Raw genomic sequence first — 41,388 nt, 5'->3', positions numbered from 1 at the left:
AAAAATGAACTTCTTTCTATAAATGACACAAATTTTTCGTTTTGGGGGCATTATAAAATTTAAACTTGATAGCGATGGGGGTGAGCCACAAATCCGTTTACGTGACTCTGATGAAATTGCTGATGCTGCAATTCCGTTAGCCTATTTACAACAGTATATTTCAGATGCTGTTATTGAGAAGAAAGAAACAGCAGAAGTAATTGGTAGAGCTTTAAATGAAGAGGACTTAAAAGAATATGTGCAAACAATATATCAAATATGGATTTCTCAAGACGCAGATGTGAAGAAACGTGGAATTCTTTCGTTATACGGAATGTATAGTGACGACAAAATGGTCGACATACTTATAAAGCAAATTGATGAATGGGTGCTTCAAATGAGAGGAAAGATAGCAGCGGATGCCGTTCGTGCTTTAGGTTTGTCTTCATCTAAGCTTGCACTTATGTCTATTCATGCAATAGCATTTAAATATAAACATAAGCAAGTACGTAATGCAGCAAAAGAAGCGCTAAGTCTTGCTGCGAAAACACGTGGTATAACAGAGGAAGAGCTGGCAGATCAATTGGTGCCGGACCTTGGCTTTACTATACATGGTGAAAAAATAATTGATTTCGGGAATCGAAGTTTTACTGCCATTTTAACTACAGAGTCAAAAATTGAATTAGAGACAGAAGAAGGAAAACGTATGAAGTCACTTCCAAAGCCGAATGCAAAAGATGATGTAGAAAAGGCTGAAGAGGCTAAAAAAGAATTAGCCTCTTTAAAGAAGGAACTCCGAAATACTCTTTCCATGCAAAAACAACGATTGGAAACGGCACTTTCATTAAAGCGTTATTGGTCACATAATGCATGGAAGTCTGTATTTATGGATAATCCAATTATGAAGCAATTTTCTATTTCACTCATTTGGGGTGAGTATAAGGAAGGGAAGTTGCTGAAGGCATTCCGTTATGCAGAAGGTGGCGTGTACTGTACAATTGACGGGAAGAGTTATGAACTTTCATCTGGCACTGTTATTGGTTTCGTTCATCCGTTAGAATTGTCTGGGGCGGAGAAGGAATTATGGAAAGAGCAATTAGAAAGTGCGGGAATTGTTCAGCCGTTCCTACAAATTGAGCGTCCAGTGTTTGTAGTAGAAGAGAATGATGAGAGTGCTATTGAGAGATTTGGCGGTATTTTACTAAATGGTCGTTCGTTATTCGGTAAGATGACGAAGCTTGGATGGATCCGTGGGTCTGTTCAAGATGGCGGTGTGTATTATACATTTTACAAAGAAGATACTCGTACCGGATTAGGCGTGCAATTGTCATTTAGCGGAGCGCCGATTGGTTATGAAGATGAAGAAGATGTATGTGTATTTGACATTCAATTTTATAAAGCAGGTACAGTGAATCGTGGTTCATATGAATACGATGAGATTGATGATGAAAGACGCATTGTACCAAAAGAAGTAGATAAACGCTTCTTTAGTGAAATGTTATATGATGTGCAAGTAGCGACAGATTCAAATCTTGGGCATAATGAAAGTTGGCGTAGCGAACGATAAGAAAAACCCCCTTCATTGGTAGGAAAATGAAGGGGGTTTTTCAATGTTTCAAAAGGTTCTTTCATAATAGAAGCGAATTAGGGGGAAGAGGATTTTTATCCTTTTAGAAGGGATTGGTATCATGATCAAATAGATGATTTATCATACGACTACACTGAATACAGCGGGAATAGAAGGGGAAATGTTAACGTTACAGCCACGGTAATGATAGAAAAGACTTTTACTATATGTAAGAGTCTCTTTTTTTGTAAACGCGACAAAATTTGACAAAAAAATTTGCAGGAACTTGTTATAATTTCTGTTGGAATATTTTGTTTAACGAGAAATGGGTGTATAGCGTAAAAGATTTCGATGTCATACAAATACATTTTTTGTTTTACATTCAAGGATTTCATAAGAGAAGAATTACAAAAATGAATGACATGGAGAAGTCATAGGGGGAGAGGAGATTTAGCATGAGTATTAAAGTAATAAGAGCAACAGGGGTAATGGGAGGAGCAGCAAGAGTTGCTGTAAAGGTAGATAACGAAGTAGTAATGAAACTTGAGAATAACGAAGAATATACGCTTCCTTTTGAATTAGATGAAGCGAATATTAAAGTAAAACAATTCTTTTTTGGAAGTAAAGAAAAGAAAGTAAAGGATGGCGATGTAGTAGAAATTAAGATAAATAGTATTGCTATGCTATTACTGATGGTGTCAATGATGGCTGTTTTATTTGGTTCGTCAATTGGTGTAAATATTGTTGTTTTTGGTGTGATAGGAGCTTTAGTTACATTAGTATACGGATTGAATAACTGGTTTCGTTTAGAGGTTAAATAATTATTGTATATATATTTATTTCAGTTGATTTACTATACATGGGATGAAAATATTTTTAAGTGGGAAATGGGGAGAATCAGTATGAAGAAAATGGTTGTAATATCTAGTTTGGCGCTAATAGTAGGTTTAACAACTGGTTGTAGCAGTGAAAAAACAAGTGGACCTAAAACAGTATCTGTAAAAAAAGAAAAAGAGTTAGTAGCGAAAGATATTTTTAAAAAAGCAGCTGACGGATTAAAACAAGAGGAATATCTTACATTGACATCTCTTATGTCAATGAAGGGGAGCGGCCAATCAGAAGAAATTAAAATGAAAATACAAATGGAGCCGAAACTGAAGAATTCTAGAGCTGAAATGAAAATAAGTGGTACAGATATTGTAACGTATGAAGTAGATGGAAAGGTCGCTGCTCAAGTGAAAAACCCTGATACAGGAGAGTTAGTTACGATACCTAATAATCAATTTAATGTAAATGATGTAATGGTCAGTAAAAATTTACTTAATGAGTTAGATTTACCGGAAGCTTTGGCTAAGAAAATGAAAGCAAAGAAAGATGGAGACACATATAAACTTACACTTGAATTAAAGGGAAAAGAAGCGGTAGATACGTTACAAAAAATTAATGGAGATATGAAAAAATTAACGGAAGGATTTAATATGGATGCGTTTAACATTGAATATATAATAACAAAAGATTATAAATTTGAAGAGATGCGAACAACTATAAAAGTGAGTGAAAGTAACTCAGATAAAAAAGCTAGTACAGATAAGGAAAAATTGGATGCAGTTGTGAGTATAAAGATTGATTCATATGAAAAGTTTGATTCAATTAAGTTACCAGAAGGGATTCAATAATTTCAATCGTAAAAGGATAAAAAGGAGCGGAAATCTGCTCCTTTTTTATTTTTCCTACTATTTTTAGAAGATTTATATGAATATAGTTGAACGGCACTTCATTTTTTTCTGGAATAAATGTGAAACGTTGTATAAAATAATCAAGAAAGGCAAAAATTATAGGGGGAAAGTTGTGAAGAAAAATAAGAGTTTAATAAGTTTTTTAGGAGTGTTTATTATGTTGTTTTCTTTTTGTTTTCAAGGAAATGTACAGGCAGATGTAAATACTGTTCAATCTGGAAAAATCAAATCAGGAAACGTAACAGTATGGGAAGTTGGAAATGTAGCGAAAGTATTAGCGGATGTGGAGCGCTTAAATTTAAATACAGTAAATGTACCGATTCAAGTAGATATCCCAAATGTGACTTCTACTAACATGGTAATTAATCAAGCGCAAAAGCAACAAGCTATTATTTTAATTCAAGAATTATTAAAGCGTAATATTCAAGTTATAGTGGAACCGTTCCCATATATTCAGCAGGGGAATGTTGGAGAGACAGAATGGAACCCAAGTAACATTAATGATTTCTTCTGGAATTGGAAGACGGTTATTCTGCAAGATATTTTTAATTCCATTACAAGTAAATACAATGTGTATGGACTAAAGATTGCTTCTAATTTCGTGAATATGGAGTATGCAGAAGGATACTGGAGCGATACAATTGATTTTGTTCGTAATCAGTATAAAGGAAATATTTTGTATCAAATGAACTGGTGGTTAACAGCAAGCTGGGATCCTTCTTATGAAGAGAAGTTTATAGAGAAAATAAACCGTCCGTATTTAAAGAAGGTAGATATTGTTAGTATCGATAGTTGGTTTGAAGTTTCTGGAAAAAGAAATCCGTCATATGAAGAAGTGAAGCAAGGTTTATTTGCGACGACAGTATATAATCGTGGGCAAAATGTTGTTCAGCAATTGGAACAATTACATAATGCAACAGGAAAGCCAGTTTATTTTGGTGGATTTAACGTTCCAGCACGTGAACTTGGATTACAAAATCCATGGAATCCAGATGTTTCAAATGTGTTTTCGAAAGATGTACAATTAAATGGATGGCGTGCTTACCGAGATGTATTAGAACCGAAACCATATTTTAAAGGTTTTTCAATTTGGTTTATTGGCTCTAATGATAGTACACATGCGTATCAAATACATAGTAAAGAAGCAGAGACAGTTATTAACGGGTGGTACCGAAAATAATTTTTATAAAATAGGTAAGTTTTGAAGTTTACTACATATATTTCTAGTGAAAGGCCTTTCACCATCTTATCACCTAGGGGGCAATCATAATGAAATTTTTGTCTTACCTTACAGTAATTTTGGTGATTCTCGGCGGTTTGAATTGGTTGTTTGTAGCGTTAGATTACAATGTAGTTGAGAAATGGTTTGGTTCTATGCCGGCGCTTGTGGACACTATTTATTGGCTCATTGGTCTTTCTGCTATTTATCAAATTTTTGATCGGTTCTTCACGGACAATTAGCAATTATACTTTATTACTAGAGTGTTAAGTACGATTATGTACTTAACACTTTTTTGTATGTTTATAAAAATAGTTTGCACATGCAAGCGATTCCATTGCGTCTTGCGCCGTAATAATAGAAAACAAATTGACCACGTATTATATTTTAGGTTATAATTCAGAAAGTTTAAAAATTAATAAAAATGAGAAATAGGGGAGGTTATGAGGGTAATGGAGAGAGTCTATAATTTTTCAGCAGGACCATCAATACTCCCTTTGCCAGTTTTAGAGAAAGTGCAAAAGGAGCTTGTAAATTATAACGGGACAGGCATGTCTATTATGGAAATGAGTCATCGATCTTCTTATTTTCAAAGTATTATAGAGGAAGCGAGTAACTTACTTCGTGAATTAATGAGCATCCCTGATGAGTATGATGTTTTATTTTTACAAGGCGGTGCGTCATTACAATTTTCTATGATACCACTGAACTTAATGAATACGTATAAAAAAGCTGGATACGTACTAACTGGCTCATGGTCTAAAAAGGCACTGCAAGAAGCCGAAAAAGTTGGGGAAGTACAAGTGATTGCTTCTTCCGAGCAAGAGAAGTTTACTACGATTCCTAAACTGGACGGTTTACTAAGCGATGAAAAACTAGATTATGTACATATTACAACGAATAATACAATTGAGGGGACAAAATATGTGGATATTCCACATATAGAAAGAGTGCCGCTCGTTGCGGATATGTCTTCAAATATTTTGTCAGAACAATATGATGTTTCGAAGTTTGGTCTTATATACGCGGGAGCACAAAAAAATTTAGGACCAGCGGGCTTAACGATTGCTATTATAAAAAGAGATTTAATTGGGGGAGCAGATCGCTCTTGTCCGACAATGTTAAATTATGAAACTTACAGTAAAAATAACTCCTTATATAATACACCGCCATCCTTTAGTATTTACGTAACAAAACTTGTACTAGAGTGGTTGAAAGAGCAAGGCGGAGTATCTGCGATTGAAGAACAAAATAGAATGAAATCTTCACTTATTTATCATTTTTTAGATGAATCTAAATTGTTTACTTCACCAGTTGATCCTGCGTATCGATCACTTATGAACATTCCATTTACAACACCGTCAGAAGAACTTAACAATGAGTTTTTACAAAAAGCGAAGGAACGCGGCCTTGTTACGTTAAAAGGACATCGCTCAGTTGGCGGTATGCGTGCCAGTATTTACAATGCGATGCCAGCACACGGCGTAAAACGATTAGTAGATTATATGAAGGAATTTGAGCTTGAGAATAGATAGGGAGATGGGGATATGTTTCGTGTTCAAACGTTAAATCAAATTGCAGAAAAAGGTTTGCAAGTTTTTACTGAAGAACGTTATGAAGTAGGAGATAGAATCAATCATCCAGATGGAATTTTGCTTCGTAGCTACTCTTTACATCAAGAAGAGTTTTCAAAAGACTTAAAGGCGATTGCAAGAGCTGGCGCTGGTGTAAATAATATTCCTGTCGAGCGATGTACAGAAAAAGGAATTGTAGTATTTAACACGCCGGGGGCAAATGCTAATGCAGTAAAGGAACTCATTATTGCCAGTCTTATTATGTCTTCACGCAACATTATTAATGGTGTAAGTTGGACGAAAAACTTAGAGGGTGAAGAAGTACCACAGCTTGTTGAATCAGGAAAAAAACAATTTGTTGGATCAGAAATTGCAGGGAAACGTCTAGGTGTTATCGGACTTGGCGCAATCGGTGCTTTAGTTGCGAACGATGCGTTAGCGTTAGGCATGGATGTTATCGGATATGATCCTTATATTTCAGTTGAAACAGCTTGGCGTCTTTCTACACATGTGCAAAGAGCATTTAGCCTTGATGAAATTTTTGCAACGTGTGATTATATTACACTGCATATTCCTCTTACGAATCAAACGAAGGGGATCATTGGGGAACACGCTGTAGAGAAGATGAAAAGAGGGATGCGTCTATTTAATTTCTCTAGAGGAGAACTTGTAGATGAAAAGGTTCTTCAAAAAGCATTAGGAGAAGATATTATTACACATTACGTAACGGACTTCCCGAATGAAAATGTAATAAAGATGAAAAATGTAACAGCGACGCCTCACCTTGGTGCATCTACGTCTGAATCAGAAGAAAATTGTGCAGTAATGGCAGCACGTCAATTACGTGAATATTTAGAGACAGGAAATATTCGTAACTCAGTAAATTATCCAAACGTAGAATTGCCGTATATCGGAAAGAAACGAATTACAATTATGCATCAAAATGTCCCGAATATGGTAGGGCAAATTACAGGATGCTTAGCGGAACATCATATTAATATTGCCGATATGATTAATCGTAGTAAACATTCTTGGGCATACACAATGATTGATATCGATAACGGAATTGATGATATAATAAAAGAGAATATTGTAGAAAATATAAGCAAAATTACAGGTGTTGTAGCCGTTCGAATGATTGTGTAAAGGAGAGAGGAATGTGGCAAAAATACGACCGTTTCGGGCCATTCGTCCAGTAGAGGAAAAAGCGGCACAAGTGGCAGCTTTACCGTATGACGTATTAAATAGTGAAGAGGCAAGGGAAGTTGTAAAAGGGAATCCATATTCTTTCTTGCATGTTGATAAAGCAGAAATTGATTTAGATCCTGAATTGTCACCGTATGATGATCGCGTGTATGAAAAAGCGGGCGACAATTTAAAGCAATTTATACGAGAAGAAGTGTTCATACAAGATGAAGAGCCAGCGCTATATATTTATGAACTGACGATGCAAGGAAGAACGCAGTCAGGCCTTGTCGTTTGTACATCTATTGATGAGTATGAAGATGATACAATTAAAAAACATGAAAGAACACGTCATGAAAAAGAACTAGATCGTATTCGCCACGTAGATGTGTGTGACGCAAATACAGGTCCGATATTTTTAACTTACCGTACAAAAGATGAAGTAAAGCATTTAATTAGAAGCTGGAAAGAAGAGCATGCGCCAATTTATACATTTACAGCAGAAGATGGTGTTAAGCATGTTGCGTGGAAGATTGCAGATGAAGATGTAATTACGACTTTAGTAAATGCATTTGAAGATATTCCTAATCTTTATATTGCAGACGGGCATCACCGTTCTGCATCAGCTGCAAAAGTAGGAATTATGCGAAGAGAACAATATCCAAATTACACAGGAGAAGAGGAATTTAATTTCTTCTTATCGGTTCTATTCCCTCATGATGAATTATCGATTTGGGACTATAACCGAGTTGTGAAAGATTTAAATGGATTATCAGAGGAACAGTTTTTAAATCAAATTACGCAGTACTTTTATGTAGAAGAAGCACCTGTTTCTCCGTATAAACCAAATGAGCCAAAAACATTTGGTATGTATGTAAACGAGAAGTGGTATAAGCTCACAGTGAAAGAGGAAACATTTGATGCGAATGATCTTGTTAGAGGTTTAGATGTATCTATTCTGCAAGACCATTTATTAAGCCAAGTGCTTGAAATACATGATCCGCGATCTGATTCACGTATCGATTTTGTTGGCGGAATACGGGGGCTAGAAGAACTAGAACGCCTTGTGAACAGCGGCGAATACAAAGCAGCATTCGCATTATATCCGACATCTATGGAAGATTTATTAGCAATCGCAGATGCCGGAGAAGTCATGCCGCCGAAATCAACGTGGTTTGAACCGAAACTGCGTAGTGGGTTGTTTGTTCATTCTTTAAAGTAAATATTGACTTCTATAGTTTTGAAAAACCGAAATGATTTGAGTTTCGGTTTTTCTTATTTTGGCTCAGTTAACGTTTAATGTTGATTTTCATGTTAAGATTGAAATATGTAACAGCAGGTCGCTACAAAAAAATGGAGGAAATACGATGAAAATGCATCTTCAAAAAAGTTTTTATGTTGAATTGAAAAATGCAATTCGTTGTCATTATAACGAACTTTTAACTAGGTTCGGTGTTGACACAATATATGGGTACTCCATATTAACAGACGATTGTGTCAATAGCATTGGACCAGTGGCTAATGAAGAAAGACTAATCAAAGTTAATAAATCGGACCCTTTATACAATTATTATAGATACGGAGCTGTTGAGTGGAGCGAATGGGACGATTTTGGAATGTTTGATGAAGTGAAAAAAATTATTAAGAAATATCATAATATCGTCGAAGATGACTTTAACATACGAGTAAATACACTGTTGAAAGAAACGTTAAATGTGTTAATGGAACTTGAATCAGAAGGATTGTTTGGAGATAGAGATGATAATCGATTTATTGTCATTTGTGTAACTGATTCTTCGAACGAAATCATGATTGAATCAGCTCGATTGCTTAATACATTAAAGACATACGAAGAATATGCTTCAGAATTTGCATAAGAATAAATATAAGTAAAACTGCTCTCTATAAGAGGCGATTTTCATTTGATCGAAAGTCACCAATTAATAGTAACTATTCGTTGTGACGTAACAATTGAACAATTAGAACCTGATGAAAAAAACGTACAAAGATAATTGCGATGTTTACATGTGTGAATCAAGTTGGAAAAGAAGTTATGAAGGGAAGTTTTTCGGGGATTATTCTTTAGTAGGAGAAGTAATGAATAAGTGGGTTCTCCATGCCTCTCAGGCTTAGCGTTTTAATTCCCCCATAACGTATATTCTGTTCTTTTCTTAACTATTAGAAAATAGTTGAATAAGCTCGTCAACAAAAAGGACATTCCTAGTATTACAAGAAATGTCCTTTCCACTAAATTATAAGGTATTTTGCTAACGTTCAAATTCTAAAATTAGTTTACTAGTTTGACCTGTAAACTGATAATTATAGGACCCTCTCAGATTTTCTAAGTTACCGGTAGCTTTAATAATTGTTCCTGGGGAATCTAAATTTCCTTTATCAAATATTCCTTGCTCTATAGCTGTGAATGTCCCTTGTTGCCCCTTATAAATTCCTTCAAAGTGTAAAAATCCAGAAATTTTAGCCGTAGCCAAGTGACCATCATTTATATTTGAGTCTAGATAATATAATAAGTATTCAACAAAAGCTTTTCCTTTTAATTCTCCATCAATATCATATTCAACATGGGCAATATTAATAGGGAAATCTTTTCTAGTATCATCAATTAGTTTTTCATCCCATTTACTTACTGTAAATGTTACGTCCATACACGTAAATCCCCCTTTATCATTAGATAAGTAATCTTCATATCATTTGAAAAGTACCAATTCACAGTCATATCTTATAGGAGTGTTTTTATTTATTTGAGTCCTGTCATATCGTTATCTTATTTCAGAATCACCTGCTCCTCCCCACGAAGGACTTACTGTCGCCACGGTATCTCCTGGCTGTAATCTCTTTGTTTTTTTAACATGTTAACTCCGCTCCTACATAATGTAATGGACTACGATTATACAAACTGTATCATTGAAAAACATGATGTATGACATTAGTTTCTTCATCATCAATCCGTTTACCTGCTGGGATTCAAGAATTCAGTCTTAGTGTTGAATATAGGAATAACCGATTTATATTTGAAAATTACAGTATGCAACATTGTATGAGAAAGATGGCTGATATTTTCTGCGATTTGTAACTGTAATGATTACAAGTTGATCGTATTCAATCCGAAAAATAAAATCATCATGAATGGAGAGGTTACAGCTTTTCCTGAACAAGAAAGCTATCGCCTTTAGGCATGGGATGAAAGTGAGGTTTGATACGGATTGTCACTAAAAATCGCAACGTTCGTGGTACTTTAAGTGTCCGAAGTATAGGTAGTTTCTTCGTTTTTTTTTTGATTTTTAGGGGATTATTCTTTGATTAGTAGATAGAGAGGTAAAATAAAAATACACCTCATTACTAGGTGTATTTTTTAGACTTGAAAACCACATATGTATTGGAGATTTCTCTCGGTTAGAGTGTATCACAATAGAAATCATGTATATACATAATATTTGTTACATCGGATGGTTTCCTTGTAAGTATATGAAAATGGTAATCTAAATAGATTTTAATTTTGTTAACTTACCAACCTGTACCATGTTCAGAATTAGCAGGGGCGCCGCCAGTATTGCCATGAGATTCAACTTTCGGAGCAGGGAAATGTGTATGCCCTTCCTGTTTAGGAGCTCCACCAGTGTCGCCGATGTTTAATGCAGGAGCCCCGCCAGTATCGCCAACATTTAAAGCAGGGCCGCCAGTATGACCATGCGTTTCTAACGTAGGAGCAAAGAAGTCAGCGTGACTCTCTTTTTTAGGAGCCATTCCTTCTCCATGAGTATTTGTATAAGAAGGTGCCCAAGTATCCCCTATATTGTATGATGAAATAGGAGGTCTACCATGATCATAAGCAGGAGCGCCACCGCCATCCCCAATGCTTACTGATTTCGGAGCAGGAGTATCACCAACATTGAAAGCAGAAGCGCCACCGTGGTCCCCATGGCTTTCTAATTTTGGAGCAAAAGTTTCACCATGCTCAGCTTTTACAACGCCTCCACCTTCTCCAATATTTACACCAAAAAGACCGAAGCTAAATACCGATAACCCTACAACAGCTGTACTAATTTTTCTTTTCAATCTATCTCTCTCCTTTTTATTGTTTTATTTCATTTTGTCTAAACGTGGTAGATAAAATGAAACGAATTGTAAAAAATCCCAAAAATATTACGATATACGAATGATTCTGTGTAATATTTTGTAAAACCTCCTTAAAATTTGAATTTTATAAAAATAAATTTCGACATAGTTCATTTTTCAACTAGTTGAATAGATTTTGATTGAGTTTTTATAAAGCTATTCGTTAACCTTAGGACCGAAAATAGTTCTTAATTTCTTTATACCGTGGTCATAAGGTTATTTTAGCTTTGAATTAAATTAACTATTATAATTCGAGAATTTAGTCCTCTTGCTATATATTTAAAAGTTACAGTATGCAAAATTGCATAAGAAAGAGGGTTGCTATTTTCTACAACCTGTAACTATAATGGTTACAGGTTGGTCGATACCAATCAAAAAAATAAAATCATCATGAATGGAGATGTTTCATAATGGGTATGAAAAAATTAATTTTAGCAGGTGCTTTAGGGATCGCAGCATTATCAGGAACAAATTTACCAGGACTAGAAGTAACAAAAGCGAGTGCAGCTTCTATTGAATCGAATTTCTCGACGTTAGAAGGACGAGTAGTAGAAGTAGATAACGGTGTAATTGTTGTAAAATCTAAGCAATATGAGGAACCGGTTAGTGTGTATATTGATTCACTTTCAAATGTGAAAGTAGGAGATGAAGTAAAAGCTACTGGATCTATGATGCGTAATTTTACAGAATATATGGTTGCAACTGCAGTTGAAAATACAACAAACAAGTTAGGTATGCACATGAAAGAAGATGGCTCACCTAATTATGTAATTGGAGAAGTATCAAAAGTAGGAACGATGGAAGATGAGGGAGACGGTGCTACTAAATATGTTGTAGTTGAGTATCCATCGCTAAATGGGAAGAAAGCTATTATTGATGTTTTCTTAACAAAGGGACAAGTATTTAATGCGGGTGAGAAAGTGAAAATTGATATGAAGTATGTAGGGTGGGGCGGAAGTTCTATTAACTGGAACACAGTTGACCATATTGAAAAAGTTCATGAAGCAAAGACGAACGCTGAAAATAATGATGGTGTATGGATTTGGTCTTAATTAAAATCCTGTAAATAACAAATGTATCATGTAGTATCCAGCAAATGGTGATGTGTATGACCATTTGCTGGATACTTTTTTGCTTTGTATTTTTTGAGAATAAGGGATATCCGACTAGAATATGATGTTTAAATCGGAGCGAGTTAAAAAATACAATAATGAAAGAGGTGTTTATATATGGAGCGAGATGAGAATTATTTACGAGCTAAAAAAAGAGTGGAGAATTTAAAAGCGTTTTACATTCATTTAACGGTCTATATATTAGTTAACTTAATGCTTTTTTTCATAAATATAAGCTCTGATTCAAGTAAATTATGGTTTTTATATCCACTTGGAGGTTGGGGGATTGGTATCGTTATACACGGTTTAACAACTTTTCCATTTGGGATATTCGGAAAAGAATGGGAAGAACGAAAAATTAAAGAGTATATGGAGAAAGATAAGTGAAAAAACCAGAGATTTATGAATATAAATCTCTGTGAGCACACGTTTGATGCGAAGCCTATTCTATAGCTTCGCCTATTTGTTTTGTACTCGAAGTTAATGCGAGTACGTGTTCCTATTCATTTTTAGCATGAATTGCATGTGAAATCAAAACTTTAGTTGTAGTACATAATAAATACAGTTATTTTACTTTCTTAATTACAAGTGGATATAGGATAAAGTTGATTTATCATCCTATATTAAAATAAAAAACAAACCACTGTTCGATTTGAATATTCCACGATATAATGGTGAGAGTTTATGACAGAATAAATATTTACATAAGAAGTGAGGTACTGTATGAAAAAAAGAACGACAGACATTATTTTTATTATTATTGGTGCATTTCTTTTTGCTTTAGGTGTCAATTTATTTGTTATCCCAAACGAGTTTGGTGAGGGTGGGGTAACAGGTATCACGATTATTACGTACTATTTATTTGAATGGTCACCAGGTTTAGTTAACTTAATTTTAAATGCGATTTTGTTAATAGTCGGTTATAAATTTTTAAATAAAATCACAACAATTTATACGATTATCGCTGTAGTGACTAACTCGCTATTTCTTCATTTAACAGAAGGCTGGACGATTGCTTCGGATGAAATGCTTGTAAATGCCATTTTCGGAGGAATATTTATCGGGTGTGGTATTGGTCTTATCATTCGCGTTGGCGGAACAACTGCAGGTACTACGATCTTAGCAAGGATGACACATAAATATTTAGGCTGGAGCATTAGCTACGGTCTACTGTTCTTCGATTTAATCGTTGCATTTTCATCTTATTTCATCATTGGTGCAGAAAAACTGATGATAACAATTATTATGCTATATGTAGCAACGAAAGTGATGGAATTTGTAATTGAAGGGTTAAATCCGAAGAAGGCTATTACGATTATTTCTGATAATCCAGATGAAATTGCCGGGAAGGTGACAACCTTAATGGGGAGAGGGGTTACCGTGTATTCAGGTCATGGCTATTACACGAAAACGCCGAAGGAAATTCTTTATGTTGTTATTAATAAGCAAGAAGTAGTGAAGCTAAAGCGGATTGTTCAAACTACGGATCCGGCGGCGTTCATCGCTATACACGATGTTCGTGATGTGTTCGGAGAAGGATTTGTTGATATTTCGAAGGCTTAGAAATTGTTTTTGATTAAAATAATCTTAATACTAAAACGTAAGAATCTATTTTGAATAATCTTTTTTCAAAATAGATTCTTTTTCTTTTTCTTGCAAAAAATCCAATTGTTTCTTAATGTAGTGATGTAGAAGGATGAACGAGAGAGGGTTTAATGAAGATGATACATATTTTATTAGCTGATGATGATAAGCATATTAGAGAGTTGTTGCATTACCATTTACAAAAAGAGGGGTTTAAAGTTTTTGAAGCAGAAGATGGAAAGGTAGCGCAAGACGTTTTAGAGAAGGAAAATATTCATCTTGCGATCGTAGACATTATGATGCCGTTCGTTGATGGCTATACGTTATGTGAAGAAATCCGGAAGTATCATGATATACCAGTTATTTTATTAACGGCGAAAGATCAGTTAGTTGATAAAGAAAAAGGATTCATTTCTGGTACGGACGATTATATCGTAAAACCATTTGAACCAGCTGAAGTGATTTTCCGTATGAAAGCTTTATTACGACGTTATCAAATGCTGAGTGCAGATATTATTACGTTGCACGGAACGACAATTGATCGAAAAGGTGTAGAAGTAAAGTGTAACGGTCAAACGATTTTGCTTCCTTTAAAGGAATTTGAGTTATTATCACAACTTGCTAGTTATCCTGGAAGAACATTTTCAAGAGAAGAGCTAATTGAATTAGTATGGGGAATGGATTTTGAAGGAGATGAACGAACAGTTGATGTTCATGTGAAAAGGCTGCGAGATCGTTTCTCAAAACGAACGGATGATTTTCAAATTACAACAGTGCGCGGCCTCGGGTATAAGTTGGAGTTGAAATAAGATGAAATCACTATATTCTAGATTTGTATTTATGACGGTCGGCATTATGCTACTTAGTAGTATTATCGGCTTTTTATTAACGAACGTATATTATCAAGTGAAGTTAAAACCATATAACAGTGAAAAGATTTTAAAGTATGCGGAAGAAGTTAAATCGTTATATGAAAAGCAAAGTGAAGAAAATCAAGAGACGTATTTGCATTCTATTGCAAAATTAGGGTATGAGATTTACATTGTTGATGATCAAAAGAATGGAAAGCGTATCGGTAATGCGTTTCGTAAGACGACAATAAGTGATGATACCGTTCATAAAGTATTGCAGGGGGAGACATTTAATGGTGTTTCTACTTATCCAACGCGCCTCTTTATTACAGGTTTTTTCGATAATGAATTAATTAATAGCGTCGGTGTCCCAGTACAACACGGTGATAAACAGTACGCTTTATTCATTCGCCCTGACGTTCAACAACAATTCGGCGAGATGAGAATTTTTCTAGCGGTATTATTAGGGTTTATCGTACTATTAAGTATTATTTTTATAGCGATTGCAGCAGGTTACATCGTTCGCCCAATCCGTAAATTTACGAAGGCTACGCAAAAAATTGCGAGTGGGGAATATGAAATTGAATTAGATGTAAAACGAAAAGATGAAATAGGAACGTTATCTACAAGCTTCCAAAAGATGACGAAGAGTATTAAAGAACTAGATGAAATGAGACAAGAATTCGTTTCGAACGTTTCACATGAATTTCAGTCGCCACTTTCTTCCATACAAGGTTTTTCAAAGACGTTGCAAACAGAAAAGATGAGTGAGGAAGAAAGAAATCATTACTTACAAATTATTGAGGGTGAAAGTAAGCGAATGTCTAGTTTATGTAAACAGTTACTTACGCTCGCTTCATTAGATAAAGAGGAAAAGGTTCTACAAATAAGAGAATTCAATCTGCAGAAGCAAATTAAAGACGTCATTTTTATGCTTGAGTGGAAATGGCGGGAAAAAGATATCGCCGTTGAATTTAATGTGCCAGATATCACTATAAAAGGTGATGAAAACTTACTTCATCAAGTTTGGAGTAACATTTTCACGAATAGCATTAAGTTTTCAAACGATGGTGGAACGATTGAGTTTTTCGTCGAAGAGTTAGAGTCTAGTGTCATTATTTCTATATCAGACAACGGAATCGGTATGGAAAAAGAAGAAATGGATCGTATTTTTGACCGTTTTTACAAAGTAGATACAGCAAGGACGAGAAACGTAGAAGGTAGCGGTTTAGGATTGTCGATTGTGCAGAAGATTGTTGAACTGCATCATGGAAACGTTTCGGTGTATAGTACGAAGGGGGAAGGAACGACCGTTCGGGTGGAGCTTCCGAAATAGATGGAAAGAAAGAGGCTGTTTCGGAACGGCCTCTTTTTTTTTGGTCTCTAGTATACGTGTAAAGTGAAAAAATGTGAGTCATTTTCATTACATACTCGGACGAGTTTGTGGAGTGAAATCAGGAGGAAGTTTGTTTGGAAATGTAGAATTTCTACATAGTTATAAGGATTTTATTGAAACTGTAACTATTTAGGGAGGAAATTACTTTGAAACGAATTGACGTGTTATTAAACGTACTAGATTCAACATTCGATAAAGAGAGTTGGTATGCACCGTTTAAACATGCTATTGAAGGACTTACAGCCGAACAGGCTATGTGGAAACCATCTGGTGAGGAAACGAATACCATTTGGGAGAACGTTAATCATCTCATTTATTACAAAGAGAGGCTTGCTGCAAACTTGGAAGGCCGTGAATGGACACATAATCTTGACGGAAATGACACATTTTATCTTACTAAGCAATCTAATGATGATATGGAATGGAAGAAAGTCGTTGAACGTTCTGAAAATGCTCAGTGTAATTTAAGACAGGCATTAAGTGCAATTTCCGAAAGAGAGCTTGAGCAAAATTCACTAGAGGGGAAATTACTGGATATCATGCTTCATGATGCTTATCATACAGGACAAATTATTCAATTAAGGAAAATGCAGGGTGCTTGGCCATCAAAGCGTTAACTGCCGTTATAAGTTGGTACTATTGTTGAATAAAATTTAGATATTCAAACGACTTTATTGTTATATTTTTAGTGAATTATTTTACATCCAAAATGAAATAACTATATTTTTAACCCCGTCCCCAATTTAGAACGGGGTTATGTTTGGTTTGCTATAAAGCCGCACCTTTCCCACGCTCTTCCTTAAACCGAACCCCAAAAGTATCCGCTGTAATCTCATCAGCTTTCGGCAAAGCCCGTAATTTCGGATGAAGCAGCCATACGAGAGAGATAAAGAAAATCCCGATGCTAGCGAGCGCAAAAATGAGTTGGCTACTAAATACATTTGCGGTGTATCCGCCAATTAAAGAACCGAATGGCATAGCAATTGTGCTCATACTTCGCATGACTGAATTGATGCGTCCGATATATTGATTTGGAATTACAATTTGACTAATTGTCGCAAATAATATGTTCGTGGCACCAATTGGGATCCAAGCTAGGCCGAATAAAAAAATAGACAGCCATTGAAACGGTACAATCGTAGAGAGAAACCAAAAGATAGCGCCAGTCGCAAAGCTAATAATAGAAGTGCGGCCAACATTACGTTTGCCAACCCATGAACTGAATAATGCACCGATGAGACTACCTGCTGATATAGCAGCTAAGAAGAAGCCATATGATTTCACGCCTCCTAAAGAATCAGCGAAAGAAGGGAGTATCGCCATCGTCATACCGATTGAGAAATTAGCAACAACTGAACCGATTAAGAATGCGCCCATTAAGGAACGGAAGACAATTGAAAAACCTTCTTTTAAATCTGAGAAATATTGTTTTGTTGAAAGTGATGTGCCCGTTTCGGTTTGCTTTGGCATTTTCAATGAAAAGAACAAAAGGGCAGTAATCGCGAATGTGAAAGAGTCGATCACATATAAAGTAATGGCGCCAAGTAGTGCTACTAATATGCCAGAAATCGTCGTACAAATTAAGTCAATACCTTGATACGCAAATGAGAAGAGTGAGTTTCCTTTTAATAATTGTGTTTTATGCAGTAGAAGTGGTAAAGCTTTCGATTGTGCGGGATAGGCGAATTGTTCGATAAAGGCTACGATTGGCATAATGATGAGTAGTAGTTGGACTGTTAATAGATCGAAGTAGTGTGTAATAGGAATGATTAAAATAAGAATGCATTGCAGAACTTGTGTAATGACGAGGGTGTTTTTAATGGACCATCTATCAACGAATGGACCAGTAAGAAATTGAAGTGCAGAGGGTAATAATGTAAGAAAACCAGCCAATCCAGAATAAAAAGGATTACCACTTAGCTTATATACGAGCCACATCGCGGCTACATAATACAAACTATCTCCTATGTTTGTAAAAATTCTCCCTAAAAATAATAAGAGGAAATTCCGGTTTTTCAATATGTCCATTTAATCTACTCCTTTATAATAAATTTATTCGGTAAAATAAATTTGACCGTTAGTGTAAAAAAAATCGTATTACGATTTTTCTTCTTTTTTCACAAATCGCTGCATTGCTCGTTCGTCGATTTGTAGTGCAGTAGTAGAAATGTAATAAGATTTACTATTTGGATCTTTATCCGCATCTTTTGCGATATCATTTAATTCAGCCATCAATTCATGAAACTTTTTTACCCACACTTGAAATTGTTCCGGCGTAGCATCAAACTCCCAGCAAGATGAAACGTAATTCCACTCAGCCGGGTCTTCGCTTTCTTTTCGTAATATAAAAGCTTCTTCAGGAGCAGCGAGAATATGGTTTTTCGTTGTTTCTGCCATTTGTAAAAAGATTTGGCGACCTGATTCGCTTAACATTTCTAAATGAGGTAATAGGTCTGCAGCAGGGGTGAAGCCTCTAGCGACAGATTGATAGAACTTTTGAATGATGCCATTCTTTTCTTCTGTATAAACAATCTCTATAAAACCATTCTTTTCTAATTCTTTTAAATGATAATGAATTTTCGCCCTTGGAATGCCGAATTTCTCAGATAGTAATTGTCCTGTATAAGGACGTTCGCATAGACGCATCATCATTTCGACACGTAGTGGATCGCTTATTGCTTTTAGTTGGCTATAAGTAGTGAGTGTTAACATGGGCTTCAAAATGATCAACTCCTTAAATGGAATTACTCGGTCAAGATTATTTGACTGAATTGTATCAAGGATTTTAGTTATTTTCAATACTTTCTGAAAATTGAATCTTCCCCTCTGTAATCTTCTGTTCATATTCCGTTCATATTTCTTTTTTATGATAAGTGCATAGAAAGAAAGAGGAAGGAGCGAGCGAAATGTTTTTAGCTCTGCGTGAATTGAAACAATCAAAATTAAGATACGGATTAATCGGACTGATTATGGTGTTATTATCATTTTTAGTTCTTGTTATTTCAGGATTAGCAAATGGACTATCATATGATAATGCTTCATCGATTCAAAATATGGAGGCAAATAAGTTCGTTTTAGCAGATGATGCGGAAAATAAATTACTTCGTTCACAAATTAAGAAAGACGATGTAGATAACGTAGTAAATCAAGTAGGCGAGAAAGAAGCCGTTCCGTTTCGTGTGAAAGTTTCAACATATGAAAAGAAAGATAGTTCGAAAAAGGTTGATATCGCTATTTTCTCAAGTGAACGGGATTCATTTTTAGAACCGAAAATTGTAAAAGGGGAGAAATTAGGTACAGCAAACAACGAGATGGTTGCTGACGAATCAATTAAAGAAAAAGGAATTGATATTGGAGATACAATTATTGATCCTGTTTCAAAGAAAGAATTTACAATCGTTGGATTTACGAAAGATCAAATGTTTAGCCATACACCAGTCGTTTATGTAAATGAAGACGTATGGGGTGCTATTTCACAACCAAACCAAAAAGATTATAGTGCAATTGCACTTAACACAGATAAAGAGATTAAAAATGCACACGTAATTGACAAAAAAGAAGTGCTACAAAGTATTCCAGGATTTAAAGAAGAGCAAGGAACATTGACGATGATCATTGCATTCTTACTAGTTATCGCTGCGTTACTAATTGGTGTATTCTTCTACGTCATTACACTGCAAAAAACACAGCAATTAGGTGTATTAAAAGCAATCGGTACGAAGAATTCTTATTTAGCAAATAGCTTAGTCGTACAGGCGCTATTCTTATCAGTCGTTGCGATGGTAATTAGTATTGTTCTTGTACAAGGGTTAGAACAAATTTTACCAGCAGGTATGCCGTTCTTATTAACAACACCGATGATTGCGCAATATGCAGCAATCTTTATCGTAATTAGTATTTTAGGAACACTTATTTCGTTATACCAAGTATTAAAAGTTGATGCATTAGAAGCAATTGGAGGCGGGATGTAATGACTTCATTATTAAAATTAGACAAAGTAAGTAAAGTGTACGGAGAAGGGAATACGGAAGTAACAGCCCTTCATCCGATATCGCTTGATGTGAAAGCCGGAGAATTTATCGGAATCGTCGGTCCTTCTGGATCAGGGAAAAGTACGTTATTATCAATCGCGGGTGCATTATTATCACCGTCAAAAGGGGATATTTACATTCGTGAGCAAAATATTACACAGTTATCAGAAAAGGAAATGACAGACATTCGTTTGAAAAAAATCGGCTTCATTTTCCAGTTTGCAAACCTTGTTCCATATTTAAATGTGAAAGAACAGTTACTTTACATTGCAAAGCTAAAAAAAGAAAGTAAACAAGAATCCGAAAAGCGTGCAGATCATTTATTAGCGGCATTTGGATTAGGAGAAAGAAAGAATCATTATCCAAATCAACTATCTGGCGGGGAAAAACAAAGGGTAGCAATCGCTCGTGCGTTCATGAACAACCCAGATTTAATATTAGCGGATGAGCCAACGGCAAGCTTAGACTCAAAACGCGCACGTGAAGTTGTTGAAATGATGAAACGCGAAGTGAAAGAGAGCCAAAAAGCAGCAATTATGATTACACATGATGAAAGAATGCTTGATGTATGTGATCGTATATTGACGCTTCGAGATGGACAGTTAATATAAAAAAAGGAAAACCGTACATGTATGTGCGGTTTTCCTTTTTTTATGGACTTATTTAGAGAATAACGTTTTAATTTTATTACGAGTAAGTAATAAAACACCGCCTAATACAGATAGCATTCCTAGAGCCATATTGTTTGATTGCTCGCTACCAGCGTTAGGAAGTTCTTTAGCGTTATTGTTTTTAGTACCATTATCTGCTTGCATTTGTTTAGACTGTGATACTTCATTAATCTTGTTATCAACATTTTGCTTCGTTGTATGTAACTCAGCTAATTTGTCGTCAATTTTTTTCTCAGTATGCTTAAAGTCGTTGATTTTAATATCTAAGTCTTGTTTTTTCTTTGATAAATCATCTGAAACAGTTTGTTTCGATTGTTTAATTTCGTTAATTTTATTAATTAAATCTTGTCTAGCTTCTTGTAAAACAGCTAGTTTGTTTTTTACATCTTGTTTAGCTAATTCTAAGTTAGCGGAAAGACTGTCTAAATTGCCTTTAATTTTCTTAAGTTCCTCTAACGTGTTACCGGTATTCGGCTTGTTTTCTTTTAGTTCAGCGAGTTTGTCCTCAGCAGTTTGTTTCGCTTTCTTTAACTCAGCTAATTTTTCATCTACTTGTTTTTTAACTTCCTTAAGTTCATTAACCTTTTGATCAATGTTCTCTTTATGTTGCTTCATTTCATTCACTTTTTCATCGACAGTTTGTTTATGTTCTTTAATCTCATTCACTTTGTTATCGATATTTTGCTTATGTTCTTTTACTTCAGCAACTTTATCTTCTACTTGTTTTTTATGCTCTTTAATTTCAGCGATTTTATCTTCTGCGATTTGTTTGTCTTGCTGAAGTTTTGCATCTAACTCTTGTTTATGTTGTTTAATCTCGTTAATTTTTTCATCAGCAACTTGTTTACGTTCATGTAGTTCATTTGCCTTCGTATCAACATTTTCCTTAACCTTGTTAAGTTCATTCAATGTTTGATCCACGTTTTCTTTGTGTTGCTGTAATTTCGCATCTAACTCTTGTTTATGTTGCTTAATTTCAGCTAATCGATCTCCCGTACTTTGCTGAGGAGTAGCATCATTTACTTCCGCATGAGCAGGGTTCGCGCCAGCAATCATTGCTAAAGCTAGTGTAGACGCAGCAATTGTTTGTTTTGTTTTCATATTTTTGTACCTCTTTTCTTTCATATGCATGAACTGTTTTGTGTAAAAATGAGCATATAGAAGTAGATTCTTCCATCATTATATACCATCTGTGCCGTCTAGAGGAAGTATTTGCATAATAATCTATGATTATGTAATTTTTATAATCTCTTATTTTGGAGTAGGGGATAAATCTTTAGCTAGATGAACAATTTCTTCAATAGTAAAGCTTATATCTTTATTATTGCGAATAACAAACAAATAATTAGCCTCATTTTCTATAGGATCTACCACATCATCGTGAAATGATTCAGTTTATTGTCGATCAAATACTTCTTTGAAACTAGAATATCCACCTCTAAAAATATTGGTACTTCGCGTGCTTCGAGCCACTCTTTCGTAAAGTACATCATCTGGAATGTCAAAATGAACGAGTATGCGTACATATTCATTCTGTGGAAATAATTCGTTTAGTAAATATAACCTTCCATTTTTACTGCGATTGGAGTTACTAATAATAAGGTGTAAATTTGAATGTTCTTTCGCATAATCAACAATGAATTTTGAAAGACCGTGCTTAAATGTATTAGGGCCTTTAGCCGGCTGTAATTTTTCGTAATGCGTGTTAATAAATTCAGCTTGATTATCTTGATCCATAACGAAAGAGTGGGGTAACTCTTTTTCTAATGCTCTTGCAAATGTAGTTTTTCCACTGTGTGTTTTTCCAACTGTAATGATGACTAATCTTTTCATGACGCCCTCCATTTGTATTGTTATGAACTGGAATATTCGGTGTAGATCGAAATCTTCCTGCTAGAGATTACACAAATTGTTGAGCGTTAGTAGGCTGAAAACTTGACAAAAAAACTTATTTATGCTATAATTTACCAATATAAAAATAAAGTGTATAATAGGGTTCTCCTGGCCAGGGGAACCCTATTTTTGTTGTAAAAATGAAGGAGAGTGTATGTACGTGAAACAAGGTGAAGCAAGTGTAACGTCGTTAGTATCAGCTTTCAGCAGGGCATATCATAGTGAATTTGATAATCCGAAGGTCTTTGATGATTATATCGCTAAAGAATTCATATCGCCAAAAGAACGTAACAATATTGAAACGAACATGGTTCAAGGGATTCACTTTTTCAATACAGACATTGCAGAGCGGTTTCAAGACAATCCAAAAGAAATATTAAAATGGATTACACAAGTTCAGTTATCACCAACACCTTTAGCACGTGCCGCATATTGTGAAAGAGTATTACTACATGAAATTACATTAGGAGCGAAACAATACGTCATACTCGGTGCAGGCTTAGATACGTTCAGTTTTAGAAACCGAGAGTTAGAGAATAAAATAGAAATATTTGAAGTGGATCATCCTTCTACGCAGGCGTTTAAGAAGGAAAGAATAAAAGAAGTAGAACTTGAAGTTCCAAATAACCTTCATTTTGTTTCGATGGATTTCACGAAAGGATTTTTCTATGAGCAGTTACGGAATGAAGGATTTGAAAATAAAAAGACGTTCTTTAGTCTATTAGGTGTAACGTACTATTTAACGAAAGAGGAACTTTCTAGTTTAATAGAATGTTTATTTGAGGTGGTTCCGGCAGGAAGTTCTATCGTTTTCGATTATCCCGATGAAAACTTGTTTACGGAAAAGGGACTGTCCAATCGAGTTGAAAATATGGTAAAAATGGCTGCGGTAGGCGGAGAACCGATGAAATCATGTTTTTCTTATGCCGAAATGGAAGCACTGTTAGAGAAGGCGGGCTTACTCATTTATGAACATTTATCGCCAGAAGACATAAATAAATTATATTTTGAAGGACGAAACGATTATTTGAAAGCTTTTGAGACAGTGCATTATGTGCATGCGGTGAAAAGGTAGGAAATTAGTAGGCATGGGGAGGAATCTCTGTGTCTTTTTTTATAAAAAAGGAAATGAGCTGTAGTGGTGGAAAATATAATTATAAATATATATAAATTAATGTTTTGTAGAAACTAAAGGAAAGGGGAAATAGAAGATGTTGAAATTACAAGGGAAATACAATGAAGCAAAAGTGTTTACTACGAATGTAGAAAAAACTGCAGCAGGTCAAATTATTGATCTTTGTAACCAAGAATTCGTAAAGGATAGCAAGATTCGTATTATGCCAGATACACATGCGGGTGCAGGTTGCACGATTGGGACAACAATGACAATTCAAGATAAGATTGTTCCTAATTTAGTCGGGGTTAACTAATCGGCTCAGACTTTAAACTACTCACTCAATTGACTGGGAACCCTAACGATAAAAGGCGAGGGCAATCAGCAGCCAGTGGTTATGGTGACATAATCGAATGGTTCAGAGACTTGTACCATGTTAGCAGACTAAGGTACAGAATTATTCCTCATCCATTTTGAGTTGAAGAGGAATAATTAATACGGTGAGCCTACAGTAGAGACTGCATATCTCGATGACTGTAGAGAAGGTATAGTCCACACTTTCAGGAAACTGGGAGGTAAGTACGATATTGGTTGTGGCATGGAGGGTGTTATAATTAATAAGAAAAAAGAGGAAATCAACTTCGATTACTTAGACGAAACGATACGTAAATTTGTCCCAAGTGGTTTTCGTATTCGAGATAAGGAACATAGATTTTCAAAAATGATTGATTTTGATAGTGTAAGAGCCCCGTTTACATTGCAACGTGCTCAAAAAAGTATTGGTACACTTGGCGGGGGCAATCATTTTGTCGAACTGAATGAGGATGATGAAGGAAATGTATACATTGTTATTCATAGTGGTTCGCGTAATTTAGGGAAACAAGTAGCAGAGTATTATCAAAACTTTGCTTACGAGCAACTTATAAACGTTAAATCTATTAAAGAAGAAATTATTGAGCGTTTAACGAAAGAAGGCAGACAACAAGAAATACATGAAGCTTTACGTGAAATTAAGAAACCGGTGATTCGTAAAGAATTAGCTTATTTAGAAGGACAAGGATTTATAGATTACATGAATGATATGAAAATTGCACAAAAATATGCGGAGTTAAATCGTAAAGCAATGATTGATGAAATCGTCACTACAATGGATTGGAAAGTAACAGATCAATTCACTACAATCCATAACTACATCGATATGGACAATATGATTCTAAGAAAAGGTGCTATTTCAGCTCAGAAAGATGAACGAGTAATCATTCCAATCAATATGAGAGATGGTTCAATCATTGCATTTGGTAAAGGAAATCCAGATTGGAACTTTTCTGGCCCTCATGGAGCAGGGCGTATTATGAGTCGCAAGAAGGCGAAAGAAGTACTTAACTTAGAGGATTTTCAAAATACAATGACAGAGGTTTGGACTACATCTGTTGCAGAAAGTACTTTAGATGAAGCACCAATGGTATATAAGCCAATGGATGAAATTATTGAGAATACAAAAGAAACAATTGATATTAAACATATTATTAAGCCACTTTACAATTTTAAGGCTAATTAAAAGAGGAGTAACGTTTATTAAAGAAAGAGAACTTGAAAAGATAGCATATTTTGTGGCGGTTATATAACAGAGATTAAAAAGACAACATATTAAACTAAGAGATTCATCATATTCATTTACATTTATGTAATGTTAAAGACTAGAAAGCTAGATTGGCGCGAATTGCTAATTGTGGAGTGTGTAGAAAAGACAAAATCTCTTAAAAAACACTTAATTTTTTATTCCATTAATCTTTACAATCTCCCCTTATAATGTGAATTGGACAAGCACCTAAGAGAAGCAGAACATGTCAGTTGGTACATTCTATTATTAGGGGGAGAATTTGTATGAAAAAGACAGTTGCTTCGTTAGCAGTTATGGCGGCATTATTACCGACATTTTCAGCACATGCGGAAGGGAAAGAGCAAGTTCGAAAATCAGCTACAACTTTTAATGTTATTAGTGACATTCAAGGTGATTTAGGAGATTTTGATCACGTATTAAAAGATATGAATAAAGTAACGCCACTTTCTAGAGCGCTTATTATGAATGGGGATATAACGCCGACTGGACAACAGTCACAATATGATGATGTAAAGCGTGTGTTAAATAAAAATAAGCATCCAGAAAATGTATGGTCTACTGTTGGGAATCATGAGTTTTATGCTGGTAAATGGACAGCAGATGGGAAACTCTCCCAAAGTACATGGCCAAATGGTGTAACTGAGGAAACTTTATTTAACCGCTATCTGAAATTTAGTGGACAAGAAAAGGTATATCATAAAAAAGAATTAGATGGCTATCCACTTTTATTTTTAGGAACTGAAAAATATATGAAATACCACGATTCAAAAATGTGGGATGAAGTATATATGAGTGATGAGCAATTAGGTTGGTTAAAACAAAATTTAGAAGAGTATAGTCAAAAAGATAAAAATAAACCAATCTTTATTTTCTCTCATCACGTTTTACCTGATACAGTATCTGGATCAAGACAATCACCATATTTACAAGATTATTTAAACGTGGATAAATTGTACGATATATTAAAAGACTATCCGCAAGTTGTTTTCTTCACGAGTCATACGCATTGGGATTTAAACTTACCTGACTGGGCTGGTAAAAAGAAAATTGCAGGCGGAGATAAAAAAGGATTTACTGTTGTAAATACGGGCGGGATTGAAACGGGCTGGATGTCAGCAGGACCAAATGGAGGAGAGAAAACTGCTCCAGATGGCTATTCATTTAAACAAGGGTTACAAGTGAAAGCATATGGTAACGATGTAATTGTGACAGCTTACGATTACAAACGTGATAAGGATATAAAGAAGTTATTAATTAGTGATTCAAAAATTGCGCAGATGGCACCAAATGTAACGGCAGATGATAGTGAAAATATAATTGTCGGTGCAACTGAATATATGGAGTATTCTATAGAAGGAACGAATGAGTGGCATACGTATAGTAAAGCAAACCCTCCGAAATTTGATGGGGATAAAGTCGTATACGTACGCCATAAAGGTGAAATGAATTTAGAGCCGGGATTAACACAGTTACTTCGTTTTTCGGTAAATAAGTGATTGGAGGGAGTCTGCATTTGAATGTGTAGGCTCTTTTTTTGTTGATGAGAAAGGGGTTGCCTGTCTGTCGTTTTTTGTCGATAGATCGATATATTAAGAAAATCGTTGATATATTGCAAGTTACGATAGATATATTTGAAAAATCGTTGATATATTGAAAGGAATGAACGATATATTTAAAAAATCGTTGATATAAATTTCATGTACCGTAATTAAGTTAAAATCATTAATACGGTTTTACTTATCAAAATGAAATTCTAATACATTTTTAACCGAGAAAGATGACTTCACCATTTTTACGTGTAATAATAGTAACGTTACATATATTGTGAAAGAAGTACAAAAGGAGCGTTACAATGAATTTAGCTAAATTCCCGAGAAAAAAATATACAGAATCATATACACCAATTGAAAAGTTAAACAACTTTTCTGAAGCACTTGGTGGCCCGACTATTTATTTTAAACGAGATGATTTACTTGGTTTAACAGCTGGTGGCAATAAGACGAGAAAATTAGAATTTTTAGTTGCAGATGCACAGGAAAATGGTGCAGATACGTTAATTACAGCTGGTGGTATTCAGTCAAATCATTGCCGCCTGACACTTGCTGCTGCGGTAAAAGAAAAAATGAAATGTATCCTTGTATTAGAGGAAGGGCTTGAGCCAGAAGAGAAGAGAGACTTTAACGGGAACTATTTCTTATATCACTTATTAGGTGCTGAAAATGTAATTGTTGTACCGAACGGAGCAGACCTGATGGAAGAAATGCATAAAGTAGCACAAGAAGTAAGTGAAAAAGGGAATACACCATATGTAATTCCAGTTGGTGGATCAAACCCTACGGGCGCTATGGGATACGTTGCTTGTGCGCAAGAAATTATGGCGCAATCATTTGAGCAAGGAATTGATTTCAGTTCAGTTGTTTGTGTAAGTGGTAGCGGCGGTATGCATGCTGGTTTAGTTACTGGTTTTTCTGGAACACAAAGCCATATTCCTGTAATCGGGATTAACGTAAGTAGAGGAAAAGCTGAGCAAGAAGAGAAAGTAGCAAAACTTGTAGATGAAACTTCAGCACATGTTGGTATTCCAAACTTTATCTCGCGCGACGCTGTTACGTGCTTTGATGAATATGTAGGACCAGGCTATGCGTTACCAACGCCGGAAATGGTAGAGGCAGTTCAGTTACTTGCGAAAACAGAAGGTATTTTACTTGATCCAGTGTATACAGGTAAGGCAGTAGCGGGATTAATCGACTTAATTAGAAAAGATAAATTTAATAAGGAAGACAATATTTTATTCGTACATTCAGGTGGTTCACCAGCTTTATATGCGAATACTTCTTTATTTGCGTAAGTGTAAAAAGCATTGGGTATCCAATGCTTTTTTGTTATATACTGGAATTGTTAGGAGGCGGGAGGATGATATGAATTCAAATTTAAAATGGATTATATATACGGTACTCGGCATTTCTATTCTATTAATCTTATTTGTGGCTTATGGGGTGTATTCGTATTTTATATTTTAAAAGCGTAATGGAAGTGAACCATAATGTAATGTATGTTATAGTTTGATATGTTAATTACTTACAATACTTTCTACAAGGAGAATACATAATGAGAGCAAAGAAACTAGTAACGTTAGCAGTTCCATTTATGCTGTTAGTCGGATGCGAGGTAGGAGATAAAGATTCTACTCATAAGACTGAGCAAACTAGTAAAGCAATAACGAAAACAGTAATTTCTGAACAACAGTATCAGTACTACATATGTGAGCAAGTGGTAGAGTTCCAATTTAAGAAGGATGAACTGTTACTAAACTTAGGAGAATCCTTAAAGGACAAAGTAAAAGCAAAAGCTGTTTTAAAAACATCAAACGAGATAGATAAAATTTTAGACAATATGGAACACATAAAAGTACCTGATACATACAAAGACATTCACAAATCCATACAAGAAGGGGTAACAGAGGCAAGAAAAGCAACGAAGTTAATTAAGGATGCTGGTAAAGAAGATAAACAGAAGATTCAAGAAGCTACAATGAAAGGTACTGAATTTTTATCAGGTGTAGACGGAGAGCATTGGAAAAAAGCAATTTATGAGTTATCACAGGAAAACAAAGATGCTTATAGTAAGGCACTTGATAAGAAAGTAAAGGAGCACTCAAAGTAAAACAGTAACTTGTAACAATACATATCCATCTAAAATTTCCGCGAATGCTATGCTAGGAAGTTAGGTGGGAGATTACTGTCCTTAAATGTGGCTGATTAAAGCTACAGCCACATTCTCCTGTTCTAATTAACTAAAAGAAGAACTTCCCCATCCCGATTAGACTACTGATCATTCCTATTCCACTCATGGTACCTTTTCCTGCTGTAAGTAAGTTTCCAAGCATTCCTAGCTGACCGTAACCTCCGTTATTCCCCCATCCCATGGGACTTATCTGTCCTCCCCATCCTGGAGAGTTTCCGAAAATACCCCCGTTATTGGTATTGAATTTAAAAGCCTTAGCTGGCGGCGATAGTAAAGCTGCGAGATGACCTTGTGCGAACATCCCTGTATGATTGAATGGTTGCGCCCAGGGGAAGGGAGGTTTTTGAAAATTAAAACCTGCATGACCTGGTAATGGAGTCCAATTAGCAGGGTGACCTTGTGGTAGTATCTCTGCATAATTAATTGGCTGCTGCCCCCAAGAGAAGGGAGGAGGTTGGGGATTGAACCCCGTATAATTGGCTGATGAATCCCAACTAACTGGATAGACTCGGTAACTCCAATTCTCAGGAAGCTTCAAATCATTCATTACCTCAGATGTAGTTATTTCGGGCTGTGAATATAATGAAATTTGGTTAGTATATTGTTGCCCATTTCCCTTTGAATTCAAATACCAATATTGGCCCATACGCTTATTCTCCTCACTTTAAAAATGTAATGTTAGACTTAGCCTATGTAATATTCCTTTTTATGGATGGTTACATAACTAGATCTACAAGCCTGTATTTAAAGGAATGGGTGCGTAGTCTTTTTGATTTTTCTCGCTGCCTGTAAAATTCCCATTGATGTAAAGTTTCACTTTATTTTAGAAGGGGATTTTCAGTTGCTTCTTTTTTGTATTTCAGCCTAATTTAAATTCCATTAACAAATATTTTTATAAAGGTTTAATCAACAAAAAGATTTTAAAATGGTATGTTGAGCAAGTGGAATTGCTAAAAAGAGAATATCCATTCGAAGAGTTTGGCAAAATACTGTAAGGGTAATGTTTTCTTGTGCAAATATGTAAACGATTTAAACGAATCAATGAAATTTATAATGAAGGGGCAATTAAATATATGAGTGAAACATTACATAAAAGAAAACCACCATATGTAATGCTTGTAATCCTTTTTATTGGGGCATTTGTTTCATTTCTAAATAACTCCCTTTTAAATGTAGCCTTGCCATCAATAATGAAAGATTTAAACATTCAAGATTATTCAACGATCCAGTGGCTTTCTACAGGGTATATGCTTGTAAGTGGTATATTAATTCCGGCCTCAGCATTTTTAATAACGCGTTTCTCGAATAGGAGCCTATTTATTACATCTATGGTGATTTTTATTCTTGGTACTGCCTTAGCGGCTGTAGCACCTAACTTTGGTTTATTACTTACTGGTCGGATGGTTCAAGCGGCAGGCTCTTCAGTTATGGGACCTTTGTTAATGAATATTATGCTAGTAAGCTTTCCAAGAGAAAAAAGGGGAACAGCAATGGGGATTTTTGGACTAGTTATGATTACAGCTCCAGCAATTGGGCCGACACTATCAGGTTATATTGTAGAGTATTATGACTGGCGTTTGCTTTTTGAAATGATTTTACCGTTAGCAATCATTAGCTTACTGTTAGGGATTTGGAAATCTGAGAATGTCATGAAACAAAACAAAAATGCAAAACTTGATTATCTCTCATTACTATTATCTTCTGTCGGTTTTGGCGGTTTGTTATATGGATTCAGTTCTGCAAGCTCCGATGGTTGGACAAATAAAGTTGTCTTAACAACCTTAATCATAGGCGCAATTGCCCTAATTGCTTTCATTATTCGTCAATTAAAAATGGATGAGCCGTTATTGGATTTACGTGTTTACAAGTACCCAATGTTTGCACTTGCGTCTGTAATTGCAATTGTCAACGCGGTGGCCATGTTTTCGGGTATGATTTTAACACCAGCTTATGTACAAAACGTCCGTGGCATTTCTCCGCTGAGCTCTGGACTGATGATGCTTCCAGGTGCGGTTATAATGGGGATTATGTCACCAATTACAGGTAAACTATTTGATAAATATGGTCCTCGGATTCTTGGCATAGTGGGGCTTTCCATTACAGCTGTTTCAACTTATATGTTGGCAAGTCTCCAAATTGACTCTAGTCACACACATATTATTCTTATCTACACACTGCGGATGTTTGGGATGGCGATGGTTATGATGCCACTTATGACAAATGGTCTTAATCAATTGCCAACTCGCTTAAACCCGCACGGTACAGCTGTTAATAATACGGCTCAACAAGTGTCCGGTTCGATTGGTACTGCTATTCTTGTTACGATTATGAACTCTGTAACAAAAACAAAAGCTGAAAGTTTAATGTCTCATATAGATCCAACAACCTTTACAGAAACTACGAAGGCAATAGTAACTCAGAAGGCTTTATTATCTGGAATTCAATATTCGTTTTATGTAGCGCTTGGCATGAATGTTGTTGCACTACTATTAGTTTTTTTCGTTAAACGTGTAGATACAAGTGCGGAAGCTGTCGAGAAGCTAAATCGGTAGAGAAAAATAAAACGCTTGATAATGATTCCTACAAGTTTTTTGCTGCTAAGGCGCCGGTATTTAAAGCTGGAAAAGAACTAAAAGAAGCAGGGAAATAATTATATAGTAAAAGAGGACCTGATGTTCATATCAGGTCCTCTTTCATTAGTAACACGGTATACTTGCTTATCGTATTGGTTTAACTAAACTACTGATTTTTCGAATACTACAATCTTAAGCTCGTCAACTTCTCTATTTTTGGGGTGTTTTAGAAGAAAATGAATCAAAATAATCGTTTTTATAAACAAATACAAGAGATGAGATCCGTTTGCAATTTCTCATAAACATTACAAGTTTAGATTATCTTTTAACACCAACATTAAAAGGCTCCAACTATATTTATTCGCTTCATTTTAATTTAGTATTTTTCTACAAGTTATAAATCTAATTGCCAAGCTTATACGTAATATCATAATCATGAATAGTTAGGGAAAAGATAAAATAAGGTAATCAATTACATATCTTTATCCCAGGCGATTAGTTGCTATTTCCTCTTTATTAAATGGGATATGTTATTTCATGCTTTTTTGAAAGGGTGTTTTAAATGGAAAAAAAAGTATCTGCCATTCCTCAGCCGAAAACATATGGACCGCTGGGTAACCTCCCATTAATCGATAAAGATAAACCGACCCTATCCTTTATCAAGATAGCGGAAGAGTATGGTCCCATTTTTCAAATTCAAACTTTAAGTGATACCATTATTGTCGTTTCCGGACATGAACTGGTAGCAGAAGTCTGTGACGAAACACGGTTCGATAAAAGTATAGAGGGTGCTTTAGCAAAAGTTCGCGCCTTTGCTGGAGACGGATTATTTACAAGCGAGACTCACGAGCCTAACTGGAAAAAAGCTCATAATATTTTGATGCCTACATTTAGCCAACGGGCAATGAAAGATTACCATGCTATGATGGTTGATATTGCTGTACAACTCGTTCAAAAATGGGCACGGCTTAATCCGAATGAAAACGTGGATGTTCCGGAGGATATGACTCGTCTTACGTTAGATACAATTGGTCTATGTGGTTTTAATTACCGATTTAATAGCTTTTATCGTGAGACCCCTCATCCTTTTATTACTAGCATGACCCGTGCTCTAGATGAGGCGATGCACCAATTACAGCGGCTGGATATAGAAGACAAACTTATGTGGAGAACGAAACGTCAATTTCAGCATGATATCCAGTCTATGTTTTCTTTAGTAGATAATATTATTGCTGAACGTAAAAGTAGTGGAGATCAGGAAGAAAATGATTTACTTTCCCGTATGTTAAATGTACAAGATCCGGAAACTGGTGAAAAACTAGATGATGAAAACATTCGTTTCCAAATTATCACTTTTTTAATAGCTGGGCATGAGACAACAAGTGGGTTGTTATCTTTTGCAATTTACTTTTTATTAAAGAATCCGGATAAGTTGAAAAAAGCCTATGAAGAAGTAGACCGTGTTTTGACAGATCCTACTCCAACATACCAACAAGTTATGAAACTGAAGTATATACGGATGATTTTAAATGAATCACTGCGTCTATGGCCTACCGCTCCAGCATTCAGTCTCTATGCAAAAGAAGATACAGTGATTGGCGGGAAATACCCAATTAAGAAAGGAGAAGATCGTATTTCTGTTCTTATTCCACAGCTACATAGGGATAAAGATGCATGGGGAGACAATGTGGAAGAATTCCAACCTGAACGATTTGAAGAGCTGGATAAGGTTCCTCATCATGCTTATAAGCCATTTGGAAATGGCCAGAGAGCATGTATCGGTATGCAATTTGCACTTCATGAAGCCACTCTTGTAATGGGAATGCTTCTTCAACATTTTGAATTAATTGATTATCAAAACTATCAGCTGGACGTAAAACAAACATTAACGCTAAAGCCCGGTGATTTTAAGATTAGGATTCTACCCCGAAAACAAACTATTAGCCATCCTACTGCTCTTGCACCTACAGAGGACAAGCTGAAAAACGATGAAATTAAGCAGCACGTCCAGAAGACACCTTCTATTATTGGGGCCGATAATCTTTCACTTCTTGTTCTGTATGGCTCGGATACAGGGGTAGCAGAAGGTATTGCAAGAGAATTAGCGGATACAGCTAGTTTAGAAGGGGTTCAAACGGAAGTGGTAGCTCTTAACGATCGAATTGGAAGTTTGCCAAAAGAAGGAGCGGTACTTATTGTGACTTCTTCTTATAATGGAAAACCGCCAAGTAATGCAGGGCAGTTTGTGCAATGGTTGGAGGAACTAAAACCGGATGAGCTAAAAGGGGTTCAATACGCAGTTTTTGGTTGTGGAGATCATAATTGGGCTAGTACCTATCAACGGATTCCAAGATACATTGATGAGCAGATGGCTCAAAAAGGAGCAACAAGATTTTCTAAACGCGGAGAAGCAGATGCAAGTGGTGATTTCGAGGAACAGCTCGAGCAATGGAAACAAAGCATGTGGTCTGATGCGATGAAGGCATTTGGATTGGAGCTCAACAAAAATATGGAAAAAGAGCGCAGTACTTTGAGTCTGCAATTTGTCAGTCGTCTTGGAGGATCTCCTCTTGCACGAACATATGAAGCAGTTTATGCGTCTATACTAGAAAATCGTGAACTCCAATCATCCAGCAGTGATAGAAGTACACGACATATCGAGGTATCCTTGCCAGAAGGCGCTACATATAAAGAAGGAGACCACCTTGGAGTGCTGCCAGTTAATAGCGAGAAAAATATCAACCGAATTTTAAGACGCTTTGGATTAAATGGGAAGGATCAAGTTATACTGAGTGCAAGTGGACGAAGTATAAATCACATACCTTTAGACAGTCCTGTTAGTTTATTGGACCTTCTTAGTTATAGTGTCGAAGTTCAAGAAGCAGCCACTCGAGCACAAATACGAGAAATGGTAACATTCACAGCATGTCCTCCTCATAAAAAAGAATTGGAAGCATTATTAGAAGAAGGAGTTTACCATGAACAAATACTAAAGAAACGGATTTCAATGTTGGACCTTCTTGAAAAGTATGAGGCTTGTGAAATCCGATTTGAACGCTTTTTAGAACTTCTTCCTGCGCTCAAACCGCGTTACTATTCTATTTCAAGCTCTCCACTCGTTGTACAGAATCGTCTGAGCATTACGGTCGGTGTTGTTAATGCGCCTGCATGGAGTGGGGAAGGGACATATGAAGGAGTCGCTTCTAATTACTTAGCTCAGCGTCATAATAAAGATGAGATTATCTGTTTCATTCGAACGCCACAATCAAACTTTGAATTACCTAAAGATCCAGAAACACCAATTATTATGGTTGGGCCAGGTACTGGAATTGCACCATTCCGTGGATTCTTGCAAGCGCGTCGTGTTCAAAAGCAAAAAGGTATTAACTTAGGAGAAGCACATCTATATTTTGGGTGTCGTCATCCTGAAAAAGATTATCTTTATCGTACAGAACTAGAAAATGATGAAAGAGATGGATTAATCTCTTTACACACAGCTTTTTCTCGTCTAGAGGGACATCCAAAAACATATGTGCAGCATTTAATAAAACAAGATAGAATCAATTTAATTTCGTTATTAGATAATGGAGCTCATCTTTATATATGTGGTGATGGAAGTAAAATGGCTCCGGATGTAGAAGATACCCTTTGTCAAGCGTATCAAGAAATTCATGAAGTCAGTGAACAAGAAGCAAGAAATTGGTTGGATCGTGTGCAAGATGAAGGGCGATATGGAAAAGATGTTTGGGCTGGTATATGACTGTTTCTTAATTAGATACATATTAACTAATGAACTTCTTTCGAATAAATTTCACTTTATTAGTATAGTGTATTTAGATGAATAGTGATTAACCGGACTATTTAGTATCTACTAAATAAAAAAACAGGACCTGATATGCATCTATCAGGTCCTGTTTCACATAGACATTATACATCGATATTTTCCACGCATTATCAATGTTTGTAATGTAGTTAGCCTTTTGAGTCAGCTATAAAATCAGATATTATTTTTTCAATATCGAAAGGAGTAATCCCTTTATCCAAAGAAAAAATGCTTTCTGCTTCTTCGATGTCTTGAACGAGTTCACCTCTAGCTTCAATATGTAATCGGAACAAGTCATATAAATTCGGTTTAACTAAATTAGTTAAAGCCTTCCCAACTAGTATCATACCTTTTTGATTAGCCTCGATGGTATTATCATAAGTTAGATCTCTTGTAAGAGACAAATCTGTCCAAATCAATTTTCGTTCCTTTAAGTCTAAAATAACTGGAATAGAGATTTGGGTGTGGGCAGTAATATCCACTTTATCTTGAACAGTAGAAGGTTCAAATATTTCACCTGAACCAGGATATTGACGAACCATCCAACCAGTAAAGCATTCTGGTAAATCTTTATACGGTTGGTCTGTGTAAGAAAGCAAAGTCATGACTACATAGCGTCCACCATATTTCAACACAGACGGAATATCGAAATCAATGAATTCAGATGCCCCCTTTGGTGCAGAAGTAATATCTCCGCTATGGTAGGCTTTGAAATTTTTTGAACGTAAGTTCGTGAAGGATACATGTTCTTTGTATTGCCAATCTTCGTCGTACATTGCAGCAGATAAATCAATGTCAACGCGTCCTGTATGTTGTCCATTCACATAGCCTTCTTTCCACCATAGGAAAAAACGAATCGTATCTCCTTCTGGCAAATCTACTTTACTTCCTCGAGATAATGTGCGAAGCGCTTTGCTGGCTGAACGTTGAGAGAAGGGAACTAAGTGATTTTTTAACTGTTCATCCAAAAATACTTTTCCGAGACTTGGAAGTTCTGCGAAGCGATTTTTTAAAGTATCTTCACACATTTTTACAATCATTAAACAAATATCCTCTGAGATAAATGGAAGTGTATTTTCGATACCTATAGCTTTTGCTACATTTCCCTTTGGAAAAAAGGTACGAAATTCATTTTTATCATTTCGATGCTTAAAATGAGCTGTGAGTTGAAGTAATACAGGAGTAGAAACGTTTCCTATTATACTTAGAAAATCTTCGAGAATATTGAAAACATCTGTTGACTTATCACTACATAAACGGATTAAATGATCCAAGCGTCTGGCAAATTCCCCCGGGCGAGTTTTTAAAAGATTTTTTGCTGTCATGATATCACGATTCAACAAAGCTGCTTCTATTTTTCCATTAAATGTTTCAACTTTAATGTTGTTGCGAAGAATCTCAAATGCTCGGTGGGTTTTTGGGAAACGAGTATGATATTCTGCTGGATGAAGAATTTCACCTAAACGAATCCAACGTTTTTTGTATCGAAGCATATCTTCGGTAATGTTTCCGCATTGCTCTAACAATCCTAAAAGGAAGCGTCTTTCTGCTCGGTTAAACTTCTTGAATCGGACGGAGGATGCTAAACTCACATCGCCTTCAGATAAAGCAACTGCAAGGCGAAGAACATCAGTTGCTGTTTTAAAATACTTTGCAGCAGCATCGGCTGATATTTTTCTGTTTATTAATAAAACCCCAATTATAAAAGACATATTTTCCTTATGAGGAATTACATTAGGTAGAAAACAGGAAACATCTTCAGTGTGTGTAATAGCCCATTCTACATCCGTCTTATCAGTTGAGGAAATAGAGCTGTTTGCACTAATCAATTGAGAAATCATTTGATTGAAATCTTCTTCACTTCCTAAGTCAATAACTTTCAAATCAACTCTATCTAAAAGAGGGAGTCGTTCTTCTACTTTTGATACAGGTAGGCGCAACGTCACATAATGAATAATGGCATTAATGTATAAATCAGCGTCACTTAAATCCATCATTTGTTGCGGAAAGTTTGGATACATAGGAGTAAACTGAATATGTGCTCCAACCATTTCTTTTAAATGTTTTACCAACTCTTTGTAAAACGATGTGAATGCATCAACCGAAAGTGTTTGCAACTCTTCTATTAAAGGCTCGGAAAAAGTAAATCCTAAATTTTCCAAGTTTTTTAAAACAGTGGCTAAATAAATGTTCGGTAGTTTATTTTCTTCTCTTTTTATAATTACTTTCAAACTTCTTCTTATGTAAATAGAATTTTTCATGAGAACGCCAGCTATTCACGCCTTATAAAAGAGGGGAATAGTCTGACTGTCCTCCTTTCAGTGGTAGATTTTTATTTTTATATGTATAAACACACTAATTGTAGAAAAATGCACAGAGGGTACATAGCTATTTTTTAGTGGAAAATTAGGGATATAACATTTAGTTGTTAAGTGGTAATTTGTTAATTAAGAAAAGAAAACCTCTACATCAATGGTTGATAAACTAAAGTTTATGCAATCCCAAAGAAGAAAGAGGTTTTATAGTCTAATTATTTTTCATAGGGAATTGACAACTCTAAAACAATTTGAAATTTCTACAAAGAAGGAAGAATTGTCATAGCCTATGTGTTTAGCAGGAAAGTAACATCCCTATTTGGCCAAAGAAGTTAGAAGGAAGGAACGTCATAGCCTGCTTTATTAGTATATTCTCATGCGAAGAGCAATTCAAGTATACTGTCTGATTTTTTATTTTTTTCTTAAAGGGGAATTTTCATGATTATCCCGCATTAACGGGCAGCCAGATTGGTGAGGGTGATTAAAGTTTCACTTTATAAATAGGGAGACCATCACATGCCCTTTTTATAATGCTATTACGGGAGGATTTTTATTTTTGATATATTATACCATTTATTTAATGGTATAATATGGTATGCGTTCTGTGGAATGGAGTTGAATGAGTATTATAAATACAAAAGGTGAAATTAAAAAAACAAAAAGAAAAGTATTACTAACTATACTTACTATGTTAGTAATTATAATTGGATTTGGATATTGGAAACTTTTTAGTTTGCAAGGTGTTCCAAAAGGGGAATTCATTCGAACAGTGAAATCTCCAGATGGAAAATATCTCATCAAGACTTATTTTCATAATGCAGGATCATTAAGTGCGGATGCTGTTAGGGGTGAATTAGTTAACCTTGATACAGATTCAGAGAAAAATATATATTGGAACTATCCAGATACAGATCCATATATTGAATGGGTAAATAAGAATATTGTTAGAATTGGAGATCAAACTTTAGATGTTTCACAGAAAGAAACCTATGATTGGCGTGATGACGATAAGCACGTTAAAGAAATGCCTAAACAGTTTATTAGATAAAATAAGAAAAATTAAATTTATTTAATCTTATTCGTTTAACTATAGATAGGATTATATGAGTGAAAAAGTCCATTTAGATTTTCTAAATGGACTTTTTTAGGTTTCTAGATACGACTACTGATAAAAATGGAACAAACTTGTTATTTAGGTTGTCTATTAAGTATACGTATAAAACAGGGGTTCATGATAGTTCACTCATTTTATGAAAAGTGAGATGCAAGAGAGTGATATCCGATACACTCTTTAATTGTATCGATATGTATAACACCTAAAAAAACATATATTCTTGAAAGAGGTTGAAAATGTATGATAGTCTTAAACAAGTTTTTTAACATTTTACATTACAAAAAGATGGTACCTGTAGTATTTCTTTCATGTGCAACGCTTATAGGCTGTTCCGATGGTAATACTCAATCTGAATTACCTAAACAAACGAAACAAACAAATCAAATCAAACAAGAAATTACTGGTAATGATTCTTTTGTTAAACTTGAAAAAGAATTTGATGCTAAACTCGGTATTTATGCATTGGACACTGATACGAATCAAACCGTTACTTATCAATCAGATGAACGGTTTGCATACGCATCTACCCACAAAGCTTTAGCTGTGGGAGTACTTTTACAAAAGAAATCAATAGAAGATCTAAATCAAAGAGTTTTGTATACCCGTGAAGATCTTGTTAATTACAATCCAATTACAGAAAAGTATGTTGATAGTGGTATGACCCTGAAAGAGCTTGCAGATGCTTCTCTTCGATATAGTGATAATACTGCACAAAATCTTATTCTTAAACAATTAGGTGGACCTAGTGAATTCAAAAAATCACTAAGAGAAGTAGGAGACACCGTTACAAATCCTGAACGTTTTGAACCAGAATTAAACGAAGTGCCTCCAGGAGACGTACGTGATACTAGTACCCCAAAGGCATTAGCTACTAGTCTTCAGGCTTTTACGCTAGGAGATGTACTTTCAACTGAGAAACGGGATTTATTAATAGATTGGATGAAAAGGAATACTACCGGAGACAACTTAATTCGTGCCGGAGTTCCAGGAGGATGGGAAGTAGCTGATAAGACTGGCTCGGGATCTTATGGAACCAGAAATGATATCGCAATTATTTGGCCACCAAATAAAAAACCAATTGTTCTTGCGATACTTTCTAATCATGATAAAGAGGATGCTAAATACGATGATAAGCTTATTGCAGAAGCAACCAAGATAGTGTTAGATGCTTTAAAAGTGACAAATAAATAATAATAGTAACTAGTTATTATTATTTTCCCGGTTTTTCGTCACAATATTGTGAGTCATGATTTTGCTAGCGGACTAATGTTTATGGGGTTCTTCGTTGGAGTTGCATTTTTAGCAACGATGGCAAGTTGCTTAATGTTTAAAGTTCTGTCGGGAGCATCAAAAGATGTGGCACGTTATCAAACGTTTCGTAAAATTGTTGTCCGCCGAGAATTATTAACAAACTCAATCTATAAAGAGTTATACTTCATATTTTTTTTTCAGCAATTGTCGGGATTACTCATATATTATTTGGTATGAACATGTTTAGTCCTATTTTACTCAATCTGTACTCTCGTATTTGGTTACCACTTGTTATTTTTGTAGTAATTTACTCGATTTATTACTTGATTACAGTTCAATTATATAAAGGAATTGTACTCTCGAAAAAAAGATCAATGTAATGATGTTATTCATAAAGAATGATAGATAATCCTTTTTGGAAAGAACAATTAAGAGAGAGATAACATTAATTATCGACTGTATCGAAAGTGAAATCACTTCTTTACAGAAGGAGATGGAGAATTAAGTCAATCGAATGAATATTATAGCCTGCTAATATCCCAGAGTATGTTATAAATAATATTGCCACTTGGGTGCAAGGAAGATTGAAATGAAATTAGCAACCATATTTTTAAATAGTTATTTTCAGAGGCAACAAGTGTATTAGGGAGGGGGCATTTGGCTTAGAGGAATCTTCATGTGAAAAGACCTGAAACAGCCTTCCCTATAGCAATAATAAAGATGTCTAATTTCTAATATAGAAAATAACAGCGTTGCTACATTCAATATGTAGCAACGCTATTTAAATTTTTTAAACAGGGTTAAATTTTTCAAGAAATTTACCTATAAAAAATGATATCCAATTAAATTCATAAGTTTATCCTCTATGTATTTTGTAACTACATTTCATCTTGCTGTAAAG

General features: G+C 35.3%; 33 protein-coding genes and 4 pseudogenes. 29 read left to right on the top strand and 8 right to left on the bottom strand.

Going from position 1 to position 41,388, the window contains the following annotated elements; translation table 11 throughout:
- Window positions 1-76: 76 nt before the first annotated feature.
- From AB6801_RS19350 to AB6801_RS19310, 9 genes and pseudogenes are all read left to right on the top strand, one after another.
- Window positions 77-1,546: pseudogene (locus AB6801_RS19350) on the top strand (DUF4132 domain-containing protein); the annotation flags it as partial.
- A gap of 455 nt (window positions 1,547-2,001) precedes the next feature.
- On the top strand, window positions 2,002-2,367 hold the full coding sequence (locus AB6801_RS19345) for a hypothetical protein (protein ID WP_000025027.1): 366 nt from the start codon (window positions 2,002-2,004) through the stop codon (window positions 2,365-2,367).
- Window positions 2,368-2,448: 81 nt separating this feature from the next.
- On the top strand, window positions 2,449-3,222 hold the full coding sequence (locus tag AB6801_RS19340; RefSeq protein WP_000738993.1) for a DUF6612 family protein: 774 nt from the start codon (window positions 2,449-2,451) through the stop codon (window positions 3,220-3,222).
- 172 nt (window positions 3,223-3,394) lie between these two features.
- Window positions 3,395-4,462 carry a glycoside hydrolase family 113 gene (locus AB6801_RS19335; protein WP_134995552.1) on the top strand — a complete coding sequence of 356 codons (1,068 nt, stop codon included), beginning with the start codon at window positions 3,395-3,397 and terminating at the stop codon, window positions 4,460-4,462.
- A gap of 89 nt (window positions 4,463-4,551) precedes the next feature.
- Window positions 4,552-4,743, top strand: a complete 192-nt coding sequence (locus AB6801_RS19330) for a DUF378 domain-containing protein (RefSeq protein ID WP_000670803.1) — start codon at window positions 4,552-4,554, stop codon at window positions 4,741-4,743.
- Between the two features lie 210 nt (window positions 4,744-4,953).
- On the top strand, window positions 4,954-6,036 hold the full coding sequence (serC, locus tag AB6801_RS19325) for a 3-phosphoserine/phosphohydroxythreonine transaminase (RefSeq protein ID WP_000442937.1): 1,083 nt from the start codon (window positions 4,954-4,956) through the stop codon (window positions 6,034-6,036).
- Window positions 6,037-6,048: 12 nt separating this feature from the next.
- Window positions 6,049-7,221 (top strand): 3-phosphoglycerate dehydrogenase family protein, encoded by a 1,173-nt coding sequence (locus AB6801_RS19320; RefSeq protein ID WP_053512594.1) that lies wholly within the window; start codon window positions 6,049-6,051, stop codon window positions 7,219-7,221.
- A gap of 13 nt (window positions 7,222-7,234) precedes the next feature.
- The gene (locus tag AB6801_RS19315) at window positions 7,235-8,482 is read left to right on the top strand and encodes a DUF1015 domain-containing protein (RefSeq protein WP_053512593.1); all 1,248 of its coding nucleotides are present in this window, start codon (window positions 7,235-7,237) and stop codon (window positions 8,480-8,482) included.
- Between the two features lie 145 nt (window positions 8,483-8,627).
- Window positions 8,628-9,137 (top strand): DUF4303 domain-containing protein, encoded by a 510-nt coding sequence (locus AB6801_RS19310; RefSeq protein WP_000781771.1) that lies wholly within the window; start codon window positions 8,628-8,630, stop codon window positions 9,135-9,137.
- A gap of 390 nt (window positions 9,138-9,527) precedes the next feature.
- On the opposite strand, the gene AB6801_RS19305 is transcribed toward AB6801_RS19310, so the two are convergent.
- Both AB6801_RS19305 and AB6801_RS19300 read right to left on the bottom strand, forming a co-directional pair.
- Entirely contained in the window at window positions 9,528-9,923 is a 396-nt protein-coding gene (locus AB6801_RS19305) for a DUF3224 domain-containing protein (protein ID WP_000383503.1), read from the bottom strand.
- 859 nt (window positions 9,924-10,782) lie between these two features.
- Window positions 10,783-11,334 carry a hypothetical protein gene (locus tag AB6801_RS19300; protein ID WP_088067452.1) on the bottom strand — a complete coding sequence of 184 codons (552 nt, stop codon included), beginning with the start codon at window positions 11,332-11,334 and terminating at the stop codon, window positions 10,783-10,785.
- 470 nt (window positions 11,335-11,804) lie between these two features.
- On the opposite strand from AB6801_RS19300, the gene AB6801_RS19295 reads away from it, so the two are divergent.
- The 6 genes from AB6801_RS19295 (at window position 11,805) to AB6801_RS19270 (ending at window position 16,954) form a co-directional block, all read left to right on the top strand.
- Window positions 11,805-12,446: a F0F1 ATP synthase subunit alpha gene (locus AB6801_RS19295; RefSeq protein ID WP_000525525.1), complete on the top strand. Its 642-nt coding sequence runs from the start codon at window positions 11,805-11,807 to the stop codon at window positions 12,444-12,446.
- A gap of 177 nt (window positions 12,447-12,623) precedes the next feature.
- Window positions 12,624-12,893 carry a 2TM domain-containing protein gene (locus AB6801_RS19290; protein WP_000438994.1) on the top strand — a complete coding sequence of 90 codons (270 nt, stop codon included), beginning with the start codon at window positions 12,624-12,626 and terminating at the stop codon, window positions 12,891-12,893.
- A 336-nt stretch (window positions 12,894-13,229) separates the two neighbouring features.
- A complete protein-coding gene (locus AB6801_RS19285; RefSeq protein WP_000747492.1) occupies window positions 13,230-14,069 on the top strand; it encodes a YitT family protein in 840 nt (279 codons plus the stop codon).
- 152 nt (window positions 14,070-14,221) lie between these two features.
- Complete coding sequence (locus tag AB6801_RS19280; protein WP_000781961.1) at window positions 14,222-14,899, top strand: response regulator transcription factor; 678 nt, start codon at window positions 14,222-14,224, stop codon at window positions 14,897-14,899.
- A 1-nt stretch (window position 14,900) separates the two neighbouring features.
- The gene (locus AB6801_RS19275) at window positions 14,901-16,277 is read left to right on the top strand and encodes a sensor histidine kinase (protein ID WP_000839528.1); all 1,377 of its coding nucleotides are present in this window, start codon (window positions 14,901-14,903) and stop codon (window positions 16,275-16,277) included.
- A gap of 206 nt (window positions 16,278-16,483) precedes the next feature.
- Complete coding sequence (locus AB6801_RS19270; RefSeq protein WP_000821015.1) at window positions 16,484-16,954, top strand: DinB family protein; 471 nt, start codon at window positions 16,484-16,486, stop codon at window positions 16,952-16,954.
- A 151-nt stretch (window positions 16,955-17,105) separates the two neighbouring features.
- On the opposite strand, the gene AB6801_RS19265 is transcribed toward AB6801_RS19270, so the two are convergent.
- A complete protein-coding gene (locus tag AB6801_RS19265) occupies window positions 17,106-18,365 on the bottom strand; it encodes an MFS transporter (RefSeq protein ID WP_097999269.1) in 1,260 nt (419 codons plus the stop codon).
- Between the two features lie 69 nt (window positions 18,366-18,434).
- On the bottom strand, window positions 18,435-19,058 hold the full coding sequence (locus AB6801_RS19260) for an ArsR/SmtB family transcription factor (RefSeq protein ID WP_000803871.1): 624 nt from the start codon (window positions 19,056-19,058) through the stop codon (window positions 18,435-18,437).
- Between the two features lie 185 nt (window positions 19,059-19,243).
- On the opposite strand from AB6801_RS19260, the gene AB6801_RS19255 reads away from it, so the two are divergent.
- Window positions 19,244-20,308 carry an ABC transporter permease gene (locus AB6801_RS19255; protein WP_000477749.1) on the top strand — a complete coding sequence of 355 codons (1,065 nt, stop codon included), beginning with the start codon at window positions 19,244-19,246 and terminating at the stop codon, window positions 20,306-20,308.
- Window positions 20,308-20,979, top strand: a complete 672-nt coding sequence (locus AB6801_RS19250) for an ABC transporter ATP-binding protein (protein WP_000202597.1) — start codon at window positions 20,308-20,310, stop codon at window positions 20,977-20,979. Before AB6801_RS19255 ends, AB6801_RS19250 begins: the two co-directional genes overlap by 1 nt.
- A 48-nt stretch (window positions 20,980-21,027) precedes the next feature.
- Here the strand turns inward: AB6801_RS19250 and AB6801_RS19245 are convergent, their stop codons facing one another.
- Together AB6801_RS19245 and AB6801_RS19240 are read right to left on the bottom strand one after the other, a co-directional pair.
- The gene (locus tag AB6801_RS19245) at window positions 21,028-22,140 is read right to left on the bottom strand and encodes an LPXTG cell wall anchor domain-containing protein (RefSeq protein ID WP_097999270.1); all 1,113 of its coding nucleotides are present in this window, start codon (window positions 22,138-22,140) and stop codon (window positions 21,028-21,030) included.
- A gap of 150 nt (window positions 22,141-22,290) precedes the next feature.
- Window positions 22,291-22,872 (bottom strand): annotated as a pseudogene (locus tag AB6801_RS19240) (ATP-binding protein).
- Window positions 22,873-23,086: 214 nt separating this feature from the next.
- Between AB6801_RS19240 and AB6801_RS19235 the strand changes: the two are divergent.
- The 6 genes from AB6801_RS19235 to AB6801_RS19210 all read left to right on the top strand — a co-directional run bounded on the left by AB6801_RS19235 (window position 23,087) and on the right by AB6801_RS19210 (window position 29,330).
- A complete protein-coding gene (locus AB6801_RS19235; protein WP_000289379.1) occupies window positions 23,087-24,007 on the top strand; it encodes a class I SAM-dependent methyltransferase in 921 nt (306 codons plus the stop codon).
- A 136-nt stretch (window positions 24,008-24,143) separates the two neighbouring features.
- Entirely contained in the window at window positions 24,144-24,362 is a 219-nt protein-coding gene (locus AB6801_RS19230) for an RtcB family protein (RefSeq protein WP_000916240.1), read from the top strand.
- Window positions 24,363-24,644: 282 nt separating this feature from the next.
- A complete protein-coding gene (locus AB6801_RS19225) occupies window positions 24,645-25,604 on the top strand; it encodes an RtcB family protein (protein WP_370941122.1) in 960 nt (319 codons plus the stop codon).
- A gap of 326 nt (window positions 25,605-25,930) precedes the next feature.
- Window positions 25,931-27,163, top strand: coding sequence for a DUF4073 domain-containing protein (locus AB6801_RS19220; RefSeq protein ID WP_061654910.1), 1,233 nt, complete (start codon window positions 25,931-25,933; stop codon window positions 27,161-27,163).
- 356 nt (window positions 27,164-27,519) lie between these two features.
- Complete coding sequence (cuyA, locus tag AB6801_RS19215) at window positions 27,520-28,515, top strand: D-cysteate sulfo-lyase (protein ID WP_001046619.1); 996 nt, start codon at window positions 27,520-27,522, stop codon at window positions 28,513-28,515.
- A 260-nt stretch (window positions 28,516-28,775) separates the two neighbouring features.
- A complete protein-coding gene (locus tag AB6801_RS19210) occupies window positions 28,776-29,330 on the top strand; it encodes a hypothetical protein (RefSeq protein WP_097999271.1) in 555 nt (184 codons plus the stop codon).
- Window positions 29,331-29,460: 130 nt separating this feature from the next.
- Here the strand turns inward: AB6801_RS19210 and AB6801_RS19205 are convergent, their stop codons facing one another.
- Window positions 29,461-30,057, bottom strand: a complete 597-nt coding sequence (locus tag AB6801_RS19205; protein WP_097999272.1) for a hypothetical protein — start codon at window positions 30,055-30,057, stop codon at window positions 29,461-29,463.
- Window positions 30,058-30,484: 427 nt separating this feature from the next.
- On the opposite strand from AB6801_RS19205, the gene AB6801_RS19200 reads away from it, so the two are divergent.
- Together AB6801_RS19200 and cypD are read left to right on the top strand one after the other, a co-directional pair.
- Window positions 30,485-31,963, top strand: coding sequence for a DHA2 family efflux MFS transporter permease subunit (locus AB6801_RS19200; RefSeq protein ID WP_000005138.1), 1,479 nt, complete (start codon window positions 30,485-30,487; stop codon window positions 31,961-31,963).
- A gap of 583 nt (window positions 31,964-32,546) precedes the next feature.
- The gene (gene cypD / locus AB6801_RS19195; RefSeq protein WP_097999273.1) at window positions 32,547-35,744 is read left to right on the top strand and encodes a bifunctional P-450/NADPH--P450 reductase; all 3,198 of its coding nucleotides are present in this window, start codon (window positions 32,547-32,549) and stop codon (window positions 35,742-35,744) included.
- Window positions 35,745-35,956: 212 nt separating this feature from the next.
- Here cypD and AB6801_RS19190 read toward each other — a convergent pair whose 3' ends face one another.
- On the bottom strand, window positions 35,957-38,068 hold the full coding sequence (locus tag AB6801_RS19190; protein WP_141530605.1) for a TerD family protein: 2,112 nt from the start codon (window positions 38,066-38,068) through the stop codon (window positions 35,957-35,959).
- Window positions 38,069-38,741: 673 nt separating this feature from the next.
- Here AB6801_RS19190 and AB6801_RS19185 point away from each other — a divergent pair.
- The 4 genes and pseudogenes from AB6801_RS19185 to AB6801_RS19170 all read left to right on the top strand — a co-directional run.
- Window positions 38,742-39,170, top strand: coding sequence for a DUF5412 domain-containing protein (locus AB6801_RS19185; protein WP_000022538.1), 429 nt, complete (start codon window positions 38,742-38,744; stop codon window positions 39,168-39,170).
- Window positions 39,171-39,476: 306 nt separating this feature from the next.
- Entirely contained in the window at window positions 39,477-40,427 is a 951-nt protein-coding gene (bla, locus tag AB6801_RS19180; protein ID WP_000636458.1) for a class A beta-lactamase, read from the top strand.
- Window positions 40,428-40,472: 45 nt separating this feature from the next.
- A pseudogene (locus tag AB6801_RS19175) lies at window positions 40,473-40,867 on the top strand (ABC transporter permease); the annotation flags it as partial.
- A gap of 21 nt (window positions 40,868-40,888) precedes the next feature.
- A pseudogene (locus AB6801_RS19170) lies at window positions 40,889-41,080 on the top strand (alpha/beta hydrolase); the annotation flags it as partial.
- Between the last annotated feature and the right edge of the window lie 308 nt (window positions 41,081-41,388).

This window comes from Bacillus sp. RCC_6_1 (assembly GCF_041360755.1).
Classification (GTDB): domain Bacteria; phylum Bacillota; class Bacilli; order Bacillales; family Bacillaceae_G; genus Bacillus_A; species Bacillus_A cereus.
This window is presented reverse-complemented; position numbering and strand designations above follow the sequence as displayed.

What these genes read in the sequence shown, in the direction of transcription:
- AB6801_RS19210 (WP_097999271.1), top strand. Translation starts at nt 28,776, where the DNA reads ATGAGAGCAAAGAAACTAGTAACGTTAGCAGTTCCATTTATGCTGTTA.
- AB6801_RS19235 (WP_000289379.1), top strand. Translation starts at nt 23,087, where the DNA reads ATGTACGTGAAACAAGGTGAAGCAAGTGTAACGTCGTTAGTATCAGCT.
- AB6801_RS19345 (WP_000025027.1), top strand. Translation starts at nt 2,002, where the DNA reads ATGAGTATTAAAGTAATAAGAGCAACAGGGGTAATGGGAGGAGCAGCA.
- AB6801_RS19185 (WP_000022538.1), top strand. Translation starts at nt 38,742, where the DNA reads ATGAGTATTATAAATACAAAAGGTGAAATTAAAAAAACAAAAAGAAAA.
- AB6801_RS19220 (WP_061654910.1), top strand. Translation starts at nt 25,931, where the DNA reads ATGAAAAAGACAGTTGCTTCGTTAGCAGTTATGGCGGCATTATTACCG.
- serC (WP_000442937.1), top strand. Translation starts at nt 4,954, where the DNA reads ATGGAGAGAGTCTATAATTTTTCAGCAGGACCATCAATACTCCCTTTG.
- AB6801_RS19320 (WP_053512594.1), top strand. Translation starts at nt 6,049, where the DNA reads ATGTTTCGTGTTCAAACGTTAAATCAAATTGCAGAAAAAGGTTTGCAA.
- AB6801_RS19280 (WP_000781961.1), top strand. Translation starts at nt 14,222, where the DNA reads ATGAAGATGATACATATTTTATTAGCTGATGATGATAAGCATATTAGA.
- AB6801_RS19290 (WP_000438994.1), top strand. Translation starts at nt 12,624, where the DNA reads ATGGAGCGAGATGAGAATTATTTACGAGCTAAAAAAAGAGTGGAGAAT.
- AB6801_RS19305 (WP_000383503.1), bottom strand. Translation starts at nt 9,923, where the DNA reads ATGGACGTAACATTTACAGTAAGTAAATGGGATGAAAAACTAATTGAT.
- AB6801_RS19250 (WP_000202597.1), top strand. Translation starts at nt 20,308, where the DNA reads ATGACTTCATTATTAAAATTAGACAAAGTAAGTAAAGTGTACGGAGAA.
- AB6801_RS19265 (WP_097999269.1), bottom strand. Translation starts at nt 18,365, where the DNA reads ATGGACATATTGAAAAACCGGAATTTCCTCTTATTATTTTTAGGGAGA.
- AB6801_RS19275 (WP_000839528.1), top strand. Translation starts at nt 14,901, where the DNA reads ATGAAATCACTATATTCTAGATTTGTATTTATGACGGTCGGCATTATG.
- cuyA (WP_001046619.1), top strand. Translation starts at nt 27,520, where the DNA reads ATGAATTTAGCTAAATTCCCGAGAAAAAAATATACAGAATCATATACA.
- bla (WP_000636458.1), top strand. Translation starts at nt 39,477, where the DNA reads ATGATAGTCTTAAACAAGTTTTTTAACATTTTACATTACAAAAAGATG.
- AB6801_RS19200 (WP_000005138.1), top strand. Translation starts at nt 30,485, where the DNA reads ATGAGTGAAACATTACATAAAAGAAAACCACCATATGTAATGCTTGTA.
- AB6801_RS19245 (WP_097999270.1), bottom strand. Translation starts at nt 22,140, where the DNA reads ATGAAAACAAAACAAACAATTGCTGCGTCTACACTAGCTTTAGCAATG.
- AB6801_RS19225 (WP_370941122.1), top strand. Translation starts at nt 24,645, where the DNA reads ATGGAGGGTGTTATAATTAATAAGAAAAAAGAGGAAATCAACTTCGAT.
- AB6801_RS19330 (WP_000670803.1), top strand. Translation starts at nt 4,552, where the DNA reads ATGAAATTTTTGTCTTACCTTACAGTAATTTTGGTGATTCTCGGCGGT.
- AB6801_RS19255 (WP_000477749.1), top strand. Translation starts at nt 19,244, where the DNA reads ATGTTTTTAGCTCTGCGTGAATTGAAACAATCAAAATTAAGATACGGA.
- AB6801_RS19205 (WP_097999272.1), bottom strand. Translation starts at nt 30,057, where the DNA reads ATGGGCCAATATTGGTATTTGAATTCAAAGGGAAATGGGCAACAATAT.
- AB6801_RS19310 (WP_000781771.1), top strand. Translation starts at nt 8,628, where the DNA reads ATGAAAATGCATCTTCAAAAAAGTTTTTATGTTGAATTGAAAAATGCA.
- cypD (WP_097999273.1), top strand. Translation starts at nt 32,547, where the DNA reads ATGGAAAAAAAAGTATCTGCCATTCCTCAGCCGAAAACATATGGACCG.
- AB6801_RS19295 (WP_000525525.1), top strand. Translation starts at nt 11,805, where the DNA reads ATGGGTATGAAAAAATTAATTTTAGCAGGTGCTTTAGGGATCGCAGCA.
- AB6801_RS19230 (WP_000916240.1), top strand. Translation starts at nt 24,144, where the DNA reads ATGTTGAAATTACAAGGGAAATACAATGAAGCAAAAGTGTTTACTACG.
- AB6801_RS19285 (WP_000747492.1), top strand. Translation starts at nt 13,230, where the DNA reads ATGAAAAAAAGAACGACAGACATTATTTTTATTATTATTGGTGCATTT.
- AB6801_RS19340 (WP_000738993.1), top strand. Translation starts at nt 2,449, where the DNA reads ATGAAGAAAATGGTTGTAATATCTAGTTTGGCGCTAATAGTAGGTTTA.
- AB6801_RS19190 (WP_141530605.1), bottom strand. Translation starts at nt 38,068, where the DNA reads ATGAAAAATTCTATTTACATAAGAAGAAGTTTGAAAGTAATTATAAAA.